This window comes from Candidatus Fermentibacter sp., from assembly GCA_030373045.1.
Lineage (GTDB): Bacteria > Fermentibacterota > Fermentibacteria > Fermentibacterales > Fermentibacteraceae > Fermentibacter.
This window is the reverse complement of sequence record JAUCPW010000005.1, coordinates 1-57518: the sequence shown is the minus strand read 5'-3', so window position 1 is coordinate 57518 and position 57518 is coordinate 1. Positions and strand designations below refer to the sequence as shown.

Sequence of the window (57518 nt, the reverse complement as noted above, 5' to 3'; positions counted from 1 at the left end):
CCCCCCCCCCCCCCCCCCCCCCCCCCCCCCCCCCCCCCCCCCCCCCCCCCCCCCCCCCCCCCTCGTTTGTCCGGGTCCTACCTTACCACGGTCATCCTGGCGGTGTCGGACACGCTTCCGACGGTGGACCGGATGAAGTAGATGCCGTTGCCCAGATCAGACGGGACGGTCCAGCCGAAGGCGTGCGTGCCCGCCTCGACTTCGCCGAGCGTAGAGCCGGCCACGATGCGGCCGGACAGGTCGAACACCTCGATCTCCACCCTGCCTGCCTCACCGGTGTAGATCTCGAACAGGGCCGTCTCGCCGACCGGGTTCGGATAGACGGCGCTCATGGCAAGGCCGGGCGCGACGACGGGTTCGAGGGCGGTCTCGACCCCCACCGCGATGGCGGCCTGCACCGCGGCGAGCGCGTCGATGCGGCCGGAGCCCGTGGCGTTGTCCTTGCCGGCGGGCAGGAGGTCGAGGGCGGTCTGCTCCATGATCTGGTCGATCTGGGAGACTGTAAGGTTCGGGTTGGCGTCGAGCATGAGGGCGGCCACGCCGGCGACGTGGGGGGTCGCCATCGAGGTGCCGTCCATGGATTCGTACCCGCCGCCCCAGGAGGTGCTGATCACGCCCACGCCGGGACCGGAGATGTCCGGGTCGATCAGCGGCGCGGCAACCGTGTAGTCCGGCCACCAGGTGACGGGGCCGCGGCTGGAGAAGGATGCCACCGTGTCGTTCGAATCGGTTGCACCCACCGTGACCACGGCGGTCTGGCCGCCGTGCTGGGTCTGCTGGGGATGGAACCAGGGCGGGGGCGCGTCGCCGCTGGAGAGGACCGTCCCTATGCCGGGGCCGTCGTTGCCCGCGGCCACGCTGTGGAAGACGCCCGCGGTCAGGAGGCTGGCCTCGGCGTTGCGGAGCGTCGTGTTGCCGTGGGTGGAGCCGAGCGACATCGTGAGAACGGCCGCCCCGTTCTCGGTCCCGAACTCCATCGCCTCCACCCAGGTGTTCTCGCCGCCGTAGTAGTAGTTGATGCGCAGGGCCATGCACTGCGCCCCGGGGGCGACTCCGGTCTGCGTACCGCCGGTGCCGTCGCCGAGCACCGAGCCGGAGACGTGGGTGCCATGGCCGTAGTCGTCCATGGGATCCCAGTCGTCGTCGTAGAAGTCGTACCCGCAGTGGCCGGAGCCGTCGTCCCACATCTGGTTCGCCAGGTCCGTGTGCTCGTAGTCGGTGCCCGTGTCGATCACGCCCACCACGACTCCGGTGCCGTCGTAGCCGAGGGCCCAGACGTCATCGGCGTTTATCTTGGTGACGCTCCAGACTATGGCCTTGTCGAGCTCCTCGCCGGTCGCTGGATGCCTGTCCACGGGTTCGATGAGACCGGCCTCCGGGTCGGCCGCGCTCTCGACGAGGACCACGTCGGTCCTCGCAGCGAGGGCGGTTATGAGGGCGGGCGAAGCCTCGCAGTAGACCGCGTTCGCCAGCCAGTGGCTCTGGATCCCGGACACGGAGCCCTCGTCCCAGCGGCCGAGCTCGTCGAGAACGCCTGCCTGGGAGACGCCCGCGATGTCCTGCAGGGCGTCGACCACGAAGGCCTGCCTCTCGGCCCTGGTCATGCCTGCAGTCACCGAGCCGATCCAGGAATCGTCCAGGCCGCCCTGCACGAGTACGAACACCGGCAGGAGGTCGTCATCCCCGGCGAGCGCCAGCTGGTGCTGGAGGTCGGGGGCGATGGCGCCGGCCATCGCGACGGCCGAGAACGCGAGGATCAATCCGAAAGTCCTCACAGGTCGTCTCCTCTCGTTTCTGGTGAATGGCGCCTTCGATACGAATGGAACATACCGGCCCCGGGCGTCGACAACAATGCCGGGTACGAGGGCTCCTGCGCCGCGGCGAGTTGTCGGTGCCGGGCCATCCCGGTAGAATCGGGGGCAGACCCGGAACGGCACCTGTATTACGAGGAGGACCACTTGAACGGCCTTGGCAGGATGTCCGTCCTCGGCTGCGGCCGATGGGGGAGCTTCCATCTCTGGTACGGCAGCAGGTGCGGGCTCGTCGTCACGGGATGGGAGCCCGCGGATTCCGAACCCTTCCGGGTGCTCGCGGAGAGCAGGGCGAACCGGCATCTCGCCCTGCCCCCGGATGTCGTCCTCACAACCGACCTCGACTCCGCACTGGAGACCGACATCCTCGTCATCGCCACCCCTTCGTCCGAACTGGGCGGGATCTGCTCCCTCCTGGGCGGGCGTGATCTCTCCGGGATCCATGTCGTCCTCTGCATGAAGGGCCTCGAGAGGGGCACCGGCAGGCGGCTGTCCGAGGTCTTCAGGGCGAACGGCCCCGAGCCCGCGAGCCTGTCGGCCTGGGTCGGTCCCGGGCACCCGTCCCTCCTGGCTGCAGGCCAGCCTACCTGCATGCTGATCGCCTCCGACGACGATGCGGCCTCGACCCTCCTGGCCGACCGGCTGGGGAGCAGGCTCGTCAGGCTCTACAGGTCCGCCGACATGACGGGATGCGAGCTGGGGGCGGCTTCGAAGAACGTCGTCGGGATAGCTGCCGGGCTCCTGGACGGCCTGGGCTGGCAGGGGCTCAAGGGCGCCCTCATGGCCCGCGCCCCGCTGGAGGTGGCCAGGCTCGTGGCGGCTCTGGGCGGCGACTGGCGAAGCGTCTTCGGCCTCTCGCACCTGGGCGACTATGAAGCCACGCTGTTTTCTCCGCTGAGCCGGAACAGGCTGATGGGAGAGTGCCTCGCGACGGGAAGACCCTATACCGAAGGCCTCGCCGAAGGGGTCGAGACCTGCGGCGCCCTCCTCCTGCTGGCCTCCCGCGCCGGTGTCGAGATGCCGATCACCGCGGCCGTGGGAAGGGTGCTGGACGGTTCGACAGGCCCGCAGGATGCAATTGCAGGGCTCTTCGACAGGCCGCTGAAGGACGAGTTCCCACGCTCCGCCGGAGGCGTCCTCTGAACGCGCTGGCCCTGGCGTCGGTTCTTGCGCTCGGCGGAACCGGCGCGGACATGCGGTACTTCTGGATGTCCGCCGACGGGCTGGAATCGGAGGCGAGGATCGACAGCCTGGTCGGGCTCGCTGCGGCGTCGGGCGCGAACGGCATCATCGTGCAGGTGATGGGCAGGGGGGAGGCATGGTACGTCTCCGACGTCCTCCCCGAAGCCCGTGTGCTAGACAGGTACGATCCCCTCGCCCGGGTCCTGCTCCGGGCCGGACCGCTCGGTCTCGAGGTCCATGCCTGGGTGAACGCCTTCCTGTCGTGGTCCGCGCCCGATCCGCCGGCCGACCCAGCTCACGTCCTCCTGGCCCATCCCGAGTGGTTCCTGGCCGATCTGCGCGGCAGATCGTCCGCCGACTACTCCCGCTCGGAATGCGAGGCCGCGGACATAGTCGGGGCGACCCTGTCGCCGGCCATCCCCGCCGTGAGGTCGCGCCTGGCAGCGATCTGCGCGGAGCTCGCCTCCGAATACGACCTGGACGGCATCCATCTCGACTACATCAGGTACCCGAACGCCTCGTTCGGATTCGAACCCGCCGCCCGGGCCGGTTTCTTCCTGGCCTCCGGCGTCGATCCGGTCGACCTGTATCCTGCGCCCGGCAGGACGAGGCCCGCGGTCGAGGGCATGGGCGAGGCCTGGCGCGGCTACAGGGCGGCGCAGGTCACGGAGAGCGTGAGGTCGGCGCGGGCCGCGGTGAGGTCGGCCGATCCATCGCTGACGTTCTCCTGTGCCGTGATGGCCGATCCCTCGTCGGCCCTGACCGACTACGCATGCGACTGGCAGGGCTGGCTCGGCGGCGGGCTGGTCGATTTCGTCTGCCCCATGGCCTATACCACGAACCAGTCCAGAGCCGGGGAGCTGGCCGTGTCCACCACGCAGGAAGAGCCCGGGAGGGTGGTCTACGGCGTGGCCGTCTACAACCAGAGCGTGACATCCGCCCTCGTCGGCGCGCGCGCGGCGCGTGCACACGGCGCCGGCGGCATCTGCGTCTACAGCGTCAACACTCTTGCTCCCGCCGACTCCGCCGCTCTCGAGGAGTTCTGGGGGGGAGGAACCGCCGCCCGTCATCCCCTCGACCCCGGGCTTTTCCACATGACCGCCAGGATACCGTTTTGAGGCTCTTCATGCTGGCCAGCGGCTCGGACGGCAACTGCATGCTCGTCGAGCACGACGGGTACTCCATCCTCATGGACGCCGGGCTCTCGTGCAGGGAGATCGGGCGCAGGATGGAGGAGGCGGGTGCGGGAGGGATGCAGCCTTCCGCCCTTTTCCTCACGCACGAGCATTCGGACCACGTCAGGGGCGCCAGGGTGACGGCGAGGAGATACGGCCTGCCCGTCGTCTGCAGCCCCGGAACCGCCCGAAGGACTCCGGGTCTGGCCGACGTGCCATCGGTGCGTCCGCTGGCCCCCGGTTCCTCGACCTGCGAAGGCCCCTTCACCGTCAGGAGCTTCCTCCTGCCACATGACGCGGAGGAGCCCAGTGGATATGTAATCGAGTGGGAAGGCGGCCGGCTCGGCATCGCGACCGACCTCGGCTGCTGGAGCCACCTCGTGGCGGAGAGCCTCGCGGGATGCACGGGTCTGGTGCTCGAGTTCAACCACGACGAGGAGATGCTCTGGAACGGCGGGTACCCCTGGCCCCTCAAGCAGAGGATCGCCTCTTCGAGGGGGCATCTCTCGAACGCCAGCGCATCCTCGCTGCTGGCGAGGGTCTCCCACGGGGGGCTGGGCTACGTGGTGCTGGCGCATCTCAGCAAGGAGAACAACAGGCCGCCGCTCGCCCTCGAGGCGGCGGGCGCGGCGGCGGGTTTCTGCGGGGAGATCCTGGTCGCGGGTCCCGAAAGGGCGTTCGAAGCCCCGCGCATCTAGTGTGAGGAGGTTCCCTTGAGGCTTACGCTCGCGCTTCTCGCGGCCCTGTGCGCTGCCGCACCGGCGGAGATCACGGCCGGCATGTCGGCCGGGCCGGTGTTCCCTGCCGGAGGCTGGGGGGACAACATCGGTACCGGTCTGGATCTGCAGGTCTTCGGGCGCTGGATGTTCAACGACAGGTTCGGAGCCGGCCCGGGGGTCTCCCTGTCGATGTACGGCGACGAATACGACGGCGACGCCTCTCTCACGGTGCTGACCCCGGAGCTGAGCGCGGCCTTCCATCTCAGACCCGGGGCGGCGAGCTTCAGTCCCGGCCTCGAAGCCGGGATCGGGTACTCCCGTTCGAAGCTCGAAGCGGGGAACGGCAGCGATCCGGCGTCGTGGGACCCGTCCTGGCGAGCCGGGTTCCGATGGGAGTTCGGCATGGGCGCCGGGTTCAGGGGTGCCGCAGGATTCGACTTCAGGGGAGTTCTCGCCGAAGGCGAGTCCGGGGACGCGTTTGCGCTCGTCTTCAGGGTCTCGAGGGAGGTCCTGCGATGAAGAGGCTGTTACCCCTGCCCGTGCTGCTCCTGGCCGCCTGCGGGAGCAATCCTCTCTATCTGAGGCTCGGCGCGGACTACTATCCCGTGACGACGATCGGGAACCAGTGGGAGTACGAGGTCGAGGGCGGCGGTTATCTCATCACGACGGTGATAGACCAGACCGTCATCGGCGAGCGCACCTGCTACAGGCTCCAGACCGGCGCCGGCTATGCGTACTGGGCAGCCGAGGATGGCCGGCTCGACCACTACGAGGACCACAGGGTCGTGTTCAACGGATACGAGGTGCCGGTGCTCCAGGCCTGGGTGACGTATCTCGACTTCCCGCTCTGCACGGGCCAGTCAAGGGTCGATTCCGCATCGACGTACGTGACGGCGCAGGGAGTCACGATCAGCCACAGGTGGAGACGCGAGACCACCGTGTCCGGCCTGGGGCAGCTCGGCTCCTGGGACGAGTGCTACATCATCCAGCAGCAGGAGAGGACCATCGACTGGGTCCAGACCGGAGGGTTCGACCCCGAGACGCTTCTCGTGGAGAGGACGCTCTGGCTGGCACCCGACGTGGGCCTGGTCAGGAAGGTGACTCCCGACAGCACGATCACGCTGACGAGCTTCACTCCCGGGAGCTGACGCTTGCCCGGAGCCTGGATCTTCTCGGCCGCCTTCGTGCTGGTATACATCTACATCTCGACCGCCGGGCGCCTCAGGGGCCCGGCGGTGTGGTGCGCGGCGGCCCTGGCCTCCGCCGCATGCGCCATCGCCGGTGACTCTCCCGATCTCGCCGCACTCATGGGACGGGTCGACGTCAACATCCTCCTCATCTTCTCCGGCATCATGCTCCTAGCCGAGGTGCTGATCGAGACCAGGGCGCCCGCGTGGGCGGCCGAGAGGATAGTCTCGGTGTCCGGCACGCTGGGGAGGGCGTCGCTGCTCATCTGCGTCCTGGCGGGGGCGGTTTCGATGTTCGTCGAGAACGTCGCCACCGTGATGATCCTCGCACCGGTGGCCCTCGCGCTCTCGCGCAGGCTCGAGGCCGACCCGGTCCCCCTCCTGATCGGCATCGCCATCTCCAGCAACCTCCAGGGCACGGCAACCCTGGTGGGGGACCCCCCCAGCATGATACTGGCGGCGTCCGAAGGCCTCTCGTTCAACGATTTCTTCGTGCTGGACGGCATGCCCGGGATCTTCTTCGCCGTCCAGTGCGGGGCGGTCGCCTCGTTCTTCGTGCTCTGGCGGGTCTTCGGGAGGAGCAGGAGGGCGGTCGCCTGGAGCGGGGCCTCGGAGGTATCGAGCTGGGTCCCCGTGGTGATACTGGCCCTCGTTGTCGCGGGGCTTGCGCTGACAGGCTTCAAGGGCTCATCCGGCCCCGTGTCGGGCCTGATATGCGCCGCGGGAGGGCTGGCTGCCCTGACCTGGCATACCCTCAGCCACAGGGGGGTGCTGCCCGGGATCTTCAGGGCGAGGAAGGCCACGGACCTCGAGGAGGTCCGGGGCTCCAGGCAGATCGTGAGGGGCTTCGACCTGGACACGGTCATCCTGCTGGCGGGCATCTTCTTCATGGTGGGCGCCCTGGAGGAGTACGGCGTGGTCGACGCGATCGGCAGGTTCATCGCGGGGCTTTCGGGCGGCAGCGCCTTCGGGGCGTTCGCCCTGATCGTGATCTCATCGGTCGTGGTCAGCGCGTTCGTCGACAACGTCCCGTTCGTCACCGCCATGCTGCCCGTCGTCCACTCGGTCGCCTCGGACCTCGGCATCGCCGACTGGCGCTTCCTGTCGTTCGGCATGCTGATCGGGGCCTGCCTCGGCGGGAACATCTCGCCCGTGGGGGCCTCGGCCAACATAGTTGCAGTGTCCATGCTCAGGAAGGAAGGATACAGGGTGTCCTTCGGCAGATTCGCAGCTCTGGGGCTGCCCTTCACGCTGGCCGCAACCGCGGCGGGGGCGGCGTTCATCTGGTTCGTCTGGGGCCCCTGATGGAGCGGGAGATCCTCAGGCTGGGCTGGAGCGTCGGCAGGGAGACGCGCGTGGTGGCCGCCCGGGACTTCAGGGGCTTCTGCCGCGACTGCTCGGGCAGGCGCGTGTTCCTCGTGGCCGACGCCCGGGTGATGAGCCTGCATTCGCAGGCGATCTTCAGGGGAGTGGGCGACAGGCTGCTCGGAGCCTTCGTGATGGAGTCCTCCGAGAGGCTCAAGACCCCCCGGACGCTGCATGCGATCTGGTCCGAGATGCACAGGGTCGGGCTGGCCAGGAACGACGTGGTGCTGGCGGTCGGAGGCGGCATAGTTCTCGACGTGGGCGCATTCGCAGCATCCACGTGGGCGAGGGGGACGCGGCTGGTGCTCGCGCCCACCACTCTCCTGGCGCAGGTGGACGCCTGCCTGGGCGGAAAGACCGCGATCAACGTGGCCGGCACCAGGAACCAGGCCGGCACCTTCTATCCCGCAGAACTGGCCTGGATCTGCGCCGAGATCCTCACCACCCTCCCGGAGAGGGAGTACAGGTGCGGGTGCGGCGAGATACTGAAGGCCGCCATACTCAGCGGGGAGCCCGAGCTGCGGGAGATAGCCGGCGGCCTGCCGCTGCCCGGGCGCGAGCGCACGGAGTGGAGCCGCAGGGCCGCCGCCGCCTGCCTGTCCTTCAAGGCCCGCATCGTGGAGGCCGATCCGGAGGAGCATGCCGGAAGGATACTCCTCAACCTCGGGCACACGCTGGGGCATGCTCTCGAGAGCGCCACCGGATTCGGCCTGAACCACGGCGAGGCAGTAGCGCTGGGCATCCTGGCCTCGGCGGCCATGGCGAGGCGCCTGGGCGCCCCCGCCGATTTCTGCGAAGAGGTGCTGTCCTGCCTCTGCGGCCTGGGGCTTCCGGTCAGGCTCCCCAGGCGGGTGACGGGCATCGGCAGATTCCTCAGGCGCGACAAGAAGGCCCTCCCCGAAGGCACGCGGTGGATACTCCCATTCGGCTGGGGTGACTGCAGGCCGACGCTCCTGCCTCGCGACCTGGAAGGCGAACTCCTGGCTGGGGCGCTGGAAGAGCTGGCGTGAGGAGGGGAGCCGAGGGCTCCTTCTGGGACCATCTGGAGGAGCTCCGGAGGAGGCTGCTGTTCGTGACCGCCGCCGTCGCGGCATGCACGGCCGCGGCCTTCGCGTTCAGCGGCAGGCTGATGGGTTTCGTGCTCTCCACCTCCCCCGTCGGGCTCCAGACCCTGTCGCCCTACGAGGCCATCACCGCCAACCTCAAGCTGTCTCTGACGGCTGGCCTAGTGGCAGCTTCGCCGTTCGCGGCGTGGCACGCCTGGAGGTTCCTGTCCCCCGGGCTCTACCCTGCGGAGCGCAGGGTGCTCCTGTGGGGCTTCGCCCTTTCGGTCATGCTGTTCCTGGGCGGGGCGGCCTTCAGCCTGCTCGTGCTGCTGGAACCGACCCTCGCGCTGTTCAGGAGCTTCGAGGGGGGCATCGTGACGGGGAGCTGGACCCTGTCGAACTTCATGTCCTTCCTGGTCCAGTTCGTGCTCGTATTCGGGGTCTGCTTCGAGCTGCCGATGGTCGTGCTGCTGCTGGCCTGGCTCGGGATCGTGGAGCCGAAGACGCTTGGAAGGTACAGGCGGCACGTCATAGTCGGCCTTCTGGTGCTCGGAGCGATCCTCCCGCCCAACGACCCGCTGACGCAGGTGCTGCTGGCCGCGCCGCTCTACGTCCTGTACGAACTGAGCATCCTGGCGGCCCGGGTCGTGATCCGCAGGAAACCGGAAGAGGTGCATTGAATTGGAGGCGGTCCCATGCTGACGATCCCCCGCGGCACGACACTCGAACTGATCATCCCCGTGTTCAACGAGGAGGGGATCCTGGAGGCCCAGCTCGTGCCCGTGCTCTCGGACCTGCCCGAAGGCGCCTTCGTCACGGTGGTCGAGAACGGATCGACGGACGGGACTCCGGAACTGCTGGACGGCCTGGCGGCACGCTTCCCCTGCCTGAGGACCATCCGGCTGTCCGAGCCCAACTACGGGCTCGCGATGCGGAGGGGGCTGACCGGGGCGTCAGGCACGATAGTCATCACGGACGACCTGGACGTCCTGGACGGGGATTTCTGGCAGCGCGGGCTGGAGGCTCTCGAAACCGGTCCCGTGGACATAGTCCAGGGCTCCAAGGTCCTGGCGGGGCGCAACGACAGGCGGCCGCTCGTCAGGAAGGCGGCGACGCTCGCGCTCACCGTGTGTCTCAGGCTGATGCTGGGCTACAGGGGGACCGACACCCACGGCCCCAAGGTGATGCGCCTCGAGAGCATCCGCACGATACTGCCGGCATGCGGCATGGAGCTCGACATCTTCCCCACGGAGCTCGTGGTCAGGGCTCAGAGGGCCGGCCTCGCGGTGAGGGAGATACCGATCCACCTCCGCGAGATCAGGGCTACTCCGTTCCCTCTCCGGAAGAGGGTGCGCCGCGCGCTGCGCGACCTCTGGCGCCTCAGGAGGGCGCTCCGCCGCGGGGACTGACGCCCCACGCCCACCCTCGAGAACGCCACCCCCCAGGACGCTTTTAACTCCTTTAACTTTCTCCTCGACTCTCACCTGCAGGGATGATGCCGGTCATCCCGGTCGGCCTCGTCATATCGTTGTAAAAGAAGGTCTTATGGCTTGGAAGGACTCCGAGCGGGCCGGAGAAAGTTAAAGGAGTTAAAAGCGTTCTCGAGGGCTTGACATGCAAACAGATGTTTGTATCATCGGCCCGGAGGTGTTCCGGGAGTGACGGAGGAGATACTCGAGAACGTCGAGGTGATCTGCTGGTTCCGCAGCGGATGCGTGCTGCCCTGCCGCTTCCGCTGGAACGGGCGGGTCTACAGGGTGGCGCGGGTGTCCTCCTCGTGGGAGAGCCGCGACGGCGTCTACAGGAACCTCCACTACATGGTGAACACCATGTCCGGCGACGCCTACGAGATCCACCTCGACACGTCGAGCATGAGCTGGCGCCTCGACTATGGGTATGGTGCCACGTGAGCGCCATCACGCCGGGGAACCCGCCGGGCAGGACCATCCTGCATGTCGACATGGACGCGTATTTCGCCTCGGTCGAGACGCTGGGCAGGCCCGAGCTGCAGGGCAGGCCCGTCATAGTCGGCGGGAGCCCGGCGTTCCGCAGCGTCGTCTCCTCGTGCAGCTACGAGGCCAAGGCCCTGGGGATAAGGTCGGGCATGCCCATGCTGCAGGCCCTCCGCCTCGCCCCCGGTGCCGCGGTGGTCGAGGGCGACCACCACAAGTACTCCTCCTACACGAAGCGCATCCTGGCGATCCTCCTCGAGGTCACCCACAGGGTCGAGCCGGTGAGCATCGACGAGGCCTTCCTCGATGCGTCCGGCCTGCCGTACGACCCGGCCGCCCTCGCGATCGAGCTCCAGCATCGGATACTCGACAGGACCGGCCTCTGGGCCAGCGTCGGGATAGGGCCCAACAAGCTCCTCGCCAAGATGGCCTCGAAGAAGGCCAAGCCGAGGGGCATAAGGTTCCTCGATCCGGACGACATCACGGGTTTCGACGTGGAGAGCATCTGGGGGGTGGGCCCCGGCACGGCCGCCATCCTGCGCGGATACGGCATCGCCACCATCGGGAACCTCAGGGGGCTCCATCTGCCCATGCTCAGGATCATGCTCGGCGTCGCGGGGGAGGCTCTCTACTTCCTCTCCCGCGGGATCGACACCAGGGAGATACGCCCCTTCTACGAGGAGGAGCCCCCGAAGTCCGTCAGCCACGAGCACACGTTCGTCCGCGACGTGCGCAACCCGTCCGAGTACCTTCCGGTGCTCGCCCTGCTGGCGCAGAAGGTCGGGCGCAGGGCCAGGGACGAGGGCTTCGCCGGCAGGACCGTCACTCTCAAGTACAGGCTGCCCGACCTGTCGCACCACTCCAGGGTCAGGGGGCTGGGGAGCCCCACCGACCAGGACCAGACTATATTCCACCTGGCAAGGGAACTGGCCGCGGAGGCCGTGAAGGGGCCGGTGAGGCTCCTGGGCATAGCCCTCGGCGACCTCTCGCCCGTCACGTGCCTCCAGCTCGACCTGTTCGACGGGGGCTCGGACGGGCTCAACAGGGCGGCCGACATGGTCAGGCGGAAGTACGGCGAGAGGGCCGTCGTCAATTGCAGGGCCCTGTCCGCGATACGCCACTGAGCGTGCGGCGGGCCGGAATGGAGTGGAGAGATGAGCGGTAAGGGTCTTGTCCTCGCGTCCGCCCTGGCGGCCGTGTTTTCCGGCGCCGCGGCTGCGGACGTGATCATCAACGAGATCATGTTCAACCCCTCGACCGCCCTGGGTGACGACACGGCCTTCGAATGGGTGGAGATCCACAACAACGGATCGTCCTCCGTGGACATCTCCGGCTGGACGATGACCGACCTCGACACCGGATCGGGCGCGATCTTCCCCGCCGGCACGAGCATCCCAGCCGGAGGCTACAGGGTGCTCGCGCGCGACGCGGCCTCCTTCGTCGGCCACTACGGCGGCTCCGTTCCCCTGATCGACTGGACGGGCAGCTGGGGCTCGGGCCTGAGCAACACCGAGGACGAGGTGCTCCTGCTCGACGCCTCCTCGGCCGTCGTCGACTCGCTGATGTACGACGACACCACCGCATGGGGCTCCGACTACGGCGACGACAACACGTATGCCGACTGCGACGGCGACGGGGCCTCCCTCGAGCGCCTCGACCCGGCCGACCCCAGCACCGATCCCGGCAACTGGGACAGCAGCATCGACGAGGCCAGCGGCATACCCGACGCCAACTGGTCAGGGCACGACGAGTCCCACGGCACGCCGGGCGCAGTCAACAGCATCTCGATAATCTCGCTCGAATCGCAGACCTGGGCTGGGATCAAGACGGACCTCTGATCCGGACCTCTTCTCCCGAACGGGGGAGGACGGCAGTGCGGGGGGCGCCCCGGTGCGCCCCCCGTTCCGTCTCGGCACCTCGGGCTACAGCTTCGACGACTGGAAGGGAGCGTTCTATCCCCCGGGGACGAGCGGGGCGGGGATGCTCCCCTTCTACGCCCGCGAGTTCGACATCGTGGAGATCAACAGCACGTACTACCGGATCATGGATCCGTCCTCCTCGGCCGGGATGGTGGCGAGGACCCCGGAGGGCTTCGGGTTCGCGGTGAAGCTCCATTCCGGCATGACCCACGCCATGGACGCCGGGGATGCCCAGTGGAAGGCCTTTTCGGAGATGCTCGGGCCCTTCCGGGAGGCGGGCAGGCTGGAATGCCTCCTCGCCCAGTTCCCGTTCGCGTTCAGGTGTTCGGAATCGTCGCTGGCCCGCGTGGGGGAGATCGTCGAGAGGTGCGCTCCCGTCCCCCTGGCCGTGGAGTTCAGGCACGACTCGTGGTACGCGGACGGGCTGGCCGGCATCGAGGCCGCGGCCTCGTCCGGGGCTGCCCCCGTCTCGGTCGATCTGCCGGCCCTCCCCGGACTGCCGCCGCGGGTGCCCGTGGGCGGCGCCCCCTTCGGGTACGTGCGCTTCCACGGCAGGAACGCCCGGGACTGGTGGGGCGGCGGAACACTTCGCTATGACTACGGATACAGCGAGGAGGAGCTCAGGTCCTGGCTGCCGGGCCTCTCGGAGCTGTCGGGCAGGGCCGGCAAGGTGTTCGTCTTCTTCAACAACTGTCACGGAGCGCAGGCGGTAGACAGCGCGAGGATGATGCGCGGCCTCCTGAACGGAGTGTGAGGTGTCTCCTTCGGTTTCCACGATCTGCCACGGAGTGCAGGCGGTAGACATGATGCGAGGCCTGCTGGAGGGTGGAGCATGAGGCGTATCCTGTTCTCTCTTGCGGCGCTCACGGTACTGCTGGCCCCGGGGTGCGGCACCACCGGACCGAGCTTCACCGTCGACTTCCCCTTCTTCTACCTGCAGGACGTCGACTGCGGGAATACTCCCACGGTCTGCGCGTTCATGAGCGACGGAGGCGACGGGCTGGCCTGCGCCGGGAGCGACCTGTACTTCCTCGATCACGGCCAGGGCTACGTCCTCGCCAAGGTGGACCTCGGCGTGCCGCTCTCGTGCTGCACCGCGTCGTCGGAGGGGGGATTCGCGGCCGCGGCCTCGGGCCTCCAGTTCTTCTACGTCAGTGACGAGACCTACGCGGAGCACGATCCGATCCTGCTCGACGCCCCGGCCTCGTTCCTGCTCACGAAGCCGTACGGCACGGTCATCTACGCGGTCTGTGCGGACGGCTCGGTCTCGACGGTGTCGACGGTGGGCACGCAGTGGTCCCAGATCTCCAACGATCCCACCGGAGTGGGGCAGCCCTCGGCCGCCGCCATCACCTCCGACGGGTCGGTGATCTTCGTGGCAGATGCCGCCGACAGCACTATCAAGGCGCTCGACCCCTCCGGGTTCGGGACGCTCGCGGAGGCGTACGTCGGATGCCCCGTGGCCGACATGTGCGCATCCCCCGCGGGCGGAGCGTTCGCGGCCCCGTCGGACCTGCCGGAGGTCTGGCACCTCGACCAGTCCACCGGCCTGCACGACTACACGGTCGGCCTCCCCGGGACGCCGGAATGCATCGCCGTCACTCCCGATGCGCAGTACATCTTCGCCGGGTGCACCGGGCACGGCATCGTGGTGGTGGACATGCAGGGGGAGATCCAGGCCCAGACCGGGAGCTACGGCCAGCCGTCGGACATCGCCGTGTCGGGCGACGGCCAGAGGGCGCTCTACTGCTCCCCGGACCTGATGAAGCTCCTGATGGTCTCCCGCTGACCCGCCCGGGTCAGTTGACGTCGCCCAGGTAGACGGGCCCCCCGTAGGTGCCGGCGGCGACCGCGGGCAGGATCGAGGCCAGCACCGAGGGGTAGATCCGGAAGCCTGCGAGGTCCTCCGGGCGTATCCACGCGATCCCGGTCTGCCAGGTGTCCATGATGGACGGCGAGGCGGCTGCGCCGCCCGGATCGCCGGGGACGAGCACGGCCTCGAAGAGGAATTCGGTCTGGTGGGCATCGCCGTCCTCGGATGCGAACTCGTGGTTGGCCCCTATGTACTCTCGCACCAGGAGCAGGCCGCGGACCTCGACCGACAGCCCGGTCTCCTCCATCGTCTCGCGCCGGGCAGCCTCCACGAGGGTTTCGCCGAACCTCTGCCCGCCGCCCGGGAGCATCAGGAACCCGCCCTCCCGGTCGCGGTTCAGCGTGAAGAGAATCCTGCCCGAATCCAGCACGATGACCTTGCAGGAGTTGCGTTTCCTGCCCGTGCGCTCCTCCGGGGCCGGCTCGAAGGGCGGAGTCCGTCCGGCGGTCATGTCGTCGAAGGCTCCGGGGTTCACTGCAGGCCCGAGAGCGACAGGTAGGCGCCGGCGATCGAGTCCCCAGCGAAGAGTCCGACCACGGAGCCGAGGGCGAGGAACGGGCCGAACGGTATGGGCCGGCGCTTCTGGTGTCTGCCTGTAGCTATCATCGCGATCCCGGCCAGGGCTCCCGTTACGAACGCGGTGAAGACGGCCACTACGGCCGGCCAGGGGCCCAGGAACGCGCCGATGCATGCCGCGAGCTTCACGTCCCCCCAGCCCATGCCTCCGTCGAAGCCCTCCTCGCCCTCCATCCCTTCTGGCGGCACCACATAGGAGGGCCTTCCGCGGAGCACGAGCTGGCTCCCGAGCCTTATGGCCAGGAAGAGCGCGAAGGCTCCCGCGGCGGTGGCCGCCGAGCGGACTATCCCGATGCCGCCTGGTGCGAGCGAGAGGAGGAGGCCCGCCGCTGTCCCGCCGACGCTGACCTCGTCGAGGACCAGCCAGTGGGCGAGGTCGGTCTGCACCGTCAGTATCAGGAGGCCGAGGAAGACCGCCTCGCGCGCGAACCCGGAAGCCGATCCGGAGTGGAGGGCGGCGGCCGCGAACGCCAGCCCTGTGGCCAGCTCGCCGAGCGGGTACCGCACCGATATCCGGCCGCGGCACCCGGCGCACCGCGCGCCGAGGAGGATCCAGCTCAGAACGGGGATGTTCTCGTACCACCTGATCCTCCTGCCGCACGACGGGCAGGAGCTGGGCGGGGCCACGACCGACTCGCCCCTGGGGGCGCGCCAGGCCACGACGTTGAGGAAGCTGCCCACGCAGAGGCCCAGGACGAAGGCCGATAAGGCGAAGAACGCGTCGGGATGCATCACTACCCCCCGGGGGCTTTGCTTTTTTTGTCATGGGCTATATGTTCTTTCATTCTCCGGGATGCAATGCACCGGAGGAAGCGGACAATTCTTCCCACGGAGGGGAAATCGATGAGAACCGCTCTAGTTCTGCTCACCCTGGTGACGGTCTGCGCGTTCGCGGCCGAGTTCACGACCGGCGGCGCCGACATGTGGAAGTTCAACGGCTACGGCATCTTCCGCCTCGACGTCTGGGGCGAGGAAGACGCCGATCCCGACATGGGCTTCTCCACAGACGGCGACATCGCCTGGACCCCGACCCTGAACGACATGCTGTCCGCCAAGGCCGAGCTCGGCCTCGACGCGAACGACAACAGCGTGGTCCTGACCGACGCCTACCTGAACATGACCCCGGCTGACGGCTTCAGCATCCGCGGCGGGCAGTTCAAGAGGATGTTCGGCTGGGGCTACCTCGAGCCCACCACCGCCATGCTGTTCCCCGACAGGCCCCTCTACACAAGCTCCGGCGTCGGGATATTCTCCGACTACGGCAAGAGGGACATCGGCCTGATGCTCCTGGGCGACTTCGACATGTTCACCCTCGACGCGGCCTACACCAACGGCGTGGTCGACACCGAGGAGACCGACAGCAACAAGCAGTTCACCGTCCACGGCACCGTCATGCCGGCCGAGTGGATCACCATCGGCGCGGCCCTGGGCATGCACACGGAGGACTCCGAGGCCGAGGAAGACGAGACCGTCAGCGGCACCGGCATCGACGTCTACGGCCTGGTCGGGTACCCCGCCACCGAGACGATCGACCTGCACTTCACCGGCGAGTACCTGATGCTCGGTGACGCGGTCGATGAGGCCGACGGCTACGAGTACAACGACCAGACGGTCATGACCGTCGCCGGCGGCGCCACGTTCGGCCTCCAGGGCGACATGATCACCGCCATCACCCCCATGATCCGCTACGAGCAGATCAGCCCGGCGACCGCGCTCCCCGAGGGCGCCGACGACCCTGAGGACAACTACGGCGCCATCGACTTCTGCGCCAACTTCCACATGGGCTCGCACAACACGCTGCAGCTCGGCGCCCGCAACTACAGCTTCCAGGCCGAGGGCGTCGACGGCTACACCGACATCATCCTCGACTGGGTGATGGCCTTCTAGAAATCGGTACATCGTGGAGGGGCCGCGGGCGACCGCGGCCCCTCGCTCATTTCCGAGCCGTCGGAAATGAGCAGGGCCGACAGCGGCCGGCCTGCAGGAGAAGAACCGGCAGGGCAGGCCGCGAGAGGGCCCAGGCGTACTCACTCGGATGAGATCCCCGGTGAACCGCGGAAGCTCCCTTGCATGATGTCAGCCGACTCCTCTGGCCATGAGCTCCCCCGGTCTGATAGAATAGGCGCATCGCATCCTCCGCGGCCCTGCCGCACGCCAGTCCGCCAGACCCAACCCGGAGGGGAGCAGAGATGGCCGAGACCGGTACGGCGCTTTCCGAGAACAAGACCCTGAACTGTTCCAACTGCGGCGCCCCGATAGGGTACGTCGAGGGGGAGTCGGTGCTCACGTGCGAGCACTGCGGATCCGCCACGATGCTCGCGGGGTTCGACCAGATCGTGACGATCCAGTCGCATTCCATCATCAGGCCGAAGCTGGACGAGAACGCGGCCGTGAAGACGGCGCGCACCTGGCTCTCAGAGGGCAGGCTGAAGCCCAGGGGCCTCGGCGACGCGGCGGACCTGAAGTCGGTCTCGGGCCGCGTGCTGCCCTACTGGATCGTGAAGTCCTTCGCGTCGACCTCGTGGCGGGGCATGAACCGCAGGTCGCGCACCGTGGGCTCCGGCCAGCAGAGGCGCACGGAGGAGTACTGGGAGCCGGCCGACGGCCGCTTCAGCGACAACTACACCTGGCCGGTCTACGCCCGCGAGGACGAGGCCGAGTACTGGGGCCTGAAGTTCCTGGAACCCGGGCAGAAGTGCCTGTTCCCCGACTGGCGGAAGTTCTTCTTCTCCTTCGGGATGGGCTCGAAGACATCACCCAACGCGAACCTCCTCGAGGGCAAGACGCCCTTCAGCCTCGACGGCATCACCGACTCCGGCCTCAGGATCGTCAACGGGCAGATAGTGCAGGCGCGCGCCGAGGAGACGGCCAAGGCCAGGATCATCCAGGCGCACGACGCCAAGGCGAGCGGCAAGGCCACGAAGATCACCGACTGCGACACCACTGTAACCGTCCAGGGCACCGAGCTCGTCTACCTCCCCATGTGGGAGATCGTGTACGGGTACGGCGGCAGGGACTACAGGGTGCTGGTCAACGCCGCCTCGGGCGCGGTGGTGGCCGCCGAATACCCCGTCGGCAAGAGTGCCAAGGTGCTCAACTTCGACCTCTTCTTCGGCATCCTGGGCGGGATCGTGGCGGCCGCGGGATTCGGGACGAACCACACGGGCGTCGGCCTGGCCGGCCTCGGCCTGATCGGCATCGCGGTCGTCTACACGATCGTCTCCCTGGCAAGCGGCAGGAAGTAGAGAACCCGGAGACTCCCGGAGAAGGCGGTCGCCGATGAGGATCACCGATTCGGCCGTCAGACGGCCGGTCGCCGTCGCGGTCTTCGCCGTCGTGATACTGGTGCTCGGGGCCGTGGCCGTCCTCAGGACGCCGGTCGACCTGCTGCCGTCGGTCGAGTACCCCAGGCTCACGGTGGAGACCACCTACCCCCCCTCCAGCCCCTACGAGGTCGAGCGCCTCGTCACCGATCCCATCGAGCAGTCGATAGCGGGGGTCAGGGGCCTCCGCAGCTACACGTCCAGGTCCTACGGCGACCGCAGCAGGGTGACGCTCGAGTTCGGCTGGGGCACCAGGATGGACTACGCCAGGCTCGAGGTCCGCGAGAAGCTCGACGTTGCGGGATGGTCGCTGCCCGACCAGGCCGGCCGGCCCACGCTCGTGGAGTACGACCCCTCGAGGCGCCCGTTCATGGAGATCCTGGTCTCGCGCGAGGGGGACTGGACCGAGACCACCGACTTCGTCAGGCGCGTGATAACCACGAGGATCGAGCAGGTGGACGGGGTGGCGGCCTGCGAGATGGAGGGCGGCGCCGAGGCCGCCGTCTTCGTGAGGCTGCGCGACGGGGCGATGGAGGAGATGGGCGTGAGCCCGACGATCGTCGCGGCCGCCCTGGCCGGTGCCAACGCCAGGACCCCGGGCGGGCTCGTGCGCGAGGGGCAGAAGGAGTTCTTCCTCTCCCTCGAGGGCCAGTTCGAGAGCCTCGAGGACGTCGAGGCCACCGTGGTGGGCTTCAGGGGCTCGTCGCCGATCGTGCTGGGAGACATAGCCGAGGTGTCGCTCGCCGAGAAGCCCCTCACGGAGTGGGCCGGCGCCGACGGCGAGCGCTGCATCATCCTCAGGATACGCAAGATGTCGGGGGGCAACACGGTCGACATCTCCGGGCGCGTCGCCGAGGTCCTCGACGAGATGAGGGAGCGCTACCCGGACGTCAGGATCGAGGTCCTCCAGGACGACGCCGTGTTCATCACCGAGTCCATCGACGGGGTCATCGAGTCGCTGATCATGGGCTCGATCCTGGCCTTCGCCGTGCTCTTCCTCTTCCTGCGGGAGTGGAGGAGCCCGGTCATCATGGGCATATCCATCCCCCTGAGCGTGGCGGTGGCCCTCTTCGCCCTCTACCTCAGCGGGATCACGCTCAACATCATGTCGCTCGGAGGGCTCGCCCTCGGCACCGGCCTGCTCGTCGACAACTCGATCGTGGTGCTCGAGGCCATCCACAGGAGGCGCGAGAGGGGGGACGGCCCCGTCGAGGCGGCGGTGAAGGGCACGTCCGAGGTGGGCGGCGCGATCGTCGCGAGCACGCTGACGACCCTCGTGGTCTTCTTCCCTGTCGTATACCTGGAGGGAGTCACCAGCCAGCTCTTCCGCGACCAGGCCCTCGCCGTGAGCTTCGCCCTCGTGGCGAGCCTGCTCGTGGCCGTCACCGTCGTGCCCCTCCTCGCCGCCCGGTACCCATCGGTGCCCTCGGGCGACCCCACCGCGAAGCTCAGGGACTGGTACGCCGGGCTGGCGAGGCGCGCCTTCGCCCGTCCGGGCAGGGTCGTGGCCGCATCGGCGCTGCTCGCGGTTCTCACCGCGGTTCCTGCGGTCCTCCTGCCCAGGCAGCTCCTGCCGTCCATCCCCGTCGAGCAGATCGACCTCTCCTTCTCCGCCCCCGAGGGCACCCCGGTGGACGACCTCGTGCTGTTCTCCGAACGGGCCATGGATCTCGCGTCGCGGTCCGGGGCGACCGCAGTCTCCGGAAGGGCCGGCGTGAGGTCGAGGGAGGGAGTGGACGCTCTTCTGACCGCAACATACGAGAGCCCCGGCGAGGCCTCGCGCGCGATGCGCGACCTGCCCCCGGCCTGGGCTCTCGGACAGATCTTCCCGCTCACCGCCACGCCGCACGAGACGCTGCTGGGAGAGATCCTCGGCGGGGGCGGGGGCTTCACTGCATACGTCGAGGGAGAGGACCTCGAGGCCGACCTCGCATCGGCACAGGCGCTCGCCGGGCTCGTCGCCGGGTACCCGGGGGTCCAGTCGGTCGAGACCGGATACCTGCCTGGAAGGCCCGAGATCCTGCTGAGGTTCGACGCCGAGCTGATGTCGCTGCTGGGCCTCGATCCCGGACAGGTCTCCGACTGGGTCGAGAGCATGGCGAGGGGGCTCGAGGCCACCACCTACTACAGGCAGGACGAGAGGGTGGACGTGCTGGTGCTGTCCGACACGGGCGAGGGCATCCCCCTCGAGGACGCCCTCGCGAGGGCGACCGATGCCGGAGGCATCCTGGTCCCTCTCGGGAGGCTCGTGGACGTCGAGAGGCGCCAGCTCCCGGGCTACGTCGAGCACTACCAGGGCAACAGGGCCGTCTCGCTCTCCATCAGCTCGTCCTCGGGCAATCTCGCGGGCCTCTCGGGCAGGGCTTCGGCCGATGCGGCGGGTCTCGGCGGGCAGGCCCCCGTCACCCTCCGCACCGGACCCGAGGTCGAGGAGATGGACAGGACCTCGCGGGGCCTCCTGCTGGCCGCGATCCTGGCCGCCGCCCTGGTCTACGTGCTCATGGCGGCCCAGTTCGAGTCGTTCAAGGGGCCGTTCGTGATAATGTTCACCGTGCCGCTGGGACTCATAGGCGTCGTACTCGCGCTGCTCCTGACCGGGCAGGGCTGGAACGCCCTGTCGGGCATAGGAGTGGTGATACTCTCGGGCATCGTGGTGAACGACGGCATCCTTCTCGTCGAGAGGATCGGGCAGCTCAGGCGGGAGGGGCTCGAACCCGCCGACGCCGTGGTGGGGGCGGGGCGCGACAGGCTCAGGCCGGTGCTGATGACCAGCACGACCACGATCCTCGGCCTCCTGCCTATGGCCGTCGGCATCGGGACGGGGGGCACCCTCCGCCAGCCGCTCGCCGTCGCCGTCATAGGAGGCATGACGGTGGCCACGCTCCTCACGCTCGTCGTGGTGCCCGCGGCCTTCAAGCTGATCTACGGCAGGGGCGGACGGCCGTGATCCGGCCCGCCCCCCGCGGATGATAGACTCCATCCTCGCCCGGCCGCGCGGCACGGCCGTGGTCTACGCGGCCCTGCTGATCCTGGCCGTGGTCTCCTACACGCGCATACCCATCGAGGGCACCCCGGACACGGAGCTGCCCAAGCTCAGCGTGTTCACGACGTGGCCCGGGGCCGACCCGGAGGCGGTGTGCGAGGAGGTCACCAGGCCCATCGAGGAGGTGGCCAGGCAGGTCGAGGGCGTGGAGGAGATCTCCTCCAGCTCGGAGTCCGGGGCCAGCAGCGTGACCATCTCGTTCCGCAAGGGCACGGACATGGACGTGGCGTCCATGGAGCTGACGGAGCGCATTTCGTTCCTGTCGGAGGACCTTCCCCCCGAGGTGTCGGCCTCGAGCGTGACGCCGGTGCTCCCGCAGGAGCTCGAGAGCGAGGGGTTCCTCGTCTTCGCCCTGGCCGGGAGCGACGGTCAGGCCCTCAAGAGGCTCGCCGAGGACGAGATAGTGCCGGCCCTCGAGAGGATAGACGAGGTCGGAGCCGTCGAGGTGCAGGGCCTCGGAGCCGAGCAGGTGGTCATAGACATCGACCCGGACGCCCTGCGCGAGCTCGACCTGACCCTGGCCGAGGTGATGATGGCGCTGGACGCCGGGATCACCGACCGGAACGCGGGGGTCGTCACCGACACGACCGGGCGCGACGCCGTGGTCAGGATGACCTCGGTGCCCCGCGACCTGGGTGACCTCGAAGAGCTGATAGTGGCCTCCAGGGGCGGGCGGTTCGTCACCCTCGGAGACGTCTCGCGCGACATCTCGATCATGTTCGACGAGAACCAGTACACGATCTTCAGGTACGACGGCCTGGACCAGATCACGATAAGGGTGGACAGGACCCCCGGCAGCAACGCCGTGCGCGTGGCGGACCGCGTGATGGCCCGCCTGGACGGGATACGGGGCGCCCTGCCGGAAGGCGTCGAGCTGGAGCTGATCGAGGACGGCACCGAGCAGATAAGGGACGACCTGTCAGCCCTCTCCTGGAGGGGCCTGGTCTGCCTGGCCGCGATCATGGCCGTTCTGCTGCTGCTCAACCCCGGCATCAGGAACAACGTGCTCATACTCAGCTCGATACTCTTCTCCGCCTCGCTCTCGATCACGGCGGTCTACCTCGCGGGCTACACCGTCAACGTGCTCACCCTCAGCGCCCTGGCGGTGGCCTTCGGCCTGCTCGTAGACGGGGCCGTGGTGGTCATGGAGGCGGTCGCCTACCGCAGGAGGCAGGGCATGGCCCCCCTGGAGGCGGCCACGACGGGAGCGAAGGAGGTTGCCCTCCCGATCCTGGGCGGAATCCTGACGACCCTCGTCGCCTTCGTCCCGCTGCTCGCGAGCGAGGGCATCCTGAGGCTCTACTACAGGCCGTTCGCCTTCACCATGGCCGCCACGCTGGTCTCGTCCTACATCGTCTGCCTCACCCTCGTCCCGTCCCTGGCGGGCCGCTGGCGGGAGGGGAGCTGGATACGGCAGAGGCGATGGGACGTCGTCCTGGCACGGGTGATCACGAGGCTGCACCACAGGCCCTGGCTGCCCATGTCGTGCGTGATCGCCCTCACTCTGGGCGCGGCGTGGATCTTCATAAGGGAGATCGACAAGGGGAGGGACTGGGGCTTCTCGTTCGAGCGCGAGACCATCACCGTCTACATGCAGTTCCCCCCCGGCACTCCGCAGGATGTGGTCGACGGCTCGGCACGGGGCTTCGAGGCCCTTCTCGCAGGCAGGGAAGGCATCGAGTCCACCCGGACGTACGTCACGGGTGAGACGGCCGTGGTCTATTCGGTCTGCTCGAAATCGTCGCTCGAATCGGGCCTCGCCCTCCGCATCGAGGCCGAGGTGATGGCCCACGCATCCACGGTAGGCGGCGTGCAGGAGATCTACGCGGGGGGCATCAGCCCCGAGGGCTACTGGCGCACCACGACCTCCGCGGGGATGGTGCAGACCATCGAGCTGCGCGGCTACGACTACGAGGGCCTGCGGAACATCGCACGCTCGATCGCCTCTCTGATGGGGAGGCATCCCAGGATAGCGGACGTGGACATCGACTGGAACAGGATGTCGGCCAACAGGTCGCAGCTCTCCATCGACTTCGACAGGCAGGAGCTGGCCGATCTCGGCCTCAACCCGGTGCAGCTCCTGGCGGCATTCCGCTACAACCTCCCGAGCGGCTACGGCGGGGAGGTGCAGATAGGGGACAGACGCCTCGACCTGGGCCTGAGGATAGGCGGCGAACGGAACCCCGCCTTGGCCGAGGTGCTCGAGAGCCGGATCAGGACGGCCGGGGGCGGATCGGTCAGGCTGGGCGACCTCGTGGCCCTTGACACGGCATCGGTCCAGGGCTCCATAGACCGCGAGGAGGGGGAGTACCTGAGGACGGTCGCCTACACCTTCATGGGGGCCGAGCGGATGGGGGCCAGGTTCAGGAGGACCCTCCTCGAGAGCCTCGAGCTTCCCGACGGCTACAGGGTCTACGAGGACACGACGTGGGTCCCCAGGTGGCTGCGCGAGGAGGAGTCGGGCACCGACCTGAACCTGCTGGTCCTCGTCGCGATCCTGGCGGTCTTCGCCGTCACGGCGGTGCTGTACGAATCACTCACCGCGCCCCTGTGGGTGCTGGCGGTCATCCCGATGGCCCTCATCGGCGTCGTGGCCGGGTTCTGGGCCTTCGACAGGGTCTTCACGCCGCAGGCGTACGTCGGCAGCGTCTTCCTCGTGGGCATAGCCGTCAACAACTCGATCCTGCTGGTCGACTGCTTCCTCCGGCACCGGAAGGCCGGCATCTCCACGCGGGAGGCCCTCGACCGGGCGGTCGGTGAGAGGCTCCGCCCCGTTCTCCAGACGAGCCTCACGACGATAGCGGGGCTCCTGCCCCTGATCATCTGGCCTGTCGCCGGATCGGACGACCTCTGGAGCACCCTGTCCTTCACGGTGGTCGCGGGGATGGTCACCTCGACCCTGCTGGTCCTGGTGGCACTGCCCTCGCTGATACAGATAACAACGAAGGAGGGAACCACCCCGAGATGAAGAATCTGTACGTTCCGCTCGCCGCCCTGATCCTCCTCTGCGCCTGCGGGAAGGCGGAGGAGGAGGAGGCAGAGGCGCTGGAGCCGTCACCCCTCCCGGTGACGGCCTGCACTCTGGCCCGCGACACCCTCTTCCAGGTCGTCGAGGCCACCGGCAGGGTCAGCTCGGCGAGGACGCAGGAGATGGTCTCCCAGATACAGGGGCTGGTCTCCCAGGCTCCGGAGGCGGAGGGCATCCCGGTCCTGCGGGGGCAGACCGTGTTCAGGATAGTGGCAGGGGCGCAGGCCGCCGACCTGCAGAACGCCCTCAGCAGGTACAGGTCCGCCCAGGCTGTCTACGACTTCGAGGTGGCGAACAGCTCGGGCGAGATCACCGACGAGCGCAGCGAGATGCTCAGGAGCACCACCGGCCTCCTGCAGGCCGAGGCGGACCTTGCGCGCGCCAGGACGCAGTACGGCAACGCGGCCCTGACCGCGGGGTTCGACGGCGTGGTTTCGGGCGTCATGGTGCGCGAGGGCGTCACGGTCTATCCCGGCACGGTGCTGGGTTCTGTGGTGGACATGACCGCGCTGCAGGCCGAGATAGACCTGGACGAGCGCGATCTCGCGCTCTGCACGGTGGGCGCCAGGGCATACGTGACGGTGCCCTCCCTGGGCGACTCGACCCTCGTCGGCTCGGTCGGCTCCGTCTCGCCCACGATCGATCCCTCGACGCGCTCCGGCGGCGTGATCGTCGATCTCCCGCCCCTCCCCGGCCTCAGGCCCGGCGCGACCGCCAGGGTCGAGATCGTGACCTCCCAGGTGCCCGACCAGGTCCTGGTGCCCGCGGAGGCCGTGCTGGTGCGCGACGGCCGCGAGATGGTCTTCGCCGTGGTGGACGGCAGGGCAGACTGGCGCTACGTGACCACGGCCGGCTCGGGCAGGGGATTCACCGCCGTGGTCGAAGGCGTGTCGGAGGGCGAGCAGGTGATCACCGGGGGACACTACTCCCTGGCTCACGACGCCCCCGTGGCGGTAGTGGGGGAATAGCCTGGCAGAGCGGTTCGACGCCATCGTCATCGGGGCGGGGGCTTCCGGCCTGATGGCGGCGGCCATGGTCGCATCCCCGGGCACGGGCGTGCTGGTGCTCGACCAGAACGACAGGCCCGGGGCGAAGCTCTCGCTCACCGGCGGGGGCAGGTGCAACATCCTGCCCGCGGCCGCCGATCCGTCGGCGTACGTCACCTCGTCGTCCCGGAACAGCCTGGCGAAGATCCTCAGGGGATGGTCGCCCGGGGAGGCCCGCTCGTTCTTCGCCCGCGAGGCGGGGGTCGGGATCGAGCCCGAGGCCGCCACCGGGAAGCTCTTCGCGGTCCCCGGAGGCGCCCCGGCAGTGACGGGGGCTCTGGAGGGGATCGCGAAAAGGGCGGGAGCCGTGTTCCGCTACCGGAGCCGTGTCTCCGGCATCTCGCCCTCGGAGCGCGGGTGGACTGTTTCGCTCGAGTGCGGCGAATCCGTGGAGTCGGACAGGGTGGTGCTGGCGACCGGCGGCAGGTCGTGGCCCGGCACCGGCAGCGGGGGCTGGGGGTTCGCGGAGGCTGCTCGGCTGGGCCATACCGTCAGGCCGGTCTATCCCGCGCTGGTGCCGCTTCTCTCCGGCGATCCCGGCTTCGGGAGCCTTTCGGGCATCGTCGTCGAGGCGACGATCTCGTCCGTCTTCGAAGGCAGGCCGTTCTCGGTCCGCGGGCCTCTCCTGTTCACGCACAGGGGTTTCAGCGGACCGGTCGTCATGGACGCGTCACACGCCTCGACAGGACCCCGGACGGCTGCACTCTCCGTCTCCTGGGGCGGGCTGGACCGGAAGGCCTGGGAGGAGGTGCTCCTGGCCGGGAGGGGGCTGGTCAGGAAGGCGCTGGAACCGCACCTGCCGTCGAGGCTGGCGGGGCTCATCGTGGAAAGGGCCGGCCTCGATCCATCCATCCGCTTCGCCGACCTGGCCAGGGAGGGCAGGATGTCGCTCCTGGCCGTCCTGTCGGCATGCCCTCTGCCGGTCTCGGGGAACTGCGGCTGGGACGAGGCCGAGGTCACCGGAGGCGGCGTGGCGCTCGAGGAGGTCGATCCGGCGAGCCTCGAGAGCAGGCTGCACCCCGGCCTCCATTTCGCAGGCGAGGTCCTCGACGCGTTCGGCCCCGTCGGGGGCTGCAACCTCTACTGGGCCTGGCTCACGGGGCGGCTCTCGGCCGGGGCCCGCCGGCCCCGGAATCCCTCTCCCTAGCAGCCGGCCTCAGGGCTCCACAGGGGCGAGCCCCAGGAAGAACCTGTGGTACTCCACCGGCAGCCCGGATTCGCTCGTGAGCTCCAGGGTGCTTATTCGCGGGATCATGGCCGAGGGGATGGGGAAGATCACGAGGTACTGCCCCTCCCAGTCGCCGTAGAGGGCATAGGGCTCCCAGGTGCCCCACATCGCGCGGATCTCGGGCTCCTTCAGCTCGCCCTCCGCCCACTCCGTAACGGTCTCCAGGGCGAGTTCGGACGAGTACTCGCCTGTGATCTCAATGTCGTTCCCCAGCTCGTCCAGGTCGTCGGCGTCCACCAGCCCGAGCCCCATCCAGTCCATGTCCGGCCGGAAGAGCACCAGCACCTCGCCCGATACCGGGATCACCTGCGGATGTCCGTCGCTGATGCTCCCCGGGAGCGGGAGGGGGAACGATCCGGGCTCGAAGGACGTCTCGTAGTAGAGGAACATGTCCGAGAAGGAGTCCGACTCCCGGTTGATGATCAGGGACTCCGTCTGCCTCCACATCCGCGTGGCCCAGTCGAAGCCCGCGATCGTCTCCTCGGCCGGCGAGTGCATCCAGGGCTGCTCGACCAGGTACGGGCACTCCGTCGAGATTGAGCTCCACCTGACGGCGGAGGCGCCGCCCGCCACCGATTCGTCGATCCTGAACGACTCGTCCGGCTCGGGGTACGTGTTCACGATGTCGCCCTGGGAGCGGACGGTCAGGTCGCCCGTGAACTCCGGCCCGTAGATGTAGATCACCGGAGCCTCGGCCATGATCTGGGAGTAGTCGACCCAGGGGCCGCCGGCGTCGCCCGCCGCCTCCACGACGTCGCGCCTGTAGACCACGGCGCCCCATTCGTGCACGTAGATCTGGTCATGATAGGGCGCCACTACTGTATCCACCGCTGCCGCGAGGAAAAGCGGGCTCAAGCTTCCACCTCCGGATCCGGCCGGCCGGCGTGACCCACTGTCACAGGTGCCCGGCAGGCCTCATATGATTTCGATCGGAGCCCTCTCGAGCGATTCGAGCGCCTCCATGAACTTCGCGTCATCTGCTGCGAAGACAGGGTGATGGCCGTTCCCGGCTCTCGAGCGATTCGAGCGCTTCCGTGAACTTCGCGAGCTGATCCCGGTACCATTCGTTGTCCGGCTCCCTGCGCAGCGCCTCCGCCTCCCAGGCGACAGCCTCGTCGTATCTCCCCGCCGCATAGAGCGCCTCGGCCAGGGTGTCCATGATGTTCGTGTCGTCGGGAGCGAGCATGAGGGCCTCCGTGGCGAGCTCCACAGCCGTCTCCGGCTCGAGCCCCCTCTCGGCGAGGGTCCAGGCGAAGGCGTTGAGGGTCTGCGGATCGCGCTCGCCCGACGACAGCGCCCTGTCGATCATGCCGGCCAGGTGTCCCAGCTCGGGCTCCCTTGCGGCGTCGGCATAGACCTGGATCATGAATACGGGCTCCCAGAGGGCGTAGATCCTCGAGAGCTCCCCGACCGGGTCTGCATGATCGTCGACCCGGATGTCGACCAGGACGTCCCCGACGCCCTGATAGCCTCCTCCGGGCCTGTTCACAAGCATCGCCGCGGACTGCCTCCCCCTGCTGTCGCCGCCAGCCGAGTCCCCCGCGGCGAGCGCCCGCACCAGCCTGTACGCGAGGGGCCCCTCCGTGCCGAGGAACGCCTCCTCCATCGCCGCCACCACCTCCGGACCTGTCAGGATGTTGCCCTGTATGGCATATCCCGGCCCGGAGACGCCTCCGGCCCAGGCCGACGTGCCGGAACCCGTGAAGGTCGCCGAGCCTCCGTCGGCGTCGACGATCCCGAGCTGGCGGTCCTGGAACGAGGAATCGGATTCGAGAAGGATCTCGAGTGCTTCGTCAGCGGAAAGCCCGCCTTCGAGGAGTTCGAGCCCGGAGGGCCCGAGCGAGACGTTCACGAGCGCCTGCGTGGCCACCGCACCGCTGCCGCACTCGACCCAGGGGACTATCGTCCCGACGGCGAGAACGCGCGAGGCCACGGCCACCCCGCATTCGCCCGAGGCCGTGTCGACCGCGGCTATCGAGAAGGTCGAGCAGACCAGGCCGTCCTGCGCGCCCGGGAGGGCACAGGCGAGGACGAGCGGGAGCAGCGCCGCCTGCATGCCCCTACCCCTGCCAGGGAGTGCCGGTGTGCGCCTTGATGGCCTCGCCCGACCGGATCACCGCGGAGTTGTCGCATGTCAGGGAGTTGCAGAACGCGATGGCCTGGTAGGGATCGCGCCTCGGGTAGAGGTATGCCAGCACCTGGACGGCGTCGGGCTGGCAGGTGCAGTGCCCGAGGATGTCCAGCGCCGTTCCGCATTCGGGGCAGGATAGCGATGCGAGCTCGTCGGGTTCGATCCTGCCCTTCACGATGGCCTTGCCGGGGTCGCCCAGCCTCGCCGAGAGGACCACGAGCCCCTCGCCGGCCTGCGAGACGAACCTCAGCAGGATGCCAGGGTACCCGCAGACCTCGTGGTCGACGGAGACCAGGTTGTGCCCCATCGGGCAGTACGCCGCGTTCACGATCACGCTCTCCGAGGGCGCCGCCGCGGCCCTCTCCTGCTCCGGGATCCTTATCCTGCCTTCCGAGTCGAACATGGACTCTGTCATGATCCACCTCCTCCCGGAACATACCAGGCCCGTCCGGATACGGCACCAGACGTGCGCCGCCGGGGCGGGGCGCTTTACGAATCCGTCCCCCGGGATATACTCCGGTCTCCGAGACATCATCCATCGACTCTGGAGGAAGAACGAGATGAAGATCCGCTGGGCCCTCACCGCGGCGACCCTCTGTGTCGCCCAGGCCGCATACGCCGGGCTGCCCGGCATGATCCCGAGGCAGGTCCTCTTCGGCAACCCGGAGCGCATCGCACCGGCGCTGTCGCCCGACGGCTCCCTGATCGCCTACGTGGCCCCCGCGGGTGACGTGCTGAACCTCTGGCTCATGGACGCCGACGGCACCGATCCCAGGCAGATCACCTTCGACGAGGGCAGGGGGGTGACCGACTACTTCTGGGCCGAGAACGGCCGCCACATCCTCTACATGCAGGACCAGGCCGGCGAGGAGAACACACACGTCTACAGGCTCGACGTCTCCACCGGCGAAGTGACCGACCTCACCCCGTACGAGGGCGTGAAGGCATATGTGAGCGCCACCGACAGGGACCGGCCCGACACGGTGCTCATAGAGATGAACGCGGACGACCCGATGCTCTTCGACGTCTACGAGGCCGATCTGATCACCGGCGAACTGACCCCGGTCGAGGGCAACCCCGGGTTCGTCCTGGGCTGGATACCCGACGAGGACCTGACCGTCAGGGTCGCCTACGCCATGGACGGCGAGGGCGGGCAGATGCTCATGTCGAAGGACCCGGAGGGGAACTGGACGCCGTTCCTCTCCTGGGGCCCGGAGGAGATGGTGTACCCCGTCCGGATGACGAAGGACGGCTCGGGCATCTATCTGAACAGCACCCTGGGCTCGAACACGTCCCGTCTCGTCAGGTACGACCTCGCCTCGGGCGAGGAGACCGTGCTCGCGTCCGATCCCCTTTGCGATGCCGGCGGGGTCTTCTTCGACGAGGAGACCGTCACTCCCCGGGCGATAACCTTCACCTACCTCAGGCTCAGGGTCGAGATCCTCGACCCCGCCCTGCAGGCCGACTTCGACTTCCTCTCCACGGTGGCGGAGGGCGACTTCTTCATCGCCTCGAGCGACCGCGCGGAGGATGTCTGGATCGTCGGGTACTACAGCCCGTCCAATCCCGTCAGCTACTACCTCTACGACAGGCGGGCCGGCACGGCCCGCCTCCTCTTCAGCGCCATACCGGCCCTCGAGGACTACGACCTCGCAGATGTGCGGCCCCTGCTGATCCCCGCCAGGGACGGCCTGATGCTCCCGTCCTACCTCACACTGCCCGTCGGGGTCGATTCCACCGGACTGCCCCTGGTGCTGTTCGTCCACGGCGGGCCCTGGGCCCGCGACAGCTACGGCTACGATCCCATATCGCAGCTCCTGGCCAACAGGGGCTTCGCGGTCCTGCAGGTGAACTTCAGGGGCTCGACGGGCTTCGGCAGGGAGTTCCTCAATGCGGCGAACAGGGAGTGGGGCGGCGCGATGCAGGACGATCTGACCGACGCCGTGCAGTGGGCGGTCGATCAGGGATATGCAGACCCTGAAAGGCTCTCGATAGTCGGGGCCTCCTTCGGCGGATACGCCACCCTGGCCGGAGTCGCGTTCACGCCGGACCTCTACGCCGCCGCGGTGGACCTCTTCGGCCCCTCCGACCTGATCACCTTCCGGCAGAGCGTCCCGGCCTACTGGAGGCCGATGGACGCCCTGTTCGACGTCCGGATCGGGAGCCTCTCGGCCGATTCGGCGATGCTCGCCGACAGGTCGCCCCTGAACCATGCCGGTGAGATCAGGACGCCGCTCCTGGTGATCCAGGGCGCCAACGATCCCCGCGTGGTCCAGGCCGAGAGCGACCAGCTCGTCGCAGCACTCAGAGCCGTCGGCACTCCCGTGGAGTACGTGCTCTACGCCGACGAGGGACACGGCTTTGCTCTCGAGGCCAACAACCTCGACTTCGCGGGCCGGATGGAGGAGTTCCTGGCCGGGCACATCGATGGCGTGCGCTTCGAGCCCTGGGCTCCCGTGGAAGGCTCCACGGCGACCGTCGTCGAGTAGACGGATTCCGGGCGAAGGCCCGGAAGCGGAGGGGGGGAGGGCCGGTCCTCCCCCCTGTCCATTGCAGGCCCTTCCGGCAGTCCGTCAGCGGATCACGGTCATCCTGAGGCTGGAGGTCTCCCCTCCGCAGGTCACGCCGAGGAGATATGTCCCCGACGGCAGGCTCGCGCAGGAGAATTCCGCTACTCCCCCTTCGACGGCTGCCGAGGCGGTGGCGACTATCCGCCCGGCCAGGTCCATCACCGTCACGCCGGCGTCGGTCCAGCCGGCGGGCACCGACAGGAGAGCCGTTCCGCGCACCGGGTTCCGAAGGAGTGCCACACCCTCGATGGCGGGCTCCTGGGGTGACTCCATACCGACCCCGCCCTCTAGGGACACCCAGATGTTCCAGTCCGAGCCGGATTCGTCGCCGGCCCAGGCTATGACCCCTCCGCAGAGGGCCGGGGTCCATGCGGGCCCCCCGGTGTCGAGCAGGAGGGCGGGGGTCGACCAGTCCGATCCCGTATATGTCGATGACCAGAGCCTCGCGGCCGATCCGCGCCCCTGCTGCCATGCCGTGAACAGGCCGCCCGTGGGGGATGTGCCGGCCACCGGCAGGCACACCGTCTCCAGGCCGGTGGAGTGGATGGTCACGGGGGCGCTCCAGGAGCTTCCGTCCCAGGTCATGAACCTTATCGAAGTGCCCGTGCCGGCCGCGTCGCCCTCCTGCCAGACCAGGCGCATCATCCCTCCCGCGAACGACAGGGACGGCGAACGCGAGAAGCATCCCGCGGAGGTGACCGCCACGGGGGCGGAGAAGCCCGAGGAGTTCCCGCGCGACCACATGATCCTGTCACCGGTCTGGTCGCTCCTGACCCAGGCGGCATGGACGTATCCCGACCCGTCGGACGCGCTGACGGGCGAGAAGTCCTCGGAGCCCTCGGAGCCCGACAGGATGGTCTCGGGGAAGGTCCCGTCGACCGTCCTGACCATGATGTCGCCCTCGCCCCTGCGCCATGTCTGCCAGGTCAGCCAGAGCTTCCCGCCCGCCAGGGAGAGGGAGGGATCCACGTCGTACCCCGATCCGTCGACAAGGGTGGAGATGGTGCCGAACCCCGCTCCATGGGCGATCATGATGTCGTAACCGTAGCTCGCCTCCTCGAAGCTGGCCCAGGCCAGCCAGGGCTGGCCCGATGCGTCGAGCGCCAGGGCGGGCTGCACGTCCCAGTATTCGTCGGAGTCGACCACGGTCACCGCCTCCCACGAGGAGCCGTCGAAGTGCCTGGCGGCTATGTCGAGTCGTGCGGTGCCCCCGGTCATCCAGGCCACCCAGAGGTCGCCCGCATCCCCGGCGACGGCGGGATAGCAGTCGGAATGGGTGCTGGTCGAGACCTGCGCCCAGGCCCTGTCTCCTCCGTGGCCGGTTCCGCCCGACGGAGGCAGGGATGCGGCGGCCGCCCCGCCCATCGGCCTGATCGTGGGATCGCCGAGGAGCACGCAGCCGTAGTGCCATGCCTCGTCGTAGATGCCGACAGCGTTCATCCAGGTCTCGAACGCCGCGCCGGGGATGACCCCGTCGCCGATGGGTTCGTAGAAGACCTCGAAATCGAGCATGGAACCGGTCTTCGTCGACCCGATGGCGAGCTGGCAGTAGTCCTCCCCGAACAGGTACCAGTTGCCGAGGCAGTTGGGCTCGGTCCAGCGGCAGTTGGAGCATGCGAAGAGCTGGACGAAGACGGTCTGCGGGTTGATCTGGGCTATCTCCGGGGCCATGACGGTCCCCGAGTAGCCCGAAGTCGTCTTGAAGGTGTGCCCCCAGGGCGAGGAGTGCGACATCAGGTGGACGAACTCGTAGCCGTGGGCCAGGCGGTCGCGGTACAACGAGGCGGTCGTCTGGTTCTCGTCGTTGTAGACGTCGACGGTGGAGTAGATGGAGTAGAGGCCGCAGTCTTCGTAGAAGGCCCAGTCGTCGTCGTTGAAGGCCAGCGCCCTTGCGGGCACCGACATCGCGCCGGTGCGGTAGAAGTGGTTCTTGTCGAGGAAGCCTGCGAGCATCTCGATCTCGCCCCCGAACTCGACTGCATGGGCGTCTATGCGCCCCACCCAGATCTCGGCCCCGACGTCTCCGGCGTGGGAGTCGTACATCCCGTCGCCGTCGGCATCACCCCAGACCCCGTCGGTATCCATGAAGAAGAGGTCGAGGGGGAACTCCTCGTGGGGTCCGCCCCATTCGTCCATCTCGTACCAGGCGGCGGGCAGCCATCCCACCAGGATCGCCCCGCCCAGGCCCGGATGGCCCTGGATCTGCGCGCGGAGATCCTCCGCGTCGCCGCCCGACATCTGCTCGACGACGACGTCGAAGCCCTCGGCCTCGAGGTCCTGCTGGAACCGGACGAGCCTGCCGGAGAGGGGGGCGGCGACGGAGGACGACACGATCACCAGGACGTCGGAGTCGCTCCTGTCGAGATGGCTAGCGGAAAGGCCGGAGAACGAGGCGGGATGCTCCTCGAGGGGGCACCGCTCCGTCATGGAGAAGCCGGCCACGGGAGCGCCCGCCGGCTCCGGTACCGATAGGCTCAGAATGACCGCAGCCGTCGAAAGGAACACGATGGACCTCCTCGAGGGTATGACTCAGCTTCCGCGAAAGAATAAGAAGGGAGCAGGACCGTGTCAGCCTCTCCCGGTCAGACCCCCCCTGCCGGCCGCCTCCCCAGGACCACCGCCGACACCGGGCGCGGCCCTGCGGTCCAGACCGGATCGGCTTCGGGCGGCACGAACCCCCTGCATATCAGGCATTCCACGCCGAGCTCGTCGAGCAGGCTGTCCGCCCGCGGGGAAGGCCAGGTGTTGAGGATCTCCGCCGTTTCGGCGTAGCCCTCCGGCAGGCTGGTGCCGTAGCCGTTGACCGTCGGGGTGAAATGGAGGGTCTGCCCCAGCAGGTTCCCGCACTCGTAGGAGGGGTCGGACAGGTCGGCCCTGACCGGGAGGATGGCTATGCGCGAGAAGTCCCTCGCGGCCAGCCACCCGTGGAACCTCTCGGGCGTGGCGTCGACTAGCGGCATCGGCCCCGGCCAGACCTCGGCGAGGCATAGCGCGATCCCGGCGAAGGCAAGGACGGGCTTCCCGGAGAGGGCGCGCCCGGCGGCGAGGACCGCCGGCAGGAGGAAGAGGAAGGCCGCCCTGGAGGGGAGCCTTATCGACGAGAAGCCGGGCAGGCCCGCCAGGAGCCTCCAGGGGCCGGGGCCGAGCTGCCTCCCGAAGAAGACGATCGTGGGGCCTGACGACACGGCCAGGAAGAGCAGGAACGCCGCCGCGAGGAACCATCCGCCCGCCATCCCGTCCTTCCGGGAACGGCGCAGGACCCAGGCGATGGCTCCTGCGACGACGGCCAGGCCAGGCCAGAACGCGATCTCGCCCAGGGTCGAAGCCGGCCTGAGGCTCCCTAGGAACATGCTGTTGCTCCACGGCGAGACCAGGGCCGACAGGTCGGCGGAGGCCATCGTGTCGACCCGCCAGGAGGCCGCGCTTTCGATGTGGCCGAGGAGGAGAGGGATGCAGACCGCATTTCCGGCCAGCGTCCAGAGGCCCGTTCCGAGCAGCGCCTTCCCCCCGCCCCTCCTGGCTGCCCAGGGCAGGTACAGGAGGATGGCGAGGTCGAGGAAGACGAGGTAGTAGAGCGAAGCCATGCACTGGAGCGCGACCAGGATGCCGAGCCAGAACCCCCTGCCCGATCCGGACGCGATCCTGAACGCCTGCCCGAGCGCCATGACGGAGAGCCCGGCCGAGAAGAGCTGGATGTGCCACAGATGGCTCTGGAAGAAGGGCAGGCAGACGAACGCCCCGCCTGCGAACAGGGCTCCCGCCCTCCCGCAGCCGACCTGCCGTGCCAGCAGGTATGCCGCAAGGCCGGAGAAGGCGAGCGACAGCACGAGTACGAGATTGTGGGCCGCCAGAGGCCCCAGCCCGGCGAACCTGAGCGGCATGGCGGCGAGGGTCTGCGCCAGGAGGAGGTCGCTGCGGCCGCCCGCGTCGGGCTGGCCTTCGAATACCGGCGCATCCAGGGGGTTCTGCAGGCTCGTGAGAGCCTCGTGGTTCCACGCCATCAGCCAGGTGTTGAAGAAGGTGTCCGTCCCGTCGTGGGCACCGGAGGAGGGGTGCGCCGCGAGGGGCCATGTGACGGCAGCCGCGAGCGCGGAGCAGAGGAGGATCGCGGTGGCGATCTCGACGAAGCCGGGCCGGGCGTCACCCCGGTTCCTGCGTGAGCCGAAGTCCGAACCCCGCCTGACGCCCCCCGTCCTCCGCGCCATCTAGTAGGCCCTCGCCACGATGGCCCTGCTCCTCGACGGTCTGCCGGTCATGAAGCAGGCGCCCTCCCCGCCCTCCTGGTCGAGGGGTATGCAGCGGATGGTGGCCTTGGTCTCCTGCTGGAGCCTCTCCTCCTCGTCGGGGCCGCCGGCCCACCAGACCCTGCAGAAGCCCTCCCGCTCGCCCGACACGGCCTTGTACTCGTCGTAGGTGGCGGCCTCCCAGGTCATCGCGTCCCGCCTGGCGACGGCCTCCTCGAACATCTCGCGCTGGATGGCCGAAAGCCTCCGGGGGATCTCGGACACCACGGCGTCGAGCCCGATCGTGAATTTGGCGTCCCTGCCCGGGCGGTTCCTGGCACTGGCCGTCACCACGCCCGCCTGGAGGTCCCTCGGGCCCAGCTCGAGCCTGACCGGCACGCCGCGGACCTCCCAGTGATGGAACTTGAATCCCGGGCTGACGGTCTGGCGGTCGTCCACCTTCGCCCGGACCCCGGCGCCCTCGAGGTCCCTGCATATCCGCGCGGCGGCCTCGCCGACCGCCGAGCGCTCATCATCGGTCCTGCTTATGGGGACGACGACCACCTGCACCGGGGACAGCTCGGGGGGCAGCCTGAGCCCTGCGTCGTCGCCGTGCACCATGATGACTGCGCCGACGAGCCTGGTCGAGACGCCCCAGCTCGACTGGTGGACGTACTGCTGCTCGTTGTTCTCGTCGAGGTAGCGGGTGTTGAAGGCCCTGGCGAAGTTTGTGCCGAGGTAGTGGCTCGTGCCGGACTGGAGGGCCCAGCCGTTGCCCATCATGGCCTCGATGGAGTAGGTCTCCACCGCACCGGCGAACTTCTCCCTGTCCGTCTTCCTTCCGGGGATCACGGGCATGGCCGCGTTCTCGGCCGCGAAGGCCTCGTAGACCCTGAGCATCCTCATGGTCTCGCTGCGGGCCTCCTCCTCGGTGGCATGGGCGGTGTGCCCCTCCTGCCACAGGAACTCGGTGGTGCGGAGGAACGCCCTCGGACGCATCTCCCACCTGACCACGTTGGCCCACTGGTTGAGGAGCATCGGCAGGTCGCGGTAGCTGCCTATCCACTTCGAGAACATGTGGTTGATGATGGTCTCGGAGGTGGGGCGCACCACGAGGGGTTCCTCGAGCTGCTTCCCGCCTCCGTGCGTCACAATGGCGAGCTCGGGGGCGAAGCCTTCGACGTGCTCGGCCTCCCTGTTGATGAAGCTCTGGGGGATGAACAGCGGGAAGTAGGCGTTCTCGTGCCCGGTGGCCTTGAAGCGGGCGTCCAGGTTGTCCCGGATCCTCTCCCAGATCGCATACCCGTAGGGGCGGATCACCATGCAGCCGCGTACGGGGGAGGTGTCGGCGAGCTCGGCCTCCCGTATTACGTCCTGGTACCACTGTGCGAAGTCCTGCTTCTGGGGAGTGATGTTTTCGGCCATGACAGAGCCCCTCCGGGATCGATCCTCCGTGTACGGTGACGCCCGGCGGGTCCGGCGCGATTACCGTATATTGCCGCGTGCCTTTCCGGATTCCCAGGCGTTTCAGACAGGCGCGGATCAGTGCGGGGTAATATGGCGAGAGCCGCCGGGCGGGACTAACGGGATGCAGACCGGAGACGTGACCGGACGGGACGGCGCCGTGCGCGGGCCGCGGCTCACGCGGTTCGCGTGGCTGTCCATCGCCGCGGCCGTCACGACGATAGTCCTCAAGCTCCTTGCATGGGGCATGACGGGCTCGGTCGGCCTGCTCTCGGACGCCATGGAGTCCGGGGTCAACCTGGCCGGAGCCGCCATCGCCCTGGCGATGCTCTCGATCGCGGCCAGACCCGTGGACAGGGAGCACGAGTTCGGACACGGGAAGGCCGAGTACTTCTCGAGCGGCGCCGAGGGGGCGCTCATCCTGGCTGCCGCTGCTGCGATGATCGCGGCCGCGGTGCCCAGGTTCTCGAATCCCGTGCCGCTCGAGCGCCTGGGTGCGGGAGCGGCCGTTTCGGCAGCCGCATCGGCCTTGAACCTCGCCGTCGCGATCGTACTGCGCCGGGCCGGCAGAAGGTACGACTCCATAACCCTCGAAGCGGATGCCGGCCATCTCATGACGGACGTCCTCACCTCCGCCGGCGTCCTGGCCGGCATGGGCGCCGTGGCCCTCACGGGATGGGCCTGGCTCGATCCCGTGATCGCGGTCCTCGTTGCCGTGCACATTCTCCGGACCGGATCCGGCATAGTGCACCGGTCGGTGGACGGGCTGATGGACGCCGCCATCCCCGAGAGCGAGAGGGGGCTGGTCCTCCGGGTCTTCGACCGCCACGCGGGCGGCGGGGTCCGGTTCCACGCCCTCCGCACCAGGCGCGCCGGATCCATGCGGTTCATCTCGTTCCACGTCCTTGTGCCGGGAGACTGGTCGATCGAGCGCGGCCACCTGCTCCTAGAATCCATCGAAGGCGAGATCCGCGCAGAGATACCGGGTTCGACGGTGTTCACCCACATCGAACCCGCGTGTGACGGAACACCCCCGGCGGGACCCGGGCTGCCGATGGACGCGCAGGCGGGAGCGCAGGCCGGGGATGATGCCTGACGTGGCGGGCCGTCCCGCGGAATGGCGGCCCGCCGCAGTTTCCCGCGGGGAGTACGCCGCTAGAGCCGTGTCGAGGGACTACGCCCGGGCACTCGCGGCCAATCCTCCCGGGGCGTCGTCGAATCCCAACCTCCTCGCCTTCGGCAACTCGGGCGGAATCCTCCGCAACGGGGTCTGCTGGTGGCACTCCAGGTTCACGCGGGCCGCCCTCTACCTGGTCTACTTCGAGCCCTCGAAGCCGAGGCCCGGCCCCAGCGCCGTGCGGGAGGCCGTCAGGTCGGTGATGGACGCCGACAGTGTGGTGGAGATCCCGGGCTACTCGTGCCTCCGTGACTTCTCGGCGGACTGCCGGCAGGACATCCAGAAGGTCCTCGAGAGGAGACAGATCTCCGACGGTGTGCTCCGTTTCGCCTGGGTGAACGGCCTCGCCGGATCGCACCGGGTGCCTGCGGCCAGGCTCGGCGCCCTGATGGACAGGATCCATGCCGAGACCTCCAGGGAGGGGCTCGCCTACGTCAAGCTCCAGATCCGCGGGATCGACGCCCACTCGCTGATCGTGACGGAGATGGAGCCGCTCGACGGAGGCGGGTACAGATGCAGCTACCTCGACAGCAACTGGCCCCTCGAGAGGGTGTGGACCTACAGGCCCGGGCAGGAGACCGCCTCCGCTGTGACGGGCATGCCCGGAGTGCCCTATCTTCAGCGGACCGGCGAGCTGAGGAGGATCCGCGGCCTGGTCGCGGATTTCGCCGGCACTGCGTCCGGGGGGGGCTCATGAGTTCCGGGGTGCGCGACCATGCCGGGCTTGCGGTGTGCGCTGCGGGGATCGGGTGCTTCATCGCCCTGATCGGCCACGCGCTCGGATATGTGCTCTCGGAGGGGGGATCGGTCGCTTCCGGAGGTCCGTACGCCGTGGCCAGACCCGCGCCCGCCTGGATCATGATCCTGCCGGTGTCGATCATCCTCCTCCTCGCCTCGGGCGGGGCTTCGATGTACTTCTCCCGCAGGCTGAACGGGCCGGGCCTCCTGCCGTTCGCCTGGGCAGGTCTGTTCGGCTCGCTCGGATACCGCTTCGCGGAGGCCGGGTCGCGGGGCGGCGGCCCGGCTGCCGCCTGGGTGGTCTGTGGTTTTCTGTTCATCACGATGGGGATCGCCCCCCTGGCATGGATCCCGATCGGGAGGATGCAGAGGCGGAGGCTCGAGCGGAGCCTCCCCGGGCTCTGCCGCGCCGCCTGCGCCCCGGGCTCCGGGCGGACCCCGGACAGGACGCTCTATTGGACATGCGCCGCTTTCGGCGCCGTTTCCGGTGTGATCACCGGGTTCCTGCTCTACCGGGCCATCGCGGGGTAGGGCGGGGTTCACAGGCACGCGCGTGGAGGGCCGGGCCCTACGAGCCCGGAATCGGAGTGGCATGAGAAAGCTCGGGAAGATCGTGGACTGGAACGACAACAGGGGATTCGGCTTCATCGTCCCGGAGGGCGGCGGCGACAGGGTATTCGTCCATATCAAGGCCTTCCGCCCCGGCCAGGCGAGGCCGAGGGGCGGGGAGCTGGTCGACTACGTCCCCACAACCGACGACAAGGACCGCAGGCGGGCCGACGACGTGATCTTCACGAAGGCTCGAGCCGGCGGGGGCCGCACTTCTCCCGCGAGGAGCGGACAGGGTGCGGCCACGTTCCTTCTTGCTGCCTCGGCGGCATTCATCCTCCTGACGGGATGGCTTGCCCTGACCGGAAGAGCCAGCCCGGCGGTCCCGATCGTCTATCTCGTCATGAGCGCCATCTCCTTCGCGGTCTATGCCTCCGACAAGGCGGCGGCCCCGGCAGGCGGCCGCAGGATCCCCGAGAACACCCTGCACCTGCTCGCACTCCTCGGGGGATGGCCCGGAGCCCTCATCGCCCAGAGGCTGCTCTCCCACAAGACGCGCAAGGCGGGGTTCCAGGCGCTGTTCTGGATCACGGTCGCCCTGAACCTCGCGGCGCTGGCGTGGTACCTGCTGCGGATACGGGGGTAGGCACGGCCGGCAGGGACGTCCTCTTCGCGGATCTCGGTTCCGGCGTCACCCGGAGGATGCCTCTGGATCCAGGCCCCGGGGAGCGCTGGATCGGCGGGAGGGGGCTTGCGGGCGCGTTCCTCCGCCCCTGCTGCACGCTCTCCTGGGACGACCCCGGCATGCCCTTCGTGCTGGCGGCCGGCCCCCTGGCCGGAACCCTCTCGCCGGCGTCCGGGAGGGTGAGCGCCATGTGCATGTCCCCGCTCACGGGGACTGTCGGCGACTCGTCCGCCGGAGGCGCCTTCGCCTCGGAGATGGCCAGGGCCGGCCTCGCAGCCGTGGTGATCACGGGCACGGGCCCCCGGCTCGCCGGGCTCGAGATAGAGGACGGAACCGCCCGCCTGGTGGACGCCGAAGGGCTCAGGGGACGCGACACGGCCGAAGTCTCGGGACTGCTGGCCGGGAAGGGCTCCACCGCCCTAACGGGCCCCGCGGCCGACAACGGCGTCCTCTACTCCAACATCGTCATCGACGGCTGCCACACCGCGGGCAGGAACGGCCTGGGGCTCTGCCTCGCGGCGAGGAACGTCAAGTACGTTTCCGTCAGGGGGTCGGGCAGGCCCGGCGCAGCCGATCCCGGAAGGCTGTCGGAGGCGTGCGCCGCGATCAACAGGCTTCTCTCCGCCAGTCCGGTGGTCATGGGGGCCTTCGGGCTCCACAACATGGGCACGGGTGCCCTCTACGACCTGATGCACGCGCGCGGCATGATGCCCACCGCCAACTTCAGGCGCACGAGCTTCGATGCGGCGCCCGGGATGAACGCACCCGCCTATGCGAGGCTGCTGGGCTCGAAGAGGACGGGCTGCGAAGGCTGCCGGATACAGTGCAAGCGGGTCGGACGCGACGGCGTGCACATCCCGGAGTTCGAGACCATGTCCCACTTCAGCGCACTGATAGAGAACGAGGACATGTCGGCCGTGCTCGAGGCCAACGACATATGCACGCGCCTCGGGATGGACACGATAAGCGCGGGCTCCACGCTGGCGTGCCATTCCGAGATCGAGGGGAGGCGCCTCGCCCCTTCGGAGGTGCTTTCCCTGCTGCGCGAGATCGGGACCGGCCGTGCAGGGGACCTCGGCATGGGTTCGCGGAGATACGCGGAGATGCGCGGGCGCCCGGAGGCCTCGATGACGGTGAAGGGACTCGAACTGCCCGCCTACGATCCCAGGGGGGCCTACGGGATGGCGCTGGCCTACGCCGTGGCCACCAGGGGCGGCTGCCACCTGCGGGCCTACCCGATCAGCCACGAGATCCTCAGGAAGCCGGTGGCCACGGACAGGCTCTCCTTCGCCGGGAAGGCCCGCATCATCAAGACGGCGGAGGACGCCAACGCCGCGATGGACTCGATCGGGGCCTGCCGGTTCAGCCTTTTCGGGGCGACGGTGGAGGAGTTCGCCGACGCCCTGTCGGCCGTGACCGGGATCGAGCGCTCCGGCCAGGACCTGATGGATCTGGGCGAGAGGGTGACGTTCCGGGACAGGATCATGAACGGACTCCGCGGCTTCACCGCGGCCGACGACGACCTTCCCGCGAGGTTCTTCGAGGAGCCCGGCACGCCCGGCCCGTGGCCGGACCTGCCCCCGCTCCCCAGGGACGGATTCCTCGAGGCCCGCGCGAGGTACTACAGGATACGGGGCCTGGATCCCGACGGATCTCCGCTGCCCGGGAAGGCGGAGGCTCTCGGCCTCCCCGCCGGGATCTGAGCCGATGAGGGCGCTGCTCTCGAAATACGCGGAGAAGCTCGAACGGACCGGACTCGCCGCCCCCGGCTCGATACTGTTCGGGGGACGGGACGACTCCGTCGAGTGGGTGGGCGACGGTCCCGCGAGGCCGCTCCTCGAGGAGGCGTTCGAGAGGCTGGCGGTCTGCTCGCTCCTCCTGTTCCGGCCGTCGGAGCCGTGGAGTTCGATGATCGGGCTGCTGGCCGGGCAGGGGGGAGGGCCGATACGCCCCTCCGACTGCGAATCCCTGACATTCCTGCACGAGATACCCGTCGCCCCGAGCATGGATGCCGTAATCCTCGCCGGCCTGCTCGGGCGGAGGCGGAGCGCGATCGTCCCCGGACCGGGCATCGCCGCGTGGGGCGCCGTGAGCCCCGAGCAGGCGTTCGTGTCTGCCAGTTCGGTGTGTTTCGCGTGCTTCGTGAAGTTCATGGCGGACTACCTCGACGCCCTCGAAGCCGGAGGGAGGCCCCCCGATCCCTGGCGGCGGGTGGTCGAGGCGGTGCGGGAGGGGGCCGGCGACTTCCCATGCGGCGCTGCCGGCGGGATGGAACTCGCGGCAGGGCCGTTCCGCACGGAGAGCGAGGTCAGGGCAGCCATCGCCGAAGCGGGGGCGAGGACCGTGGAATCCGGGCTGGTGGACTCCTACTTCGGGAACGTATCCTGGCTGCTGGACGGCGTTCTCTACATCAGCCAGACCGCCTCGTCGCTCGACGAGCTCCCGGGGGCCGTCGACGCCTGCCCGCTGGACGGCTCCTCGTGCGCGGCGATCACGGCCTCGAGCGAGTACATGGCCCATGTCGAAGCCCTTCGGGTCACCGGCGCCGACGGCATCCTGCACGGACACCCCAGGTTCGCGGTGATCGCATCGCTGGCCTGCGGCAGGCCCTCGTGCCCGGACAGGGGTTCATGCCACCTCCGCTGCCCCCACGGGCGGCATGCCGGAGGCGTCCCGATCGTATCGGGCGAGGTGGGCGCCGGACCCTCCGGCCTCTACCGCACGCTCCCCCGGGCGCTCCTGGGATGCGATGCCGCGATAGTGCACGGACACGGCCTCTTCGCCGCGGCGAGGGGCGACTTCAGGGGCGCGTTCGGCGCCATGTCGGGCATCGAACGGGCGTGCCGCGCCGAGTACTTCGAGAGGGTGGACAGGGCCTGCATGGACGCCCGGAACTGAGAACTTCAGGCTGTCGGATCAGCCATCCGCCCCATGAACAGCACCGTCCCGGTCAGGTCGTCGATGATCAGGAAAAGGAACGGCCTGTCCAGGACGAACTGCACGGGCTGATCCTGCGGCATCGCCGTCAGGGCCATGATGACCCCTGTGGCCGCCGCGGCCTCCGTGCCTGTCTCGTCGACCCTGACGAACGCCTTGTGGACCACGTCGCTCACGAAGAGGTCGCGACCGCCCGTCATGCCCGAGAAGTCCGCCGTGGACGGATCGAAGGCACCGGCCATGCCCATCCCGGCCAGCACCTGCGAGAGCGAGAACGACGAAGCGTACTCGAACCTCGGCATGGCCAGGAAGACCTCGCGGGTGGAGAACCCGTCGGTCATGGCCGCGAGATCGGCCGTCGAGAACCGCTGCTCGAACTCCCTGATCCCGCTGTCGGGGAGTACCGCCACCATCCGGCCCGCCCCGTCGGAATAGGGCAGGGAGACCGCCCTGAAGCCCTCGCCGTCGTAGTAGTCCATGTCGTCGGTCCGGTGCATCAGGGGAACGGTTTCCACGACGCCGGCGAGGGTCGTGAAAGTGCCGTCGCGGGTCTGGCCGGGGTCGAACTCTTCGAGCCAGCTCCCCTTGAAATAGACGGCGTTGGTGAGCACCATCCTGGTGTCGGCGGATATGGAGCCGGGCCCGAGCAGATCCTCTATCCGGCCGTGCGTGGCTTCGCTCACCCAGCCGTTGATCGTCTGGCGCTGGGCTTCGGGACTGCCCGAGAAGTCGGCGTTCCTGGCCTCCGCCCCGTAGCACCCCGTCACGATGGCGACGTACGGGTCGAGAAGGGGGAACCCGGCCTCTGCCCAGATGGCGTTGGCTATGTCGAGCTCGATCGGATCGCCTTCGCACGTCGCCGCACGACCTTCGGGATCCAGCATCCCCCCGATGCGGCGGAAGCCTGCGTGGACCAGCGGACGGTCGATGTCGAACCCCAGGACCGAGGCCATCTCCCCGGCAGTGGTTCCGGAAGCTCCCGCCCAGGTCATCGCGAGGGCGGAGGAGATGCTGTAGGGGGAGAGCATCACGTTCCCGTCGCCGCTCTCGAGGCACAGCCTGCCGAAGAGCGCAAGGGCGAACTCCCGGTTGCCGGCCGAAAGGGTCGCGAGATCGGCATCGGTGATGTCGGGCAGCGGGTCTCCTGCAGGCACCGGGCCCTCCACCACTCCCGAACCGCCGCAGGCTCCCGGCAGCAGGGTGGCAGCCGCGGAAAGGGTCGTCAGAATCCTGTGCATCAGCCCTCCTCGTCGCCCGGCATGCCGGGCCGCTGTTTCCGTCAGCCTTCATTCTAAATCCGTCGCTCACCCGGGGGAAGGCCCGCGATCTCCACCTCCGGGGTGTTCGGGCATTCCGACCGGCATCTACCCGTTCCATACCGGCCCGCCGTCAGGAGGAAGGCCCGCGACCCCCACATCCGGGATGAAGCCGCGCCCTGTTTGACAATCCCGGGAGGTTCCCTTACACTACTCACCTGGGGGGCCGAAGCCTGCGAGTGCTTTGGGTACAGATGGAGGCAGCGCCCTTCTGCTGGCCGATGCAGCGACCACCCCCCGGGGTCCGGTGAGCAGCAGAAGCGACAGCAGAAGGCCGTTCAAGTCCTCTAACCCTACCGAGACGTCATTCGTCACGCCTTGGCCCCCCTCGCTCTCTCACAGAACCGAACGGACAGCTCGGCCGGAGCATCGGGATGGGTGTTCGATCTGAAAGGTAAACTCCTCGAGGCGGTCGCCGACCGGTACTACCGAGCGATCCTCGCAATCTGCGGCGCCTACAGCGTCGCCGCGGCGCTGATCCCGTTCATGAGGCTCGTCCCGAGATGGCCGGCGCAGCTCGCCATCTTCGCCCTCCTCTACGCCGGGCTCCGGGCCCGTGCGATCCCCGACTGGGCCAGGCGCTGGTTCTACTACGCCATGCTCACTGTGTCCTACCAGGCCCTCAGGCTGCTGGTCTCGACCTGTTCCGACGGTTTCCACGGGGCCGGGATCATCGCGATGGAGCAGAGATTCTTCGGCATCCTGCCGACGGTATGGCTGCAGGGCGTCCTCCATCCGACCCAGGGCTTCGCCTGGTACGACTACATCTTCGCGGTGCTGCACGCCTCCCTCTTCGCCTTCCCGTTCCTGCTGCCGGGCATCCTGCTGTGGCGCAGGGGGGTGGATTCGATGAAGAGGGCCTCGGTCGCCGTTGTACTGATCTCCCTGGCGGGATATCTCACGTATGTCCTCTTCCCCCTGACGCCTCCCTGGATGGCCGAACTGGAGGGGGACATCCATCACGCCGAGAGGGTCGTCTACCTGGCCCTTTCGAGCTTCACGAGCGACTGGCTGTCGGGGGCCTTCCAGCCCAGCCCCAGGGGGGCCATGCCGTCCCTGCACGCCGGGGTCCCGTTCATGACGCTCCTCGTCTCGCTCCACGAGTTCGGCAGGCGTGCATGGTGGGTGGCCCTGCCCGTCGCGGCCCTCTGCTTCGAGATCGTCTACGGGGCCGAACACTACGTGATGGACGTGGTCGCCGGGCTCGCTTACGGGCTCGCGGCGTACCTGATCGTCTACAGGAAGCTGTTCCCGGACGCCCCCGGCGGGGGAGCTCCGGCCGGTGGAAAGGTCGGGTGACCATGCGGACCGTTCCGGATTTCGCGAGGATGAAGGCCGAGGGCAGGAGGATCGCATCCCTCACGGCATACGACTTTCCGACCGCCCTCCTGGAGCAGGAGGCCGGCATCGACTTCATCCTGGTCGGCGATTCCATCGCCATGGCGGTTCTCGGTGAGGAAACGACGCTCGGAGCCACGGTGGAGATGATGCTCCCGCACGTGAAGGCGGTCAGGCGGGGTGCCCCCGGCACGTTCGTCGTGGCCGACATGCCGTTCGGATCGTATCAGGCGTCGGACGAGAGGGCGGTCGACTCGGCCGTGCGTCTCGTCGCCGAAGGGGGCGCGGACGCCGTGAAGCTCGAGGGAGGCTCGCCGATGCCTCTCGCAAGGACGGCTGCCATAATCGCCTCCGGCATCCCCGTGATGGGTCATGTCGGCCTCCTCCCCCAGTCCGTCCGTGCATCGGGCGGGTACAGGGCGGTCGGGGCCGGCCAGGCCGGGCGCGTGATGTCGGAAGCCAGGGCGCTCGAGGATGCCGGTGCGTTCGCCCTGGTCCTCGAGAGCGTCGAGGAGGCGATCGCGCGGGACGTCACCGGGGCCCTCTCGATACCGACCATCGGCATAGGGGCCGGCAGGTTCACCGACGGCCAGATACTGGTGGTCAACGACATGCTGGGCATCACCAGGGGCTTCGAGCCGAGGTTCCTGAAGAGGTACGCCGACATCGGAGCCGGGATCACCCGGGCGCTTTCCGACTACGCCGGCGAGGTGAGGAACGGTTCCTTCCCCGAGGCGCGCCATGCGTATGCGCCGCTCGAGGAGCCCGGGAAGTGAGGATCCTCGTGATCGGCTCGGGCGGCAGGGAGCATGCGATAGCCCACGCCCTCTCCCGCGAGGGCGGCCACGAGCTGCATGCCGCCCCGGGCAACCCCGGCATGGCCGCGACCTGTGAATGCCATCCCGTCAGGGCGGATGACATCGAAGGCCTCATCGGCCTTTCCTCCAGGCTGGGGGCGGACCTGGTCGTGCCCGGCCCCGAAGCCCCCCTCGTCGCGGGCATCGCCGACGCCCTGGAGGACGCCGGGATTCCCTGCTTCGGCCCGTCCGCGGCATGCGCCATGCTCGAGGGGAGCAAGTGGTTCGCCAAGGAGCTGATGGCCGCCGCCGGGGTGCCGACCGCCCCCGGAAGGCTCCTTTCCACTCCCGCAGGGGTCCTCGAGGCTGCCGGCGGTTCCTGGGGCGGCTGGGTCCTGAAGGACGACGGCCTCGCCGCCGGCAAGGGCGTGTTCCTCCCCGACGGGGACGACGAAGCCTCGGAGGCTCTCGGGAGGCTGTTCCCGGGAGGCCGGGGCAGGGTGGTCCTGGAGAAGAGGCTGCGTGGCCGCGAGGTGAGCATGATGGCCCTCTGCTCCGGTGAAGAGGCTTTCGTGCTGCCTCCCAGCCGCGACCACAAGAGGGCCTTCGACGGCGACAGGGGGCCCAACACAGGCGGGATGGGGGCGGTATGCCCCGCTCCAGGGATCCCCGGAGGATTCTCCGACTGGGCGCTCTCGAACGTCTTCCGGCCGGTCCTCGAAGAGCTCCACCGCCGCGGCACCGACTACAGGGGGGTGCTCTACGCCGGCCTGATCCTCGCGCAGGAAGGACCGGCCGTGCTCGAATTCAACTGCCGGTTCGGCGATCCCGAGGCACAGGCAGTCCTTGCCCTGCTGGAGGGGGATGCCGGAGCGGCATTCCTGTCCTGCGCGAGGGGGAATCCGGACTTCTCCGGGATCAGGATACTGCCCGGGGCTTCGGCCTGCGTCGTCATGGCCTCGGAGGGATATCCTGGCGCATACGGGAGCGGGTTCCGGATCGACGGGATCGATTCGGCAGGGGCCGATGACAGCGGCATCACGGTGTTCCATGCCGGCACCGCCATGTCGGACGGCAGCCTCGTCACGGCGGGCGGGCGGGTGCTGGGTGTCACCGGCACCGGAGCCGGTCTGGGCGAGGCTCTTGCGAAGACGTACGCAGCGGTCGGCACCATCACGTTCCGGGGCGCCTCCTGGCGGAAGGACATCGGCGCGACATGACGATGACGCACATGCGCCCGGGCCCGGCTCCAGGCCGGGAGGCGCGGGGAGGGCTATGGCCGCCAGAGTAGGGATACTGATGGGCAGCGAGAGCGACAGGGAGGTCATGGACCTGGCCAGGGCGGTCCTCGAGGATCTCGGGGTCGAATGCGAGGTCAGGGTCATGTCGGCCCACAGGAATCCCGGCGAAGTCGCCGCCTATGCTGCCGGGGCCGAGGCTGCGGGCATCCGCGTGCTGGTGGCCGGAGCCGGGCTTGCGGCCCATCTCGCCGGCGCGGTGGCCTCCCGCACCATCCTGCCCGTGATCGGGGTCCCCCTCGAGGCCGGTCCGCTCAACGGCATGGACGCGCTCCTGTCCACAGTCATGATGCCGAAGGGCATCCCCGTGGCCACCGTGGCCATCGGCTCGCACGGGGCGAGGAACGCGGGCTTCCTGGCCGCGCAGATACTGGCCCTGTCCGATCCGGAGCTGGGGATGAGGCTCAGGGCGAAGCGGGGGATGTGACCCCGGGCAGGACGATCCGCATCCAGCGCTCCTTCCTCTCCGCCGTCCAGATCGAGGATGCGGCCGAGGCGCTCCATTCCGGCGGGATAGTCCTGTACCCGTCCGACACCGTATACGGGCTTGCCTGCCGCGCAGGGAGGCCCGAAAGCGTCAGCCGCCTGGCCTCCATCAAGGGGTACGGCGGGGGCAGGCCCTTCATCGTCCTGGCGTCGGATCTCGAGATGACGCGCGACCTCGCGGAGATGGACGAGGAGGAATCCGCCCTGGCCGGGGAATGCTGGCCCGGTCCGTTCACCATCGTGCTCCGTGCCGGCAGGTCGGCCCCCGGGTGGGTCTGCGCGCCCGACGGGACGGTCGCCGTGAGGGTGCCGGCCGATCCCCTGACCAGGGCGATCCTCGGCGAGGTCGGCTACCCCCTCGTGAGCACCAGCGCCAACACCCGCGACAATCCCCCGGCTCTCGACTTCGCCTGCGTGGAGGATGCCGTGCGGGAAGCCGCCGATCTGTGCCTCGACGGCGGCAGGATCGATTCCGCCGGCCCTAGCCGCATCGTGAGGGTCCGGCGCGGTTTCGTGGAGATCCTGCGCTGAATCCCGGGTCCTTCCCGTGAACGCTCCCGGCGGGCGGCTGCTGGCCGTCTCGTCCGCCGTCCTCTTCGGATGCGCCACCGTTGCGGCGAAGGCCCTCCTCGGCGATGTGGAACCTGCGGTGCTTGCGGGGCTCCTGTACCTCGGGTCGGGCGCAGGGCTGGGAGCGGCCGCGCTGGCGGCAAGGCTCACGCCCGGCGGGAGGCGCTTCTCCACCGGGCTCTCGGGGCGCGACGCGCCCTGGCTGGCCGGAGCCGTGGTGTCGGGAGGCATGGCTGCGCCCGTTCTCCTGATGTGGGGGCTCGCCCGGACATCCGCCTCCACCGCCTCGCTCATGCTCAACCTCGAGGGTGTCCTGACCGTGCTGATCGCCGGCGCGCTGTTCAGGGAGAACATCGGAGGCAGGATCGCCGCCGGGCTGGCCCTCGTGATCGCCGGTGCCGCCCTGCTCTCCGCCGCGCCCGGCGCCGGAGACGGCCCGGGCTCCGCCGGTCCGGCCGGCGGGACTGCGATCGCGGGGGCATGCCTCCTGTGGGCTCTGGACAACAATCTCACGCGCCGGATCTCGGCGGGGAATCCCGTCGTGATCGCCGGCATCAAGGGGCTGGCGGCCGGCTCCGTCAACCTGGCGGCCTCCGCCCTGCTCGGCATGTCCCTTCCGGATGCCGGCACGGCGGCGATCGCAGGGCTGGCGGGATTCCTCGGCTACGGGGCCAGCCTCGTGCTGTTCGTCATGGCGCTGAGGGAGGCCGGTGCGGCGAGGACGGGGGCGCTCTTCTCGACGGCCCCCTTCATAGGCGCGGGCGCCTCGCTGCTGATCCTGGGCGAGCCGGCCGGGCCGATGCTGCTGCCCGCCGCGGTCCTGATGGCCGCAGGGGTATGGCTGCAGTCAGGCGAGAGGCACATCCACGCCCACGCGCATGGATCGCTCTTCCACGAACACACGCACGTGCACGACGTCCACCACGCGCATTCCCACGACGGGACCGAGCCGGCCGGGGAGAGGCACTGCCACCCGCATCAGCACGAACCCTTCGAGCATACGCACGCCCATCTCCCCGACATCCACCACAGGCACGGGCACTGGCGATAGCCCGGAGGCCCTCACCCGTCGATGCGGCCGCCCGCGCCCCAGCCCTCGAGGATCTCGGAGACGATCCCGCGGATCCTGTCCCTGAGCCTCTCGTAGTAGGCGGAGGCCGCCGCTACGGAGAAGGGCTTCGCTTCGCAGCCGGAATAGCGGATGGAGCATGCCGGCACCGGATATGTCCTGACCCCCTCGCGATCCAGCCAGGAGCCGGAACCGTCCCACTCGGGGACGAAGTCGGGGATGGCCGCCTGGACCAGGGCCAGCTCGTCCGAGCCGCCGTGTCCGGCCGAGGATCCGAAGATCTCCCTGGCGATGTCGTCGCCCACCACCCACCAGTCGACGAGCGCGGTCCGCACGCCGCACGACTTCCAGACCTCGGACAGGGCCTCGGACAGGGTTTCCGAATTGCCTCCGTGGCCGTTGAAGACGACGACCTGCTCGATGCCGGAGACGGACACCGAGTCGAGCAGCTCGACGACGAGGGACCTGTAGGTCTCCTTCTGCATCCACATCCCGCCGGGATATCCCGAGAGGGAGTTGACCAGCCCGAACGGCAGGGTGGGGAGCAGGATCGCGCCGAACTCTGGCGCCAGATCCCCGGCCAGCTTCTCCGGGGCGATGACGTCGGTCCCCAGGGGGCCGGCATCGTGAGCCTCGACCGTTCCCACGGGCCAGAAACAGAGACTCCTGTCCAGCTTCACGAACTCGTGGGTCGTCATCCTGAGCAGCTTCATGGCGCCACCCGATTCCCCACGGGCCAGAAACAGAGACTCCTGTCCAGCTTCACGAACTCGTGGGTCGTCATCCTGAGCAGCTTCATGCCCTGTCCCTCCCGTCACGCGAACCGCGAAGGCCCGCGGACAACGCAGACAGCAGCGAGGGCGGGTGCATCATGATGTTGGAATAGGCCTGGTTTGCCAGCGGGCACCAGCACTCGCCCCTCCGTATCGACCGCCTGATCTCGCGGGCCTTCCCGGAGCGCCAGGCGGACGCGAAGTCGCCTTCCGGGCCCACACGGCCCATCTCGGCGGCATAGGCCCTTATCGCGCATGGCCATACCGCCCCGTCGGCATTGATGTGGACATTGAGCAGGCCGGCGTAGCACGGGATCACCTGGCGCCTCTCGCGGAGGATCCTCACCACCAGGTCGTAGTAGACCAGCCTGAGCCCGGAGGTGATCCTTCCGAGCAGCCTGGCGTGCTTCATCTTCTCGATGGTGGCACGCCTGAAGCCTTCCATGATGCTTCCGTAAGTGGCGGGATCCGGCGTGATGCCGGAGCCGACGTTGAAGAACTCCTCGCGCTCCTCGGCTATCTCGTTGATGTACGTGTCCACGCCGAGGTTCCTCGCGTACTCGATGACCCCGGGCAGCTCCTCCGAGTTGAACCTGGAGATGACGGTGCCGACCCCCACGTGGAGGGCGGGGTACTCGCGCCTCAAGGCCGTGAGGCGCCCGAGCGTGTCGAGCAGCCTGTCGAAGTTGCCCGGCACGCCCCTTATCTCGTCGTGCCGCGCCCCGATCCCGTCGAAGGACGGCTTCACCGTGAGGGCGGTCCCCGGCGACTCGCGGCGGATGACCTCGAGCATCTCCCGGGTGGTATCCTCTATCCTCCCGGGCATAAGTGCGTTCGTGGGGACGTGGATGACGGCCGGGCGGAGGTGCCTGCACGCGAGGCGCACTATCTCCGGCAGGTCGCTGCGGAGGTAGGGTTCGCCGCCGGAGATGTTGAAGAACCAGGTGCGCCCGATCGACCTGAACATGGCCTCGATTGCAGGCAGTTCCAGCTCGGGGAGCCCGGGGGCCTTCCAGATCATGCAGGTGCCGCACCGGGACTGGCACCGGCGCGTGACCGAGAAGGTCACGTTGATCGGGGCGGGGGGCCTGCAGAGGCCGTGTCGGGCCAGGAAGGCGAAGGCGGCGGACGCGGCCAGCCCGGCCACCTTCGGGATCAGGGACAGTCTGCGCGAGAAAGCTTCGGACAATGTCGCCTCCACGGCGTAGGAAGCCTCGACGAGCATCAGGAGGATCCTGTGGCAGAGGGAAACCGTCACAGCCACCGCGATGCCGCCGGCGAAGGGAGCCAGGACCAGTCCCTGGAAGGACTCCCTCACTCCTATCCCTCCCGGGACGAACACCCAGACGAGGGATACGAGCCACGAGACCGGCATCACGATTATACAGGCGGCGAGCATGGCGAACCTGTCCCCCGCTCCGAGGCCGGCGAAGTCGAACCAGAGGAAGAGCGAGAAGCCCCTCAGGGCCCATGACAGCATCCCCGTGGAAACCATGTAGAGCCCGTCCATGGCGCCGATCCTGGGCATGCTCCCCCTGCCGAGGACCTTCCCGAACCGCCCGGTCATCCTCTCGACCAGGAAGGCCCTGATCCCCGGAGCGGCCAGCGCCAGCAGCACGACCGCCGAAGCGGCCGCGATGTACACCCTGGCCTCCGGAGGGAGCCCGGCCCCACCGGAGAGGGGTATGACCGCGAGCGAGAGCAGGCAGGCCGAGATCATGAGGTAGATGTTCTCGAAGGCCATGGAGAACAGCGAGATGCCCGCCCCGACCCCCCTGGACCGGAGGAAGGCGAGCCTGCCGAGGAACATCCATACGCGACCCGGGATGTACGACCCCGTCTGGGTGATGAACCAGTTCCTGCGCAGGGCGGTGCGGGACACCCCGGCGCCGGCGGCGCCGACGAGCCTCACCCAGGGGGCCGGGGCGAAGTACAGGCTTGCGAGGGCCGAGAGCACGGAGGAAACGAGCAGCGGCCAGCGCCCGGCGAAGTCGAGGCGGGATGCGAGATCGCCCACATCGCCCCTCCATGACGGCCACAGGCCGAACACGAACCACACGACCCCCCCCGCCAGGAGCGCGAAGCCGAACCACGCGCCCAGGCGGTTGAGGAAGTCATGCCGCGCCGGCACCGGGCTTTCCGCGCCTTCTCGCAACAAGCTCGACCGCTGCCGCGACCGCCGTCAGGAGGGCCGTGACGACGGATATGAGGAGCCCGGTCGAGAAATCGGAGGCATCGTAGGTGAAGCTGACGGAATGCTGGCCGGCCGGGATGGCGACGGCCCTCATCCAGCCGTTGGCGCGGAGGAGCCGGGCTTCCGTGCCGTCCACCGAGACCCGCCAGCCGGGGTGCCAGGTATCGGCGAGGACGAGCAGGCCGGGTTCGCCGGACTCGGTAGCGATCTCGACGAGTTCCGGCTCGTCCCTCGTGATGACGGCCGAACCCGGCTGTCCGGAGGGCGGCGGCAGATCAGGACCGCCCGACACCGTGCTCACGGCCTCGGGCGGGATACCGGGGGCCGGAGCGTCGCCTCCGGACACCCATGACGCAGGCATGAAGGCTCTGGGCATCGGCGCCGAGAGCTCCGCGGGGAAGCCTCCTGCCGAGGTGTCCGAGGCCATCTCATCGACGAGAGCCTCGTAGGGAGCCACAGTGCCGCCGTCGACCAGCACGGTGAAGCCTGTGGAGCGGACTTCCGGGAACCCTCCGGATGAGATCCCGGCGAGCATGTCGTCGACCGCCTGGGTCCTGGCGGCATGGTAGCCGGTGACGGACCTGATTCCCAGCGGGATGAACTCATTGCCGCCCGGGAAGATGCGCCCTTCGCCCACGGCCTCCCGGAGCCCGGCCGGCTCCGGATACAGGTCGGCGATCCTGGTCTGGGGCAGGAATACCTGGAAGTCCCTGTCGAGCGGCACGAGTTCCAGGGCCGCCACGGCCGATACCAGGAGGGATGCGGTTCCCGGGCCGATCCTCTTCCGGGAGACCGCGAAGACGGTGCCGGCCACGAGGGCCGAGACGAGCGCGGCCCTGAGGAGGTCGCCCGAGGCCAGGTCGACCCTCCTGTCCACGAGCTCCGGGAAGGCGGCGGGTGACGCCCCGGCCCTCCGCCACCACCCTGCCTGGGCGGACGAGAGGATGGGCCTGCAGAAGGCGAGGAGCACGAGACAGAGAGCGCCCCAGGCCGCGATGGGCTTCCAGCAACGTCCGGCCCTCACTCCGGCGACGGCCGCGTCGAAACCCGGCCCGGCGAGCAGCGATATGCCCGATGTGGTGAGGAAGGCCGCCATGTGCGGAGCCCTGAGCTTCCTGAACACGGGGACGATATCGTAGAGGATCCTGTAGAAGGGGGAGTATCCCCCCCATGACACCAGCAGACCCAGCAGGGCCACCGCTCCCAGCGCCATGCCCCTGTGCGTCTTCCGCGAGAGGAGGGCGACCGCGGCCAGCAGCAGGATCGAAACCCCCGTGAACTCGCTCGAGAGCCTGAGTCCGAGCCTTCCCCAGTACACCGGTCCGCCGCCCGCCTCGCTGTCGGGGAACCCGTGGCGGTAGCCGAACAGATGGGGGAATGCCATGGCGAGGGTCTCCTCGGGAGGCATCGAGTAGCTCGCGGACTGCGAGAGCGGCAGATCCTCGCCCCGGGTGGAGGTGCTCGAGAATGCATATCCCGGGAGCATCTGGACCGCGCCCAGCCCCGCCCCGGCCAGGGTCATCGCAGCCAGCCCGGATGCCGCCGCGAGCGCCTTCCTCACGCCCGGGCGCTCGAGGAACCTCCAGGCCAGCCACACGGTCGCCGCCATCGCGCTGTAGAGAAGCATCTGGGGGTGGCTGGACAGGGCCTGCATCCCGAGGCAGAGTCCGCCCAGGAAGAGGAACCACGCCCTCCTGGTGGCCCACCATCTCTCGCATGCGTAGAGGAGCAGCGGCAGGAAGCTCCAGGACACCATCTTGCTCGCGTGCCCCGCGTAGAACAGCGTGTTGGCCCATGCTCCGGCGGCGAAGGCGATGGTGCCCACCGTCCTGCCGCCCCGCGAGACACCCAGGGAGCCGAGGAACAGCCAGGCGGACAGAGCGGCGATGAACGCCTGCACCGGCCAGATGAACCGTACCGACGCCTCCGGGCCTGCGGCCAGGAGGAGGAGCCCCCGGACCGGATAGAACACGGGTGCCGAGAAGGAGGAAAAGAACGGGATGCCGCAGTAGATGTAGGGGTTCCAGTGCGGTATCCTGCCTTCGGCGATGCTGGCGGCGGTGTAGGAGAGGAACGGGTATCCCTGGTGGACAGTGTCGCTGAGATCGCCTCCCGGCAGGCGCGGTGAGGAGAGGACCGGCCAGTAGACGGCCGCTGCGAGCCCCAGAGCCAGAATGATAGCCATGTGCCTGTCAGAAAGCCTGAAGCCCACGCCTCTCCCCCCTTCCCTTCGGTGCCGCGAACCTAAGGGTCGCGAGCGCCATCGCGATCTCGAACAGGGCCATGAGAAGAGTCTGCCCGAACATCGCCGCCATCACCGGCGCCAGGCCGGACCCGCCGTCGCACATGGCGGCCGTGGCGGCCTCCCTGACCCCGATGCCTCCGGGGACGAAGACGACAATATACCCGGCCAGCCAGGACAGGGGCGCCGCGGCGACGGCGGACCAGAAGCCGTTCGCCGGGAGGCCCATGCCGGTGATCCAGAGCCAGACCGAGGCCCCCCTCAGGACCCAGGAGGCCGCGTAGGCCCCCACTGCCCTGAGGGAAGTGGCGAACCTCACCCCGGTGAAATCCCCGGCTCCCTTCAGCCTGAATGCGAGCCTCTGCACCGGCGAGAGCAGCGGAAGCAGAAGGAGGGCGGCCGAGCCTGCCAGAGCGGCCGTCCGGAGCGACCGGGGCAGATCGCCGCCGGCCAGCAGGACCGCGGGCATGGCCACGAGACCGACCGCCGCGAAGCTGGCAAGCACCTCCCAGACCGCCGCCGCGGCTGCTCTGGCCATCGAGAGGCCCTCCGACCTCAGGAATCCTATCCTCCCCGCGAAGAGCCAGATCTTGCCGGGTATGTAGCGCCCGAGCTGGCTGGCGAACCAGGCCGCGGCGAGCTTCCCGGCAGGTGTCGCAGCGCCCAGGTCGCGCGAGAACAGGATCCAGCCGGCGGGTATCAGCGCGAGGCCGGCGAAGAGCAGGATGGCGGAGGCCGCGAGGACTGCCGGGTCCGGATCCCATGCGGCGGACTCGAAGGACTCGAGTATCCCGGCCCGGCTCGACCATATCCGCCAGGCCGCGAAGGCGAGCGCCGCCGCCAGGAGGACGGCGGAAACGGCTCCGAAGGCTCCCCGGCGGGCCGTCACCGGATCAGCCCTTCGGCCCTGTACCAGGCCACGGTCGCAGCCAGGCCTTCGGCGAGGGGAGTGGCGGGGGCGAATCCGGCGGCCTTCGCCCTGGAGATGTCCACCCAGTGGTCGCGCCCGAACAGCGCGAGCCTGCTCTCGGAGAGCTGCGGCGGGGCCAGGGGACCAAGGAGAAGGGCGGCCCTGAAGATGACTGAAGGCACGGGAATCCTGAGGAGGCGCACTCCCATGGCGGAGGCGGCAGCGCCCGCGAGACTGCTCACGCTGACCACGTCAGGCCCGCCGATGTTCCATGTCCCCGGCCCGATCAGCCCGCCTCCGAGGCTCTCCCGGACCGCCCTGCAGACGTCGAGCACGAACGTCGGCCGCAGACGGGCCGAACCGGTGCCCACCAGGGGGAACAGGCCGCTGGCGACCTGCCTGAAGAAGCTCAGCTTGTGCCTGTCGCCCGGGCCGTACACGAAGTCGGGCCGGAGAATCGTGAGGAGCCGCGCGGGCATGAGCCCGGAGACGAGCCTCTCGGCCTCGGCCTTCGATTCCTCGTAGGCCCCCCACGGGGCGGGAGGAGAGTCCTCCCGGGATCCACCCACCAGCCCTGCGACCCCGGGCGTGCTGAGGTGGATGAAGGGTATGGCCCGTTCCGCACAGACTCCGGCGATGGCCGCCGGAAGGGCCGTGTTGGATGCGGCGAGTTCCTCCGGGCGGACACCCGGACCGCCCAGCCTGCCTGCAGCGTTGACTGCTGCGTCTATCCCGCCGGGGAAGCGGCCGGGATCGAAGGCTCCGCCGTCCGGCCGGGGGAGGGGGGCGACTTCGTGTCCCTCCGCTGCGAGAAAGCTCGACAGATGGGAGCCTATGAAGCCTCCTGCCCCGGCCAGGAGTATCCTCATGGCAGGGCCTCCAGGAGCCTGCGGGCGTACTCGTCCCATCCGAACCGCGCAGCCATGGCGGCCACCGCCCCGGCGGCGCCCGGCCCGGCCGAGAGCTCCAGGGCGGCCTCCAGAGCAGCGGCAAGGCCTTCCGGATCGCACGGTTCCGCAAGGAAGCCCGTGCGTCCCTCCTCTACCAGCTCGGGGAGCCCTCCGGTGCGGGTGAGCACCAGCGGCTTCCGGAACGCCAGGGCGATCTGCGCGACCCCGCTCTGGGTGGCCGACCTGTAGGGCAGGGCCACCACGTCCGCCGCCCGGAAGAGGGCATCCACCTCGCCGTCGGGTATGAACCTGTCGATCCACCTGACCCTGCCTGCGAGATCGGGCCTCTCCATCCGCTCGTGCAGGGCCTCCCTGCCCGAGTAGGCCTCGCCCGCGACGAGCAGGTCCGCCTCTTCACGGAGGAGCGCGAAGGCCTCCAGAAGGTCCTCGAGACCCTTGTACGGCCTCACGAGGCCGAAGAAGAGGACGACCCTCCTGTCGGGATCGAGCCCGAGCGACTCCCTGGCGGCCGCGGCCGAACCGCCCGGCCGCACGTACTGGTCATAGACGGGGTGGAAAAGCTTCAGCACCCGCGAGCCCGGAGCCATGGCGCGGGCCTCCTCCGCATCCGGGGCGCCGTGCACGACCTGTCTCTTATACACATCTGACGCTGCCGACGAGTTCCGAA

The 57518-nt window shown here is 68.8% G+C and carries 49 protein-coding genes; 33 read left to right on the top strand and 16 right to left on the bottom strand.

Annotated features, from left to right (window positions below):
* Window positions 1-77 precede the first annotated feature (77 nt).
* Window positions 78-1775: a S8 family peptidase gene (locus tag QUS11_02060; protein MDM7992076.1), complete on the bottom strand. Its 1698-nt coding sequence runs from the start codon at window positions 1773-1775 to the stop codon at window positions 78-80.
* A 183-nt stretch (window positions 1776-1958) separates the two neighbouring features.
* Between QUS11_02060 and QUS11_02055 the strand changes: the two genes are divergently transcribed.
* The 14 genes from QUS11_02055 to QUS11_01990 all read left to right on the top strand — a co-directional run bounded on the left by QUS11_02055 (window position 1959) and on the right by QUS11_01990 (window position 14145).
* Window positions 1959-2954, top strand: a complete 996-nt coding sequence (locus QUS11_02055) for a hypothetical protein (GenBank protein ID MDM7992075.1) — start codon at window positions 1959-1961, stop codon at window positions 2952-2954.
* A 65-nt stretch (window positions 2955-3019) separates the two neighbouring features.
* Entirely contained in the window at window positions 3020-4111 is a 1092-nt protein-coding gene (locus QUS11_02050) for a family 10 glycosylhydrolase (protein ID MDM7992074.1), read from the top strand.
* Window positions 4108-4866 (top strand): MBL fold metallo-hydrolase, encoded by a 759-nt coding sequence (locus QUS11_02045; GenBank protein MDM7992073.1) that lies wholly within the window; start codon window positions 4108-4110, stop codon window positions 4864-4866. Before QUS11_02050 ends, QUS11_02045 begins: the two co-directional genes overlap by 4 nt.
* Window positions 4867-4881: 15 nt before the next feature.
* Window positions 4882-5406, top strand: a complete 525-nt coding sequence (locus QUS11_02040) for an outer membrane beta-barrel protein (protein ID MDM7992072.1) — start codon at window positions 4882-4884, stop codon at window positions 5404-5406.
* Window positions 5403-6035, top strand: coding sequence for a hypothetical protein (locus QUS11_02035; protein ID MDM7992071.1), 633 nt, complete (start codon window positions 5403-5405; stop codon window positions 6033-6035). The genes QUS11_02040 and QUS11_02035 overlap by 4 nt, the downstream gene beginning before the upstream one ends.
* A gap of 3 nt (window positions 6036-6038) precedes the next feature.
* Window positions 6039-7379: an SLC13 family permease gene (locus tag QUS11_02030; protein MDM7992070.1), complete on the top strand. Its 1341-nt coding sequence runs from the start codon at window positions 6039-6041 to the stop codon at window positions 7377-7379.
* Window positions 7379-8449: a 3-dehydroquinate synthase family protein gene (locus QUS11_02025; GenBank protein ID MDM7992069.1), complete on the top strand. Its 1071-nt coding sequence runs from the start codon at window positions 7379-7381 to the stop codon at window positions 8447-8449. Before QUS11_02030 ends, QUS11_02025 begins: the two co-directional genes overlap by 1 nt.
* Entirely contained in the window at window positions 8446-9165 is a 720-nt protein-coding gene (tatC, locus tag QUS11_02020; protein ID MDM7992068.1) for a twin-arginine translocase subunit TatC, read from the top strand. Before QUS11_02025 ends, tatC begins: the two co-directional genes overlap by 4 nt.
* 15 nt (window positions 9166-9180) lie before the next feature.
* On the top strand, window positions 9181-9894 hold the full coding sequence (locus QUS11_02015; protein ID MDM7992067.1) for a glycosyltransferase family 2 protein: 714 nt from the start codon (window positions 9181-9183) through the stop codon (window positions 9892-9894).
* A 249-nt stretch (window positions 9895-10143) separates the two neighbouring features.
* Complete coding sequence (locus QUS11_02010; protein MDM7992066.1) at window positions 10144-10395, top strand: hypothetical protein; 252 nt, start codon at window positions 10144-10146, stop codon at window positions 10393-10395.
* Window positions 10392-11561: a DNA polymerase IV gene (gene dinB, locus QUS11_02005; GenBank protein MDM7992065.1), complete on the top strand. Its 1170-nt coding sequence runs from the start codon at window positions 10392-10394 to the stop codon at window positions 11559-11561. Before QUS11_02010 ends, dinB begins: the two co-directional genes overlap by 4 nt.
* Before the next feature lie 30 nt (window positions 11562-11591).
* The gene (locus QUS11_02000; GenBank protein ID MDM7992064.1) at window positions 11592-12275 is read left to right on the top strand and encodes a lamin tail domain-containing protein; all 684 of its coding nucleotides are present in this window, start codon (window positions 11592-11594) and stop codon (window positions 12273-12275) included.
* Between the two features lie 52 nt (window positions 12276-12327).
* On the top strand, window positions 12328-13110 hold the full coding sequence (locus QUS11_01995; GenBank protein MDM7992063.1) for a DUF72 domain-containing protein: 783 nt from the start codon (window positions 12328-12330) through the stop codon (window positions 13108-13110).
* 78 nt (window positions 13111-13188) lie between these two features.
* Entirely contained in the window at window positions 13189-14145 is a 957-nt protein-coding gene (locus QUS11_01990) for a WD40 repeat domain-containing protein (protein ID MDM7992062.1), read from the top strand.
* A gap of 10 nt (window positions 14146-14155) precedes the next feature.
* On the opposite strand, the gene QUS11_01985 is transcribed toward QUS11_01990, so the two are convergent.
* Both QUS11_01985 and QUS11_01980 read right to left on the bottom strand, forming a co-directional pair.
* Window positions 14156-14704, bottom strand: coding sequence for an NUDIX domain-containing protein (locus QUS11_01985; GenBank protein MDM7992061.1), 549 nt, complete (start codon window positions 14702-14704; stop codon window positions 14156-14158).
* Window positions 14701-15537: a prepilin peptidase gene (locus QUS11_01980; GenBank protein ID MDM7992060.1), complete on the bottom strand. Its 837-nt coding sequence runs from the start codon at window positions 15535-15537 to the stop codon at window positions 14701-14703. Before QUS11_01980 ends, QUS11_01985 begins: the two co-directional genes overlap by 4 nt.
* Window positions 15538-15648: 111 nt before the next feature.
* On the opposite strand from QUS11_01980, the gene QUS11_01975 reads away from it, so the two are divergent.
* The 6 genes from QUS11_01975 (at window position 15649) to QUS11_01950 (ending at window position 26392) form a co-directional block, all read left to right on the top strand.
* Complete coding sequence (locus tag QUS11_01975; GenBank protein ID MDM7992059.1) at window positions 15649-16692, top strand: porin; 1044 nt, start codon at window positions 15649-15651, stop codon at window positions 16690-16692.
* A 302-nt stretch (window positions 16693-16994) separates the two neighbouring features.
* Window positions 16995-18050, top strand: a complete 1056-nt coding sequence (locus QUS11_01970) for a hypothetical protein (protein ID MDM7992058.1) — start codon at window positions 16995-16997, stop codon at window positions 18048-18050.
* A 34-nt stretch (window positions 18051-18084) separates the two neighbouring features.
* Window positions 18085-21075, top strand: a complete 2991-nt coding sequence (locus QUS11_01965) for an efflux RND transporter permease subunit (protein MDM7992057.1) — start codon at window positions 18085-18087, stop codon at window positions 21073-21075.
* Window positions 21076-21094: 19 nt separating this feature from the next.
* On the top strand, window positions 21095-24139 hold the full coding sequence (locus QUS11_01960; GenBank protein MDM7992056.1) for an efflux RND transporter permease subunit: 3045 nt from the start codon (window positions 21095-21097) through the stop codon (window positions 24137-24139).
* Complete coding sequence (locus QUS11_01955) at window positions 24136-25167, top strand: efflux RND transporter periplasmic adaptor subunit (GenBank protein MDM7992055.1); 1032 nt, start codon at window positions 24136-24138, stop codon at window positions 25165-25167. The genes QUS11_01960 and QUS11_01955 overlap by 4 nt, the downstream gene beginning before the upstream one ends.
* 28 nt (window positions 25168-25195) lie before the next feature.
* Window positions 25196-26392, top strand: a complete 1197-nt coding sequence (locus QUS11_01950) for an aminoacetone oxidase family FAD-binding enzyme (protein MDM7992054.1) — start codon at window positions 25196-25198, stop codon at window positions 26390-26392.
* A 9-nt stretch (window positions 26393-26401) separates the two neighbouring features.
* On the opposite strand, the gene QUS11_01945 is transcribed toward QUS11_01950, so the two are convergent.
* The 3 genes from QUS11_01945 to QUS11_01935 form a co-directional block, all read right to left on the bottom strand.
* Window positions 26402-27328, bottom strand: coding sequence for a hypothetical protein (locus QUS11_01945; GenBank protein ID MDM7992053.1), 927 nt, complete (start codon window positions 27326-27328; stop codon window positions 26402-26404).
* Window positions 27329-27446: 118 nt separating this feature from the next.
* Window positions 27447-28529, bottom strand: coding sequence for a DUF1028 domain-containing protein (locus tag QUS11_01940; protein MDM7992052.1), 1083 nt, complete (start codon window positions 28527-28529; stop codon window positions 27447-27449).
* 4 nt (window positions 28530-28533) lie between these two features.
* Window positions 28534-29019 (bottom strand): hypothetical protein, encoded by a 486-nt coding sequence (locus QUS11_01935; protein ID MDM7992051.1) that lies wholly within the window; start codon window positions 29017-29019, stop codon window positions 28534-28536.
* A gap of 145 nt (window positions 29020-29164) precedes the next feature.
* On the opposite strand from QUS11_01935, the gene QUS11_01930 reads away from it, so the two are divergent.
* Window positions 29165-31093, top strand: coding sequence for a S9 family peptidase (locus tag QUS11_01930; protein MDM7992050.1), 1929 nt, complete (start codon window positions 29165-29167; stop codon window positions 31091-31093).
* 84 nt (window positions 31094-31177) lie between these two features.
* Here the strand turns inward: QUS11_01930 and QUS11_01925 are convergent, their stop codons facing one another.
* From QUS11_01925 to proS, 3 genes are all read right to left on the bottom strand, one after another.
* Window positions 31178-33679 (bottom strand): hypothetical protein, encoded by a 2502-nt coding sequence (locus tag QUS11_01925; protein ID MDM7992049.1) that lies wholly within the window; start codon window positions 33677-33679, stop codon window positions 31178-31180.
* 77 nt (window positions 33680-33756) lie between these two features.
* Window positions 33757-35379 (bottom strand): hypothetical protein, encoded by a 1623-nt coding sequence (locus QUS11_01920; protein MDM7992048.1) that lies wholly within the window; start codon window positions 35377-35379, stop codon window positions 33757-33759.
* Window positions 35380-36822 (bottom strand): proline--tRNA ligase, encoded by a 1443-nt coding sequence (gene proS / locus QUS11_01915; protein ID MDM7992047.1) that lies wholly within the window; start codon window positions 36820-36822, stop codon window positions 35380-35382.
* A 178-nt stretch (window positions 36823-37000) separates the two neighbouring features.
* Here proS and QUS11_01910 point away from each other — a divergent pair, with 178 nt between their 5' ends.
* The 6 genes from QUS11_01910 (at window position 37001) to QUS11_01885 (ending at window position 42908) form a co-directional block, all read left to right on the top strand.
* The gene (locus QUS11_01910; GenBank protein ID MDM7992046.1) at window positions 37001-37957 is read left to right on the top strand and encodes a cation diffusion facilitator family transporter; all 957 of its coding nucleotides are present in this window, start codon (window positions 37001-37003) and stop codon (window positions 37955-37957) included.
* Entirely contained in the window at window positions 37947-38735 is a 789-nt protein-coding gene (locus QUS11_01905; GenBank protein MDM7992045.1) for a hypothetical protein, read from the top strand. The genes QUS11_01910 and QUS11_01905 overlap by 11 nt, the downstream gene beginning before the upstream one ends.
* Window positions 38732-39307 (top strand): hypothetical protein, encoded by a 576-nt coding sequence (locus QUS11_01900; protein MDM7992044.1) that lies wholly within the window; start codon window positions 38732-38734, stop codon window positions 39305-39307. Before QUS11_01905 ends, QUS11_01900 begins: the two co-directional genes overlap by 4 nt.
* 61 nt (window positions 39308-39368) lie before the next feature.
* A complete protein-coding gene (locus QUS11_01895) occupies window positions 39369-39971 on the top strand; it encodes a cold shock and DUF1294 domain-containing protein (GenBank protein ID MDM7992043.1) in 603 nt (200 codons plus the stop codon).
* Window positions 39944-41713 carry an aldehyde ferredoxin oxidoreductase C-terminal domain-containing protein gene (locus QUS11_01890; GenBank protein ID MDM7992042.1) on the top strand — a complete coding sequence of 590 codons (1770 nt, stop codon included), beginning with the start codon at window positions 39944-39946 and terminating at the stop codon, window positions 41711-41713. Before QUS11_01895 ends, QUS11_01890 begins: the two co-directional genes overlap by 28 nt.
* A gap of 4 nt (window positions 41714-41717) precedes the next feature.
* Window positions 41718-42908 (top strand): class II aldolase/adducin family protein, encoded by a 1191-nt coding sequence (locus tag QUS11_01885; GenBank protein ID MDM7992041.1) that lies wholly within the window; start codon window positions 41718-41720, stop codon window positions 42906-42908.
* A gap of 5 nt (window positions 42909-42913) precedes the next feature.
* Here QUS11_01885 and QUS11_01880 read toward each other — a convergent pair whose 3' ends face one another.
* A complete protein-coding gene (locus tag QUS11_01880) occupies window positions 42914-44185 on the bottom strand; it encodes a serpin family protein (protein ID MDM7992040.1) in 1272 nt (423 codons plus the stop codon).
* Between the two features lie 456 nt (window positions 44186-44641).
* Between QUS11_01880 and QUS11_01875 the strand changes: the two genes are divergently transcribed.
* Genes QUS11_01875 through QUS11_01850 form a run of 6 tightly spaced genes read left to right on the top strand, consistent with a single transcriptional unit; the run spans window position 44642 to window position 49803 of the window.
* Window positions 44642-45562 carry a phosphatase PAP2 family protein gene (locus QUS11_01875; protein MDM7992039.1) on the top strand — a complete coding sequence of 307 codons (921 nt, stop codon included), beginning with the start codon at window positions 44642-44644 and terminating at the stop codon, window positions 45560-45562.
* 2 nt (window positions 45563-45564) lie between these two features.
* The gene (panB, locus tag QUS11_01870; protein ID MDM7992038.1) at window positions 45565-46377 is read left to right on the top strand and encodes a 3-methyl-2-oxobutanoate hydroxymethyltransferase; all 813 of its coding nucleotides are present in this window, start codon (window positions 45565-45567) and stop codon (window positions 46375-46377) included.
* Window positions 46374-47618 carry a phosphoribosylamine--glycine ligase gene (gene purD / locus QUS11_01865; GenBank protein ID MDM7992037.1) on the top strand — a complete coding sequence of 415 codons (1245 nt, stop codon included), beginning with the start codon at window positions 46374-46376 and terminating at the stop codon, window positions 47616-47618. The genes panB and purD overlap by 4 nt, the downstream gene beginning before the upstream one ends.
* A 55-nt stretch (window positions 47619-47673) precedes the next feature.
* Window positions 47674-48123, top strand: a complete 450-nt coding sequence (purE, locus tag QUS11_01860; GenBank protein MDM7992036.1) for a 5-(carboxyamino)imidazole ribonucleotide mutase — start codon at window positions 47674-47676, stop codon at window positions 48121-48123.
* Complete coding sequence (locus tag QUS11_01855; GenBank protein MDM7992035.1) at window positions 48120-48713, top strand: L-threonylcarbamoyladenylate synthase; 594 nt, start codon at window positions 48120-48122, stop codon at window positions 48711-48713. The genes purE and QUS11_01855 overlap by 4 nt, the downstream gene beginning before the upstream one ends.
* Before the next feature lie 16 nt (window positions 48714-48729).
* Window positions 48730-49803, top strand: coding sequence for an EamA family transporter (locus tag QUS11_01850; GenBank protein ID MDM7992034.1), 1074 nt, complete (start codon window positions 48730-48732; stop codon window positions 49801-49803).
* A gap of 11 nt (window positions 49804-49814) precedes the next feature.
* On the opposite strand, the gene QUS11_01845 is transcribed toward QUS11_01850, so the two are convergent.
* From QUS11_01845 to QUS11_01820, 6 genes are all read right to left on the bottom strand, one after another.
* Entirely contained in the window at window positions 49815-50534 is a 720-nt protein-coding gene (locus QUS11_01845) for a creatininase family protein (GenBank protein ID MDM7992033.1), read from the bottom strand.
* Window positions 50535-50616: 82 nt separating this feature from the next.
* A complete protein-coding gene (locus QUS11_01840) occupies window positions 50617-52725 on the bottom strand; it encodes a radical SAM protein (GenBank protein MDM7992032.1) in 2109 nt (702 codons plus the stop codon).
* On the bottom strand, window positions 52709-54973 hold the full coding sequence (locus QUS11_01835) for a hypothetical protein (GenBank protein MDM7992031.1): 2265 nt from the start codon (window positions 54971-54973) through the stop codon (window positions 52709-52711). The genes QUS11_01840 and QUS11_01835 overlap by 17 nt, the downstream gene beginning before the upstream one ends.
* A gap of 7 nt (window positions 54974-54980) precedes the next feature.
* The gene (locus QUS11_01830; GenBank protein ID MDM7992030.1) at window positions 54981-55919 is read right to left on the bottom strand and encodes a hypothetical protein; all 939 of its coding nucleotides are present in this window, start codon (window positions 55917-55919) and stop codon (window positions 54981-54983) included.
* Window positions 55916-56809: an NAD(P)-dependent oxidoreductase gene (locus QUS11_01825; GenBank protein MDM7992029.1), complete on the bottom strand. Its 894-nt coding sequence runs from the start codon at window positions 56807-56809 to the stop codon at window positions 55916-55918. Before QUS11_01825 ends, QUS11_01830 begins: the two co-directional genes overlap by 4 nt.
* Window positions 56806-57518 (bottom strand): glycosyltransferase (locus tag QUS11_01820; GenBank protein MDM7992028.1); only part of this gene is annotated, 713 nt, incomplete at its 5' end. The genes QUS11_01820 and QUS11_01825, both read right to left, overlap by 4 nt.

What these genes read in the sequence shown, in the direction of transcription:
- QUS11_02050 (MDM7992074.1), top strand. Translation starts at nt 3,020, where the DNA reads ATGTCCGCCGACGGGCTGGAATCGGAGGCGAGGATCGACAGCCTGGTC.
- QUS11_02035 (MDM7992071.1), top strand. Translation starts at nt 5,403, where the DNA reads ATGAAGAGGCTGTTACCCCTGCCCGTGCTGCTCCTGGCCGCCTGCGGG.
- QUS11_02025 (MDM7992069.1), top strand. Translation starts at nt 7,379, where the DNA reads ATGGAGCGGGAGATCCTCAGGCTGGGCTGGAGCGTCGGCAGGGAGACG.
- QUS11_02015 (MDM7992067.1), top strand. Translation starts at nt 9,181, where the DNA reads ATGCTGACGATCCCCCGCGGCACGACACTCGAACTGATCATCCCCGTG.
- QUS11_02000 (MDM7992064.1), top strand. Translation starts at nt 11,592, where the DNA reads ATGAGCGGTAAGGGTCTTGTCCTCGCGTCCGCCCTGGCGGCCGTGTTT.
- QUS11_01990 (MDM7992062.1), top strand. Translation starts at nt 13,189, where the DNA reads ATGAGGCGTATCCTGTTCTCTCTTGCGGCGCTCACGGTACTGCTGGCC.
- QUS11_01980 (MDM7992060.1), bottom strand. Translation starts at nt 15,537, where the DNA reads ATGCATCCCGACGCGTTCTTCGCCTTATCGGCCTTCGTCCTGGGCCTC.
- QUS11_01975 (MDM7992059.1), top strand. Translation starts at nt 15,649, where the DNA reads ATGAGAACCGCTCTAGTTCTGCTCACCCTGGTGACGGTCTGCGCGTTC.
- QUS11_01970 (MDM7992058.1), top strand. Translation starts at nt 16,995, where the DNA reads ATGGCCGAGACCGGTACGGCGCTTTCCGAGAACAAGACCCTGAACTGT.
- QUS11_01965 (MDM7992057.1), top strand. Translation starts at nt 18,085, where the DNA reads ATGAGGATCACCGATTCGGCCGTCAGACGGCCGGTCGCCGTCGCGGTC.
- QUS11_01960 (MDM7992056.1), top strand. Translation starts at nt 21,095, where the DNA reads ATGATAGACTCCATCCTCGCCCGGCCGCGCGGCACGGCCGTGGTCTAC.
- QUS11_01955 (MDM7992055.1), top strand. Translation starts at nt 24,136, where the DNA reads ATGAAGAATCTGTACGTTCCGCTCGCCGCCCTGATCCTCCTCTGCGCC.
- QUS11_01940 (MDM7992052.1), bottom strand. Translation starts at nt 28,529, where the DNA reads ATGCAGGCGGCGCTGCTCCCGCTCGTCCTCGCCTGTGCCCTCCCGGGC.
- QUS11_01935 (MDM7992051.1), bottom strand. Translation starts at nt 29,019, where the DNA reads ATGACAGAGTCCATGTTCGACTCGGAAGGCAGGATAAGGATCCCGGAG.
- QUS11_01930 (MDM7992050.1), top strand. Translation starts at nt 29,165, where the DNA reads ATGAAGATCCGCTGGGCCCTCACCGCGGCGACCCTCTGTGTCGCCCAG.
- QUS11_01920 (MDM7992048.1), bottom strand. Translation starts at nt 35,379, where the DNA reads ATGGCGCGGAGGACGGGGGGCGTCAGGCGGGGTTCGGACTTCGGCTCA.
- proS (MDM7992047.1), bottom strand. Translation starts at nt 36,822, where the DNA reads ATGGCCGAAAACATCACTCCCCAGAAGCAGGACTTCGCACAGTGGTAC.
- QUS11_01905 (MDM7992045.1), top strand. Translation starts at nt 37,947, where the DNA reads ATGATGCCTGACGTGGCGGGCCGTCCCGCGGAATGGCGGCCCGCCGCA.
- QUS11_01900 (MDM7992044.1), top strand. Translation starts at nt 38,732, where the DNA reads ATGAGTTCCGGGGTGCGCGACCATGCCGGGCTTGCGGTGTGCGCTGCG.
- QUS11_01895 (MDM7992043.1), top strand. Translation starts at nt 39,369, where the DNA reads ATGAGAAAGCTCGGGAAGATCGTGGACTGGAACGACAACAGGGGATTC.
- QUS11_01885 (MDM7992041.1), top strand. Translation starts at nt 41,718, where the DNA reads ATGAGGGCGCTGCTCTCGAAATACGCGGAGAAGCTCGAACGGACCGGA.
- QUS11_01880 (MDM7992040.1), bottom strand. Translation starts at nt 44,185, where the DNA reads ATGCACAGGATTCTGACGACCCTTTCCGCGGCTGCCACCCTGCTGCCG.
- panB (MDM7992038.1), top strand. Translation starts at nt 45,565, where the DNA reads ATGCGGACCGTTCCGGATTTCGCGAGGATGAAGGCCGAGGGCAGGAGG.
- purE (MDM7992036.1), top strand. Translation starts at nt 47,674, where the DNA reads ATGGCCGCCAGAGTAGGGATACTGATGGGCAGCGAGAGCGACAGGGAG.
- QUS11_01845 (MDM7992033.1), bottom strand. Translation starts at nt 50,534, where the DNA reads ATGAAGCTGCTCAGGATGACGACCCACGAGTTCGTGAAGCTGGACAGG.
- QUS11_01835 (MDM7992031.1), bottom strand. Translation starts at nt 54,973, where the DNA reads ATGGCTATCATTCTGGCTCTGGGGCTCGCAGCGGCCGTCTACTGGCCG.
- QUS11_01825 (MDM7992029.1), bottom strand. Translation starts at nt 56,809, where the DNA reads ATGAGGATACTCCTGGCCGGGGCAGGAGGCTTCATAGGCTCCCATCTG.